The following is a 57,671-nucleotide window of genomic DNA, read 5'->3' on the forward strand; positions in this document are numbered from 1 at the left end:
GCCGGAACGTCCGGGAATGGTTTGCGGCCCGCAATCAGTTCGCCATAATGTTCGGCGAGCGCTTCGACGCTTGAGTATTTGAAACCGCATGGGCCGGGCCAAATACACAGACTTCAGGACACTCCCCTTGGGGTCTGCAAAAGTATCGGCAATCACTACGCCAGACTTGAATCTGGACGTTGTAACGGATTTTAACAGCGATTTAGTGGGTATACATGCTTTGACAATGGAGCCGACGCAATCAATGGTTCCATTCGCAGATGATGTTGCGCCTTCACTCTCACCGGAACCAGTTGGCACAGCCTATCCAAGCCTACCCGCGCCAACCACCGACCCTCAGCTGAATATACAGAGAACCCCTCCAGCGCTCACTGAACCACTTCCTGATCTTGCACCTGTCGTTGAAAACACACCGTACTCTGTAATCCCCGAGCACAGATATCGTTTTCCTGAGTCTTTAGTTCAAAATCCGATAAGCTATCATTCTTTACAACTAGGTGTTCCTTCCGATGGGAGTATCCCCAATCCTGCTCCTTATGCTGTCGGTGTCCCAATCGGGCGTCCCGTACCGGCGCATCCACACGCCGCAACTTTGGATAGAATGAGTCGTCAGATTGAGGTTGCACGTGAGGCATATGAGAGGGCTCAAATTGAAGCGATAGTCAACGACATCAACAACGCAATTGAGCGAGATTCAATAACGAGTCTTGGCGTTTACAGTGTCAATGAGGAGACAGGTGAAATAAGCCGGATTTCCACCGGGATAGATGGCGTCAGTGTAACAGGGAATCCAAACCCTGTCGGAGGAGCCCAGGGGGTAGGCGAAACCGGATCTGGAGGGGCGCACTCAGAGGGGTATGGAGACGGATTTGGAAGAGGCCGGGGCGGTGTCAGAAATCCCATTCTGCTCGCCCTTGAAACCGAGAACATCGAAATCACCGAGCTCTCCCAATCCCAGATCTTCTTTGACAGCAACGGCGACGGGCTGGAGAACCGCACCGCTTGGGCGGCTGCCGGGAACGGGGTTCTGTTCTATGATCCCGAGGACTGGAATGAGATCCAGGAAGACTGGCAGTATATCTTCACCGAATGGGACCCGTCTGCGGCAAGCGATATCGAGGCATTGGCCTCCTACTTCGATACCAATGACGACGGGGTCTTTGACGCCAGCGACCTGGATGAAAACGGCGTGTCCTACTTCAGCAAATTCAAAGTGATGGTCACTTTGGACGATGGTTCCACCGAGGTGCGAACGCTGACCGAGGCCGGGGTGACGTCGATTGATGTGGTGGCGGACACCACACGGATCGAGCTGCCGGACGGCTCGGTGATCACCGGGCAGACAACCTTCACCCGCGATGACGGCAGTACGGGGACCGTCGGCGATGTCACGCTGGCCGGTGACGCAATGAGCTACCGGGTGGAGGTCACGCAGGACAGCACCGATGCCAGCGGCACCCGGACACTGGTGCAGACGGCCTATAACGCGGATGGCTCGATTGTCTTCGAGATGACTTCGGTTGTGGCGGCGGACGGTTCGCAGACCGATAACAGCTATGACGATGACGGCGACGGCATTGTGGACCGGGTGCAGGTTATCACTAGGTCCACCGAACCGGATGGCAGCCGGGTCGAGGATGTGCGCAATTATTCCGGCGCCAGCGTTGATGAGGGTGTGTTTGAAAACCACACCCGGACCACGCGAAGCGCTGACGGAGATCACACGGTTATTGATCGTGACAGCACGGGCGGCGGCTGGTTCGATCAGCGTGAAGAGCGGGTGATTGGCGCGGGCGGCGGGCAGACTATCACCGTTTCCAACCTGTCAAAGGATGGTTCGGTTCTGCAGTCCAATACGAACGTGATCTGGGCGGATGGCCAGACCAGGCTGGACCGGGCTGATCTGGATGGTGATGGCGATCTTGATGCGGTGGAGTATCATGACATTGTTGAGCATGCGAACGGCAGCCGGACTGAAACCTGGCTGACCGGAAACGGCGACTACAATCCCGGAAACCCCTTGGCTCCGGGCACGCTGGCCAGCTCAGTCACCGTGGATGTCAGTGCAGATGAACGCCATCGTGAAACGCGAACCGATCTGGACGGGGACGGCGCCGTCGACCGCAAGACTGTCAGTGACATTACAGCGAATGCGGACGGCAGCACGGTTTCGCTGTCCGAAAGCTTTGACGGCAATGGCGGCCTGATTTCCCGCCAGCGGCAGACCCAGTCGGATGACACGATGAATGTAGTCACAGAGACCGACAGGGATGGGGACGGCAGCTATGAAACCAAAGTGGTTGATGACACCACGGTCAACGGCAGCGGAACCCGGATCCAGACCGTATCCACGTATAACGGCGACGGGTCGTTGCGTCATCTTGAAAAAACTGTGTTGGAAGAAGACAAGATTACTTCCAGGACTTTGGTCGATGGCGACCGGGACGGCAGCTTCACGGGAAATGAGTGGGTCCGCAATGTATATGTTGATGAGACGACGCAAGACCGCATCACCGAAACATGGGATAGGAACGCGGATGGCTCGTACAGCGCCTACAGCCATACGACCACAAGTGAAGACGGGCTTCATACAGATGTCCTGACCGATCTGGACGGGGACGGGAATGCCGACCGGAAACTCTCGGATGACACGGATATTCTGGCCGACGGTAAAGTGGAACGTGTCATTGAGACCAGGAGTGCGGACGGCACCAAGCTGCGCCAAGTTAAGACGGAAACTGTCAGCAGTGGTCTGCTCAGCCGGACCTGGAAAGACCTGGATGGGGATGGGTCCACTGACTACAAAACCGTAGAAGAACTGGAAACTCTTGAAACAGGTGGCACCAAGCACCGAGTGCAGCGTTTCGCGGGTGACGGGGATGCCGATCTGGACGGCATTGACGAAACCAACGGGACCCTGTTGTCGTCAACTGTCACCATCGAGAGCTCCGACCGCCGGACAACCACTACGAAATACGATTATGACGGGGGCACTCAGCAGGGTGGGAGTTATGACCGGATCGTTATCCGTTCAGAAGATACCTCTGGAGCTGTCACAGTTGAGGATCAGAGTTTCAATAACAATGGTTCGCTGGCGTCGGAAACGGAAACGACCGTCTCAGCTGACGGACTAGTCAGTTCGGTATCAACTGACATCAATGGCGACGGCATCATTGAAAGCCTAAGAGAAGAGGAGACAACTCTTTTTTCCGATGGCAGGCGCTCTACAGAGGCCACAGTTTCAAATTCAGATGGCAGTTTGCGTAGCCAGGCCACCGAGGAAATCAGTGCGAATGGCCGGGAAACAATTGTCAAGACAGACGCGGACGGCGATGGCGTGTTTGAAAGAGTGGTCAAGACAACCACTGGCTTCCTGGCAACCGGACAGACGGTCACGACAACTCAGCAGACGGCGTCTGACGGCACCATGCTCAATCAATTACAAACCGAGGTCGACGCCGATGGTTTGAAGACAGTAGTCAGGTCCGATCAGGACGGGGATGGGTCCTACGATCTGACAGAAACATCTGAAACGGCTATTCTTGCAGATGGCAGCACGACGGTCACTGCTGAAGTGCATGACGTGACCGGGGGCAGCGCAGTATTGCGCTCCCGCGTGGTGACGACCACGAGTGACGATGGGCGGGATGTGCTGGAAGCCACAGATATCAACGGTGATGGCAGCGATGATCAGCATGTTCATCGGGTGATTGGCGATGATGGGCGCGTGATTGTCACCGAGAGTGCGTTCAATGAAGATGGGACACTACAAAGCGAAGTTCTCCATTGGCGCACCGACACCGGCCTGAGTGGTTCGACAAAATATGACGCTGATGGCAATGGTGTGTATGAGAGGAAAACCATCGACAGCTCAGTGCTCAACGCTGACGGGTCCACTACGAGGACCATTGTTGAAAAAGCTGAAGATGATACAGGATACAGCCGTACGGTTGTTGATACTTCCGCGGATGGCTGGACGACGACCACACACGAGGATTGGGACAACGACGGTGATAATGACCTGACCACTGTCGAAAAATTTGAGCTGAGCAGGTCTGGCAATGAGACAGTCTCCGTTACGCAGACGGCTGCAGATGGCTCAAAACTGTATTTCTCTAAGACTGAGACCAGCGCTGACAAGCAAATCGTTACTGTCACTACTGATGCCGATGGCAATGAGAAGGATGACAGTGTTTCCACGTCCACTATCGCAAACAACGGGACCTGGATTCAGGATAATGAGTTCTTCGATGAAAATGGCGTGCGGATCGCCACCAGCTCCTTCACGAGGACTGACGATGGCCTCAGAACAACTGCCCGTTTCGACCGTGATGGCGATGACACCGATGAACTAGTGATAATATCTGAGACGACGCTTGCTGATAATGGCAGCCGGACAGAAACCACCAATTACTGGGACGGATCCAGCACATTGCTGGCGAGAACGGTTTCAACCGTGAGCGGTGATGGTTTGAGCACGTCTTGGAACGCGGATATCGACGGAGATGGGGTCAACGAGTTCGAAACGGACACTACTACCGTTTTTGAGGCTGACGGCGATGTGGTGCAAACGGCCACGACGACCGATGGCACAGGTAACATTCTGTCCGGCACCGTTGAGACGACATCGGGCAATGGCTTGACCCGCACCGTGGCAACCGATCTGACCGGAAACGGCAGCAGCAACGTCACCAGCGATCTGACGACCCAAGCTGATGGTGCCTGGGAGCAAAGCAATAAGCACTTTTCTAACAACGGGACTCTGGTCCACAGGGTTACGAGTTCCCAAAGCGCAGACGGGTGGACCCGCACAGTTCAGGTCGACCAAAACGGCGATGCCAAGGTAGACCGCGATCTGACGGTGGAAATCGACCAGGACCGGACCGTGACATCCACTTACCGGGACCTGAACGGCACTGGCAGCGCCACTGCTATTATTACCGGCAGTGAAGCTGCAAACGGGATGAGCTCGAATTACCAGTTTGACTTGGATGGCGACGGTGAGACGGAAATTCAGCGATCTTCTCAAACCAGTTTTGATGACAGCGGAAACCGGATTTCCACCGTCACGGAAATCCATGGAGCAGTGGATTCCTATGCTCCCAAAGTAAGTTATTCCGAAACCTCCACAACTTCCGCTGACGGGCTTACCCAAACCATTGAGACTGATACAGACGGCGATGGCAGTATAGATGCCACCGCCCTGATCACCAGAACTCTGAAGAGTGACGGCAGTCAGACTGTCCGGCACGATTCCAGCTACGCCGACGGCAGCACCAAGTCCACGATGGTCCGTGAACTCAGCGCAGATGGGCGCCACATCGATGAGACCCTGGACTATGACGGAGACGGCAACAACGATGTGGAGTTCACAAAGACCGTTGGTGCGGATGGGCGGCTGACCACGGTAGAAAAATCCTTCTACGCTGAAGGGGAAATTGCAAACACGCGTACCACCACTGTTTCCGCAGACGAATTGGTCCAGACAATCGTTACGGATGACACCAGCTTTTCCATCGACCGTTCGCCAATCGGGAACGGGTCCTATGAGACCGTCTATACGAGCGACGACCTGAGTTTCACAAGTTCCCATCGGGTCGATGGTTCGGGTATCGAAACCTGGCAACTGGAGCGCACGGTCGATGACACGACGAGCACCTTCGAGTTCCGGCTTGACGCGGGCTCGAAGGAGCGGATCTACGCGGAAGCGGAGCGCCTCTACGACACGGTGTTTGATCGCGATCTCGACAGTTTCGAATATGAACTGCTTGCCGCGCATGTCAGCAACGGGGAACTGGATATTCAGGGGCTTGCTGATGAGCTGATCCAGTCAGATGAATTTACGGCCCGCTACCCGGATGTTTCAGACGCAGGTTTCATCGATCAGCTCTACATCAACACAAACGGAAGAGGCGCCAGCCTGGACGAGTATGACAGTGCGCTGAATGCTATGAAATCAGGCAGTGCCACGAGGGCGCAGCTGGCATCAAACCTGTCAGAAAGTTCGGAGCACAAAGTTGTCGGCAACGGGCATATGTCCTCCAACAACTTCGATGTGCATTTGCAGCCCGCGCAGGCCGAGCGCTTCATTGACAAAGCCTACATATGGTCTGTGGTCGAGAGCCTGGTGGATGTCCTGTTTGACATCAACCTGATCGACATTGCTTTGGAGCTTACAGCAAAACGCACGCTTGATGGCGATGAGACGCTGCTGGACCTGGCTGAACGGCTGGTCAATAGAACTGCGGACCTGAACCCGGATGAGCAGGCAAACTTGTCCTTACTGAGTGAAGGCGACTTTGTTCGTCTCATATTCCGGAATGCTTTCAGCCGCGAGCCCAGCAACGCCGAACTTGCAAAGTGGAAAGGATATTTGGAGGCCGGCGATCTGAGCCGGGGGGAATTTGCACTCATGGCAGCGCGCAGCCCCGAGCACCTGACCGCAGGGGCAAAAGCCTCGCAAATCAACCGGTACCTGCAGTTGGACGACACCCAATCTGCGTTCGTGGACTTGGATACAGAGGCTCTTGACGGGGCCTTTGGCGATAGCCGGAGTAACAAGCTCGATGCGAGCGGTCATTCCCGTAAAGTGCAGATCGAAGGCGGTGAAGGCAATGACAGTGTCTGGGGCGGGAACAACGATGATTTCCTGTCTGGAGACGCCGGTGCCGATGATGTCAGGGGGCACGGTGGGAACGATGTTCTCTTTGTGGATGCGGACGATCTTGAATCTGGCTTTGTAGACGGTGGCGACGGGGTCGATACACTAAGGATCGTTGGTGAAACCCCAGTGACTGTGTCAATGCAAAACCACAATGCCGAAGTCGTGTTCGGCGGCGAAGGTGCCGACAGCATCACAGGCGCAAGCTCTTCTTATAACTTGAAAATTTCAGGCGGGGACGGAAACGACACGCTTGAGGGTGGCGTTGGGCAGGACTTCATTACTGGTGATGAAGGGGACGACTCAGTTCTCGGCGGGGATGGAGGTGATCTTATCTACGGGGGAACCGGCCACGACCAGCTTGATGGGCAAAATTCGGATGATTATCTGAGCGGCGGCAGCGGCAACGACTCGGCCTGGGGAGGCATCGGCGACGACCAAATTCTTGGTGGCAGCGGGGATGACTGGCTGTCAGGGCACGATGGCGACGACTGGATCCAAGGCGGCGACGGCAATGACACAATCAGGAGCGGTCTCGGCGACGACCAGCTGAATGGCGGGGATGGAGACGACATTCTCATCTTCTGGCGTGATGATGACACCCTGATCGGCGGGAACGGGGATGACACCTTCCGTTTGGAAACGTCCGCACAATACGGCGGGCTGCACCACTTCGGCTGGAGCGTGCTTTATGGCGGCAAGGGCAAAGATGTGCTGGTTCTGGATGAACAAGATGGAGCAAACTTGCGGCATGTGGGCGGCAATCAGTGGCAGATCACGGACTACGACACCTCTGATGGCAAGATGGTCATTGATCTTGTGGACATCGAGGAGGTGCGGCTGACAGACGGAAGTCTTGTCTGGTCTCTTGACACGGAAGAAGACGAGGAAACCAGCGATGACTATGTTCGCAGTAACCCTGACAGCTCAATGGGCGACAGTGATTTCTATACTCACCAGAGCTACAATGACCGGCAGTACATCCGCGGGGCCAATACGTACTATCAAAGTAACGAACTGGCAGGCTGGAGCGGCAACGATACTCTATCCGGAAATGACCAGGGTACTCTGATCCGCGGCGGACAGGGTGCGGATTCCATTGTTGGCGGCAATGGTGCCGACACTGTGCATGGGGGTGCGGGAGCCGACACGATGTATGGGCTTGGCGGCGACGATACTCTCTACGCAGGATATGGCGCGGACCTGGTCGTTGCTGGATCCGGCAACGACGAATTGTACGGTGATACAGGTGACGACGTCCTGATCGGGCAGGAAGGAAACGACACCATTTATGGCTTTACAGGTGATGATTACGCAGAAGGCGGCGATGGCGACGACAGCCTCCTAGGCGAAGACGGTTTCGACTGGCTGGAAGGCGGTGATGGAGCGGATACTCTGACCGGTGGTGCTGGGGGTGATACCCTCTATGGAGATCTGGGCGATGACAGCCTGGACGGCCAAATGGGACTTGATCTGCTGAACGGCGGCGACGGAGAGGACACGCTTCAGGGGCACGAAGGCTATGACACGCTCCATGGGGATGCTGGTAATGACTCCCTGTCTGGCGGAGACGATGACGATTTTCTTTTCGGCGGCACTGGCAATGACACGTTGAACGGCGATTTGGGGCGCGACTACCTTGAAGGCGGTGCAGGAGCCGATGCTCTGAATGGTGGCGCAGGTATTCTCGACACCGCTTCCTATGCTAGTTCAGACAGTGCAGTGTCGGTCAATCTGACCACAGGTGCTGCCTCAGGTGGCCATGCTCAAGGCGATACGATTACGGAGATCGAAAACCTCTCTGGCTCAAGCCACCACGACATCCTTACTGGCAATACCATTGACAATGTTCTGGATGGAGGCGCCGGGAACGACACTCTCAGAGGTGAAGATGGTCACGATTACCTAGTAGGCGGTGATGGTAATGACAGTATTCACGGAGGAAGCGGCAACGACCGCGTTTGGGGCGGTCTAGGCAGTGACACGGTCCACCTGGGTGACGGTGATGACCAGTTCTTTGCAGATGATCATAGTGAAAACCCGCTCGGCGATACTGTCTATGGTGACGACGGGAACGACGAAATCTATGGAGGCTCGAACGCTGACGATCTGAGCGGCGGCACAGGAGATGACATTGTTTCCGGCGGTCAAGGCGACGATGAACTTAGTGGCCATTCCGGTGACGATACTTTGAATGGAGAAGGCGGCTCGGACACGATCCGTGGCGGCGCTAACCGCGATTTGCTATTGGGCGCCAACGGCGATGATACTTTGCTTGGCGGAACCGGCGCAGATGAGTTGAGAGGCGGAAATGGAAACGATGAAGCCGCTTATTGGGACGCATCCACGGGTGTGCTAGCCGATCTGGCGGACGCATCGGCTAATACCGAAGAAGCACTGGGAGATACTTTTGTTTCCATCGAAAACTTGTCCGGTTCGGCCTACGGCGACACTTTGCGCGGTGACGACAGCAGCAATAGTCTGAACGGAATGGCCGGCGATGACTGGCTTTATGGAAGAGCCGGCGGCGATTCACTCTATGGCGGAGCAGGAGACGACACTTTGGAGGGAGGCAGTAGCGCTGACTTGCTGGTGGGTGGCGACGGCGTGGATATGGCGTCCTACAAACATGCCGCGGCGGGTGTGCGGGTCAATCTGGCTGATCTGTCCCAAAACAGCGGAGAGGCAGCAAATGACACCTATGTTGGCATTGAGGGTGCCCAAGGTTCGGATTTTGCAGACACGCTGATAGGCGACACCAGCTTCAACATTCTGTCCGGCCAGGACGGTGCGGACTCGCTGCGCGCATGGGGCGGCGACGATACCGTGTACGGGGGCGGTGGTAACGACACGCTCTTTGGCGACGACGGTGAAGATTACTTGAGCGGAGGAGATGGTGACGACAGCCTGGAAGGGGGCAACAAATCAGACGAGCTGCACGGCGGAAGCGGCCGCGACACGCTGCTGGGCCAATCTGCAGGCGATATCCTCTATGGCAATGATGGCGACGACGTCCTGGAAGGTGGCAGCAGTGCCGATGTTCTGGATGGCGGCGATGGGCTGGATCTCGCCAGCTACGAGAGCTCGGATGCAGCGGTCGACGTCAACCTGACACTCGGCGTTGGTACCGGAGGTGACGCAGAAGGTGATACGCTGACGTCAATTGAAAGGCTGCTGGGTTCGGGTTTTGGCGACACCCTGAGAGGTGATGCTTCGGCCAACATACTTTATGGCAGAGACGGTCAGGATACCCTGGACGGAGAAGCTGGCAATGACCGCCTTGAGGGGGGGAACGACAATGACCGCCTCTACGGCCGTGAGGGTGATGACACGCTGCGCGGTGGTAACGGAAACGACGTGCTGCAGGGGGAAACTGGTGCTGACCTGCTCGAAGGCGGCAGCGGCACGGATACGTTCATCTACAAAACTGGCTACGACCAGGACCTTATAACCGATTTCCAGCTGGGCACCGATGTCCTTGACTTGAGCGAAATGGGGTTCGGCAGCCAGTCCGAACTACTTTCCTTTGCTACTGAAAGCGGCGCTGATGTGGTGTTTGATTTCGGGAACGGCGACACGTTGACCGTCCAAAACACTACGATTGCAGCCCTACAGGATGACATCATTCTTGTTTGACGACTGCCTCGGCTCGGCGAATGGCTTTCGCTGGGCCGAAGGCCTTTGAAGTTTTAGACAACTGGCTCCAGGCCTGGTCGCACTTAGTCCGGGTTAAGCCCGATGAATGCGGGCTGGTGGCAAACAACCTGGGTTCATTCGCAAGCAATCCGGGTGCTCTGCGGACGAGACAAGATCAGACATCTTCAGATCGACCAGGCGTCCGAATCCATAATTTGTTGTGTTTCGCACTTGGGGGATGCTTGTAGTTCCTTGTCTCTTGTTTTTCTTGCCAATTTCGTCGAACTTGGCAACATTTTCTGTTGGAAACTCGGCTGAATGTCCGCTTCCGTAGCGAGCCCGGGATGCCCTTCCGCCCGTCGGGCCTGAGGCGGCCACCCTGTGTCGAGCCCTTCGCACCCGTAGCGAACGGCCGGAAAGTCTCGTTGGCGGGTCTCGCCGTAGCCGAGCATTGAAAGGCAGCATAGGGCCGTCTGCGATATGCAACACTGGCGAAGAGCTCTTCTTAGGCCAGTTCGAGATGCCGCACAAGCGAAGCGCAGGACCTTGCCAAAAGTCCGGTGTGGGCTCAGATCATGGGCATTTCGACTGACCTTCGGAGATTGGTGCCGGTGCTGGGTTCAAATGAAAATACCGGGGATCACCTGTGAGTGCCTCAGCAAGATCGTCAATGGCCTCCATGACACGACCTGCAGCACGATATTCAGATGAATTGATCCTTGCGTCAGTCTGAACCTGAGTTGCGCCCCTGCGCCCAGCCCAGAGTTTCTCCAGGGCTTCTTCTTTCTTGAAAAAGCCACGCTTGGTCCTTTGGCTCATTGGTGCCTCCATAGATGAAGCCAACCACGATGTTCCCGCTATGTTCCTGTGCCAAGGTGACGACCTGACAGGACGGGCAGGCCATTTGTCGCTATCAGTTCATTTGGCGCTATACTGTCAGCTCAATTGATCTGAGGGAAAGTGAAGCCATGTGCGGACGCTTTGCAGCAGGGCATCTTACCCAACGCCAGATGCTGGCAATCATGGAGCATTTCCTCTACGGGAAATCTCTGCCTGAGGGAATTCTCCTGCCAGCGCCGGAGGCAGGGTACAACATCAAACCCACTCAGCAGGTGCAGATGGTCATAGATCAGGAGGGTGCACCCGTCAGTTTAGGCGCGAGGTGGTGGCTGGTTCTCCACTGGCATAGGGGTGCGGCAAAGGATTGGAAAGCTACCACCTTCAATACCAAGATCGAAACAGCGCATGAGAAACCCGCCTTCCGCACGGCGTGGCGGGAGCATCGTTGTGTTATTCCCGCCCTGGCCTATTACGAATGGACCGGCCCTAAGGGCAAGAAGCAACCTTGGTATGTCACGGTTGAGCGCAATATTCCGGTCATGTTCTTCGCTGGTCTCTATGCATGCCTGCCAAGCGGTTCGCGAAGTTGCACAATCCTGACCCGCCCGGCGATCAGAGAGATCAAGCACCTGCACCCCCGTATGCCAGTCATTCTCTCTCCAGGGAGAGCTCTTTCTTGGCTTCAAAAAGCCGACTATGACGATGTAGTAGCTGCGGACTACGGCTCCGATTGGCAGGGGCGGATCAAACACCATCAGGTACGGCCATTTGGCCGCGATGATGACGGGCCGGAACTAATCGAGCCATACGGCTTGGCTGTCTGATATGGCTGGAGCGCTCCAACCGTACTGCACTCTGATCTGCTAGCCACAACGTTCTTTGACATTAAAATCAATGAGCAGTGAGCAACTGGGGCAAGATTACCCCAAGTATTCACGTCATAATCCGGAAAAGGAACATATCTGCAGCGTGTTTGTAACCCAGGTGAAACCCGCCGAGATTTCAGCTAACTGAAAGACTTGGTAACTATCTGATTTTACTGGCGATCCCTGAAGGACTCGAACCCTCAACCTGCTGATTAGAAGTCAGCTGCTCTATCCAGTTGAGCTAAGGGACCGCTTGGCGCCAGTTATGACAGGCTGCAGCCGGGGGTCAAGCCGCGGCGCGCAAGTCCAGGCGCATAAAGACCGACCAGGGGTCCTCGGCATAATCCGCAAACGGCGGGCAGGGGACAAAGCCGAAGGATTCATAGAGCCTGCGCGAGGCCAGGAAATCCTCGGTGGAGCCGGTCTCGAGGTAGATCGCGGCGGCCTGTTCGCGGCGGGCAAGGCCGAGCAGGAAGGCCAGCATGGCGCGGCCTGCGCCGCTGCCGCGGGCCTCAGCCAGGGTGTGCATCGACTTCAGCTCGCGGGAGCCTGCGCCGAGGTCCTTGAGCGCGCCCATGGCCAGCGCCTGGCCGTCCCGGCGCAGCAGGAAGAATTGCACTTCCGGCCCCTCCAGCCCGCTGATGCCCATGGCGTGGCAGCTTTCCTCGGGCGATTGCGCTGCCATCTGCGACAGGTGGCGGCGGATCAGGTCGGCGGCCTCCGGATCGGAGGGGCGGGCGGCGGTGATGTCGAAGTCTGCGGCTGTCATCGTCGGGGTCCGTTCAAGCTGGCTGCGGTCCGCTACTGGGCGGCCGCCTTGCCCGGACTTTGGCCCGAGCAGCGGCGGATGGCAATCACTCAGGCGCTGCGCCGCCGCCGGCCGCGCGGTCTCTGCCTGTTTTTTGGGCGCGATGGTTGGGTTTAGCCGTAGATGCCGCGCCAGACGGCCGCCTGGGTGCGGGCCTCATCCGGCGGCAAGGCCAGAAGCAGCAGCGCACCGCTGTCGGAGGCCGCGAGGATGTGCAGCTGCGGTGTAACCGGCAGCAGCAGGCAGTCCGGTTTCGGCACCGGCATCCGGGCCGAGGCGGGGCGGGCGGATTTGGCGGTGAGCGCCTGGCGCACCGCGTCCAGCCGGGTGCGCAGTTCCGCCGGGCCGTTGCCTTGTGCCTGCCCGCCGTTGCGCGGGCAGTAAAGCCAGGCGGCGGCCTGCGGTGCCGCCTGGGCCCGGAAATGGTCCAGCCGCCCGCCGCCGCCGGCGGCAGTGAGGGCTTCGGCCAGCCTGCGGGCGGAGCAGCTGCCTGCGCCCTGCGGCGCGGCGCAGGGGCGGCGGCGGAAGCTGGCTTCCTGGCCTTGGCCTTCCCCCTCCAGCCGCCGCAGGCCGGCGGCAAAAAGCTGCGCTGCGGTCTCCGGGTTCTCGGCGGCGGCGGTGCCCGCCGCGGCACCGCCCAGGCTGAGGCCGGCAAGCCGCCGCTGCGCCACGGTAAGGACCGCGGCAGGCCGGTCGCCGATGCAGAGGGTGATTTCGCGCGGCAGAACGGTCTCGCTGATCTCGCGCAGCACCGCGGCGCAGAGCGTGTCCGGCTTGCCCTGCGGCGGCGCGCCGGCGGGCTGCGCCAGCCGGATCAGCGCCTGATGCAGGGCTGAGGCGGCGGAGGCGCCGGGCCGCGGGGACTGATGCGCGGGCTCTGCCATCACAGTCCTCCGTCCAGTTGTGCCAGCAGCTGCCGGGCCGGGGCGGCCAGCCGGGCGGCGGCCTCCGCATCGGTGCAGACGCAGAGCACCGCGTCGCCGGAGCCGGCACCGGCGCGCAAGAACAGGCGCGCCTCGCCGGGGGCGAGCAGCAGAACATCATCGGCTGGCGCGGCCGCCACGCCGCCGGCCTGAACCGCCGCATCCAGCGCCAGGAAGCCGCGGCGGGCCTGCTGGCAGAGATCGTCGAGGTATTCCTGCGGGTGGCCGCCTGCGCTGCTGCTGCGCAGCACGATGCTGGCGCCGAGATCGCCGAAGGCGGCCAGGCGGCAGCCGGGCTCAAAATGGCGCAGGGCGTCGAGCTGGCGGGCCAGGGTCATTTACGGCCCCCGCGGCGGGCCGGTGCAGTGCATGGCGCGGGTGTTGGCAGCATTTCGGTGTCAGTCTCCGGCAGAAGGGGGTTCGGGGCGCTGGCTGCGCCGGGACGGGGCAGAGACCCGGCGCGGGACAACGCGGGGGCCGCCACTGGCCTCCGCGGCTGCGGCCTCTTGCAGTTGCGGCTTGGGCTGCGCAGTGCTGTCGCGCAGGCCGCCGATGTCCAGCACCTCTGCCCGCAACTGCTGATCGGGCTGCAGCACCTGTGCGGCGGCGGCGGGCGCGGGCTGCGCCGGCGGGCGGGGGCGGCCCGGCTGCGACCAGTTCAGCAGCAGGTCGACCAGGTATTCGATGAAACCATCGGCGCCGCTGGTCTTCCAGGCCTCCATGTCCTCGCCCGCGGCCAGCGCCTGGCTGAGCGACAGCGGGAAAACCGCGTTAAAGCGATCACCGGTTTCCTTCCGCACCCGGCGCAGCACCCGGTCACGGTCGCGCGGGGTCTTGAGCTTGTCGAAATGGGTGATCAGTAAGGTGCTGGGCGCGTCGAGCCGGGCGGAGATCTCTTCCCAGGCGGCGGCCTCGGACTGGCGCCAGGCCTGGGTGGCATGGGTGCACCAGATCACGCTGTCGACCTCCGGCAGCAGGTTCTGCCAGACGCTGGCAGGCATGTTGGGATCGGAGATGCCGGGCATGTCGATGAGATCGCAGAGCTCCAGCGCCTCGGCGGGCAGGGTCAGGCGGATGAGCGCGGTGGTTTCCAGCGGCGCGCCCGCCAGATCCTCCAGCGGCACCGGGACTTCGCCGCCGTCTGTGCCGATCAGGCGGGCGCCCTCAGCGCCGTGAGAGATCCAGACCGGCGGCAGGCGGGTGGCGGTGACGCGGGTGGGCAGCGGCTGGCGGCCCACCAGAAGGTTGGTGAGGGTGCTTTTGCCGGCGCTGAATTCGCCCATCAGCGCCAGCCGCGGCTTGCGGCCCAGGGCGGCTTCGGGAGGGACGGGGGCCGGGGCGTGCTGGGCAGTCTGATAAGTCATGCTGTGAAACTCCTGAGTGTTTCCAAGGCAGTAGCAGTCTGAGTCTGGCGGTGCCGGGCCTCGTCCCCGGCGAACAGCGCCTGCATGTCACCGCCGCCGCGGCGGCAGTCGGCGATCTCCAGCAGGATGTCGCGCTGATCGTCAAAGAAGCCCTGCAGCCGGGCGAGGATGGCGGCGCGGGCGTCCGCCGTCTGCACGGTCTTGAGCTGGGTCATGAAATCCTCTGTCTCGCCTGCGATCAGGCTGCGGAACTGCTTGGCAAAGGCCTTGTAGCCGCGGGTGCGGCGCCACCAGGAGGCCCACCAGCTATCGTTAAAATCCAGCGCGATGGACTGCGCCAGCGCCACCGGCGAGGCGGGCTGGGGCACCTCCGGCACCGCCAGCTGGATGCCCTCCACCGCCGGGCCGAAGCCGTCATAAAGCAGTTCGGCCACATCCTGCACCGCGGCTTCATACCGTTTCTGGGCGGCGGATTGCAGGCGGCTGGTCATCACCGAATAGGCGGAGCGCAACAGCATCCGCAGCCCGGCGGGGTCGTACTCCCAGTGGCAGTCCTCACCCCATTTCTCCAGATGGTCGATCAGCGCATGGGTGGCGCGGTCGGTGAAGGTGGCGTGGGCCCGGTCGGCGCGGTCCCGGAAAGCGTCGAGCACCTGACCCGCCTCTGCCTCCAGGGCCTCCAGATGGGTCTGGCAGATGTCCTCGAAGGCGTTGCGGACGTCATGCATATTGGCGCCGCCGCCACTGCCTTCGCCCTGAACCAGCACTGCGTTGGCGGCCTCCTGGCCGGTGGCGGCGGTGGTTGCTGAGGCGGCAATGCGGGCCAGCATCGGGGTGCCGAGGTCGGTGACGATGCGTTCGGACACGGCGCGGTTCAGGGCCGGGATGCCCGACAGCTCCCACACCATGTTCTGCGGCGTGGCCTTGGCGTGGGAGGCGTTGACCGAGGCCTCGGCCCAGTTCAAGAGCGCGGCGGCGCTGGAGGGGTCCATATCCTCCAGCCCGCCGGTCAGGACCTTGTTGGCCCAATAGGCGCTGCCGAAGATGATCTCCGCCTCCTGCGGCCCGTGATGAGCTTCCAGGGTCTGGCGGATGCTGGCCTCGATCTCGGCAATCTGGTTTGCGGGGTCGGCCAGCTCGTCGATGCGGTTGACGAAGATCACCACCTCGCGCGATTTGAGGTTGGAGATCATCCGGATCAGCCCCATGTCGACTGAGGTCAGCGCCTGGCCCGCCGACAGCACCACCACGCAGATGCGGCTGTCGCGGATTGCCTGGATGGTGATCTGCTCGCGCATCATGAAGGTGTCGTTGACGCCCGGCGTGTCGCGCAGGCAGAGGCGGTGCGGCACCGAGCGGCAATTGAGGTAAAGGTCGGCGGCCCGGGTGATATCGGCAAAGCGGCCCTGTTCGTCCACCGTGCCCGGGTCCTCGTCGCCGAAATCATCGCCGAGGCAGATGTAGCGCTCGATCAGGTTCTTGTCGAAATAGCCGTAGTCGTGCTTCTGCCCCATCAAGAGCTCGAACTTGCGGCCCAGCCGCTGGCGCGAGCGTTCGCGCATTTCCTCGATCTGGGCGCGGATCTTCTGCAGCTCGCTGCCCGCGCCCGCGCGGCCCGCCATTTCGCCGATGCGGCCGCCCTTGGTCAGCAGCCGGTCCCATTCCTCCTCAGTCATGAACTGGAAGCTGGCCTTGTTTTCAGTGCGGGTCTCGCCCGGCTCCAGGTGCAGCGAGGTGACAACCGAGGTCCAGGGGTTCACGTCCGACGGCAACAGGTCGGCCCAGCCTGCCATGGCATTGACCAGCGAGGTCTTGCCGGATTTCACCTGTCCCAGCAGGGTGACGCTGGGTTCAAAACTGCCCAGTTCCTCCTGCAGGCGGGACAGGCTGCGCTGCACCCGCTCCCCCGAGACGCCATGCAGGGTGGTGAGGGCGCCATCAAGCCGCCGCACCTTGCGGGCGAAACCTGCCAGCGGCTCCATCCCGGCGCTGAGGTTGGTGGGGCGGGCGGAGGCGCGGATGTCGGTGGCGCTCTCGATCTGGGTTTCCATCTGCATGGCGGGGCCTGTTTCTGTCCTGCTTTGGCGTTTGTTCTGCTGCCCGGCGGGCGGGTCTTTGGCGCGCGCGGGTTATCCGGGCGGCTCTTCCATCAGTTCTTTCTTCAGCTGGATCAGCAGCGTCACCGCGTCGACCGCCGCATCCTCATCCTGTTCCAGCTGGCACAGCATCAGCATCTCCTCGCCGTCCTGGGCGGCCTCGCGGGCGGCCTCCACCGCGGCGCTGGCGGGCATTGCGTCCAGCGACTGCGACAGGTTGCGGATCATCTCCATGCATTGCGACAGCACCGGGCCGGCCTGGGGGCCGCCGGCGGCTTCGGCCTCGGCCAGCATCATCTCGGCACCGGTTTGCAGCTGGTCCAGCGCAGCAGCCAGACTGGCGGCCTGCGGCGCGGCAGAGGGTGCCGGCGCAGGCCCGGACGCAGCGGGTGCTGTTCCGGGCGGCAGGGTGCCGCCGAACTGGCGGATCAGCATCTCTGCCTGATCAACGTCGGAGGCGCGGCCCTGGTCGACCTGACGCTGCACGTCCTCGCTCAGCTGCTTGCCGCCGCTGGAGCGCCACAGCCCGTCCTGCGGGGCCACCGCGGTGCGGGCGGTCAGCCCCTGGATCGCGGCGACCGGGTAGACGCCCAGGAATTCCTCCGCCGCCACCGGCTCCAGCGCCTCAATCAGGCCGGGCAGCGTGCCGCGCATTACCAGGCGGTCGGCCATGGTGAGCACCAGGAAGCTGTGGTCTTTGGTGCTGTCCGGCACCGCCGCCCAGAGCGCCTGTTCGGCGGCGGGAAAGCCCTGGCTGCACCACAGGATGATGTCGGCCCCCCCGGCGGCCTGCTGCAGCCTCTCCTGCTGCGCGGACTGCGGGCCGGAGAGCGGCAGTTCGCAGTAGCTGTGCCAGTGCAGGCGCGGGTCGGGCAGGGTCTGGCGGACGCGGCGGGCACCCTCAGGCACCTCCAGCTGCGACAGCAGGCCGGGCAGCTGATGGCGCTCGCCCGCGGCGGTTTCGACCTCCACCATTTCCTGCGCGCCGTGGCAGATATCGACCAGCAGGCCGCTGCCGTTGCGGCCAATGACCACCCGGCCCAGGAGCATGTCGATAACGGCGGATTTGCCGCTGCCGGCAGCCCCGGCAACTGCCACCCGCACCGGCTGGCGCAGGCGCTGCAGCAGCTGGCTGCCCCAGCCGGACACGTCGGACGGCAGCCGCCCGGTGCTGAGGGTCTGTTCCAGCTGGCCTGCCAGCGGGCTTATGTCTCTTTGGGGAAGGCTCACGCGGATGCATCCGTCTTGCTGCGGCCCGCACCTGGCGCGTCGCGCCAGGTTGCGGAGGCCAGAAAGGTGATGATCCGGCGGCCGGCCCGCTGGCGGGCGGCGGCGGCCGGTTCGGGCTGCGGCGGCTCAGGCGCCTGAACCTGCGGCGCGGCGGGCTCTGCCGGGGCGGGCAGCGGCGCCTGCGGGTCGAACGGCTTGATCACGCAGAAGGCGGCGTTGTCCTGCTCGGGCGCGTCCAGCGCCTCCAGCCTCCGCATCAGTGCGGCGCCGATGCGGGCGCTTGGGCTGTGGCATTCAGCGGCCAGCACTTCGGCAATCTCCTCTTCCGCCAGGAACAGGAGCCCGTCGCTGGCGGCCAGCACGATATCTCCGTGCTGCAGCCGCACCGGGGCGCTGCGGCAGTCGATCTGGGGAATGCCGCCGCCGGTCAGCACCGAGGTGACGCAGTGGCGGTCCGGGTGGGCGGCGGCCTCCGCCGGGTCCATGCGGCCGCGGGCGACCAGCTTCTCCAGCTCCGCCGCCATCGAGTGGTCGGCGTTGAGGCGGATCAGGGCGCCGTCGCGGAACAGGTAGAGCGGTGAATCGCCCACCGAGATCCAGTAGAGCCGGTCGCGGAACAGCACCGGCGCCAGCAGGGTCGCGCCCATGCCCTGCGCCTGCACCTGCGGCTGGTGGCTGGCGTATTCGCCGAGGCAGGCATTGGCGCCGTCGGCAGCGCTGTGCAGCACCTCGCCGATGGCGGGCTCCAGCTGCTCCGGCTCGCCCGCGCGCAGCTTCAGCTCGCTGAACACCTCGGTGACCACGATCTTGGCGGCGACATCGCCGGCCGCATGGCCGCCCATGCCGTCTGCCAGCACCGCAAAGCCGGTGCCGGCGCCGGCCAGGAAATCGGCCGCCACGGCATCCTCCTGACGGTCGCGGCGGCCCTGGCTGATGGCCGTCGCGGCGTCGTATTCGAGCTCAGCTGAATGCAGCATGGGAGGCATCGCCTTGCTGCGTCTGGTCCCAGCCGAAATCGGCGCCGCAGAGCGGCACGAAGCGCAGGGTGGTTTCGCCGATGCGGATCACATCGCCCGCCGCCAGCTCCTCGGTGCTGAGCACCGGGCGGCCGTTGCGGCGCACCAGGTTCGCCTTGCCGCCGTGGCCGATATAGAACGCCTTCTGCTCCGGGTCATAGGCGATGGCGGCGTGGTTGTCGCGCGAGATGCTGTTGTCGCCGAAATCCAGCCGCACGGTCTGATCCTCGCCGCGGCCGATCACGGTGACGCCGCTGAACAGGGTGAAGGCGGCGCCGCGGCCGGGGCCCTGCACCACTGCCAGCCAGCCGACCGGGAACTGGGTGTAGCCGGGCGCGGCACCCTCGGCGCTGCGCGAGAACGGGTCGCTGCCGGGCGCCTGCGCCGGGCTGAAGCCCAAGAGGCGGGTCTTGACGCGGCCCGCGCGGCTGGCGCCGCGGCCCATCGAAGGGGCGGGCACGTCGATCGGCGCGGCGGATGCCGGCGGCTCCGCGGGTTGCGGGGCCGCGGGCGCCATTTGCGGCGCCGCGACGGCGGGCATGGGGGCGGGCGTCGTTTCCGGGCGCATCTGCGGTGCGGGCGCGGGCTGCGCGTCTGCCTGCGGCTGCGCCGGTTTGTCCATTCTGTATTGCGGCTCAGGGGCCGGCTCCGGCTGGGGGTCCGGCTGCACCTCCGGTTCCGGCTGCGGCTGGGCGGCTGCAGCGGATTTGCGGTGGAAGATCCGGTAACCCCCGGGCCGTTCCTCTGCAGGCTCCGGCTGCTGCAGGCGGCTGAAGTCCGGTTCCCCGTCAAAGGCGTCCGGGCCGTCCTCCTCTTCTTCTTCGGCTGCATAGGTGTCCGGTTCCGCGTACTCCGCCTCTTCCCAGGCGGCAAAGGGGTCTTCAGCCTCCGGTTCGTCCGGCGCGGCCGGAGCGGGGGCCGGTTCGGGGGCGGCCGCCTGTGCCTGTTCGCGGGCAAAGAAGGCGGCGATGGCATCATCTTCCGGCGCGGCGCTGTCCATACTGTCCAGGAAATCCTCCGCGCTGTCCTGCGGGGCGGCAGCGGGTTCGGCATAGGCCTCCGGGGTGTCTTCTTCCGGGTCTTCATCCCGCAGGAAATCCTCCGGCAGGGCATAGTCCTCCCCGGCGCTCTCAGGCTCCGGGTCGAGGCGGAAGCCGCTGTCCAGGCTGAGCGGTGCCCCGGGACGGCCCGCCGCTGCCTCCGGTTCCGCGGAAAGGCTGTCGAACGGGTCCCGCGCCGGCGGCTGCACCGGTTCTGCCGCGGGCTGGGCGGCGGCATCCGCCCGCACCCGTTCCCGCTTTTCTCCGATGATATCCTTGATGAACTTCATAGCCGTTTCCTTCAGTTCTTAACCGTTGCCGGGGTGCCGTCCTGGAACCCGAAGATCCTGCGCAGGCGGCCTGCGAATGTGGGTTTGCGCGTCTCGGCGCCGCTGTCCGCAGCGGCGGGGGGCTGTTCGGCGGCAGGCGCGTTGCGGCTGCGCCGCGCCCGGGCATCTTCCTCTGCCAGCCAGGCCTCCAGGTCGCTGACCGGCTCGCCGAACAGGTTGACCATCTGGCGGGGCGCGTCTGCGGCCGGGGCGGGCGCCGGCTCCCTGCGGGCCTTGCGCGGCTGGCCCGGGGTGAGGCTGGAGTTGGTGGCCGCCACCAGATCGGCGATTGCCGCGTCCAGCGCGCCGCCGCCGGCAGGCGCGGGGGCAGCCTCCGCTTCGGGAAGCGGGCCGGGCTGATCCTGGGAGGCGGCAGCCGGCACCGGATCCGCAGCATCGCAGTCCGCCAGCATCTCCGCCCAGGCGCGGGTGGACTGGAAGCGTTCAGCGGGCAGCACCGACATTGCCTGATCCACCGTCGCCAGCAAGGCCGGATCCGCCGCCCAGGGGCCGCCCAGCAGCGGCGGGCAGGGGTCGGGGTTGCCGGCCATCACCGCGGTCAGCCGCTGCTGGCTGCCCGCCGGGGTTTCGCCGGTGATGAGGTAATAGAAGGTGGCGCCAAGCGCGTAGATGTCGCAGGCCGGGCGCTGCGGCAGGTCGGGCTTGTAGAGCTCATGCGCCGAGTAGCCGTCCTTGACCGCCAGCAGGGTGGGCAGTGCGGTGTCATCCAAGGGGGTGCTGCCGGCCGCGGCGCCGAAATCGATCAGGGTCAGGGTGCCGTCCTGGCCGAGCAGCAGATTGTCCGGCGAGATGTCGCGGTGCAGGATGCCCAGCCCGTGCAGGCAGCCAAGCGCTTCCAGCGCCTGATCCAGGATCTGCCGCAGCAGCGGCGCGGTCAGCCGCTCCGGCTGATCCTCGCGCACCGTCAGCAGGTCGAGCCCGTCGATGAACTCCATCGCGATATAGGCGGTCTGGTTTTCCTTGAAGACCTGATGCACGCCGACGATGCCCGGGTGTTCGGCGCGGGCCAGCAGATGCGCCTCGCGCAGGAAGGCGCGCAGCACGTTGCGGCAGGACTTGGCGTGTTCCGGCGCGGCCGGCTCCACCTCCGGGCCGTTGCGGCGGCACAGACCCGCGGGAAAGCATTCCTTGATCACCACCCGCCGTTCCAGGCTGTCGCGCGCCAGATAGGTGATACCGAAGCCGCCGCTGATCAGCGGGCGCTCAATCTGGTACTGGCCCTGAAGCAGCTTGAAGCCGCAGGGCAGTTCGCAGATGTGCGCCGGATCGGCGGAAGATATGTCGGGCGGCACGGCGTCATTTCCTCCTGGCAGCTCGGCCCCCGGCCGGAAGGGCACGGGCGGACCTTTACGCTGCCGGCGGAATGGGGAATGTTCGCGGCCCCATTCGGGCAATTGAGGCAGATCCGCCAGATTCTTGCCGCAATCCTCTCAGAAGGGCAGCAAACATTGGGTTAACAGCGCGCCGGCTAGTTGCTTTGAAGTTAGTTAAACTGCGATGCTATCCGGCAGTGGATGCGGGGCATGCACCGGGTGGAGGCTGCCGCAGCAAGGGGATGGGCTTTCCCCGCGCCCGCCGTTAGGATTGACGCATGACAATCTGGTATCCCGATCCTGTGACCCTGACCCCGCCGCTGCATGCCAGCCTGGCGCAGGCCCTGGCCAAGGCCATCTCCGACGGCCGCCTGGCCAAAGGCGCGCAGCTGCCGACCCACCGCAAGATGGCACAAGAGCTGGGCCTCAGCGTGCATACCGTCAGCAAGGCCTATGACAGCCTGCGGCGGCAGCGGCTGATTGACGGCCAGGTCGGGCGCGGCAGCTTCGTGACCGGCCCGGAGGCGGGCAGCAGCCCGCCCTACCGGCTGCAATCGGACAGCGGCGGCGGCTATGACCTGTCGATCTCGCGGCCGCTGTTCACACAGCTGCATGCGGAGCGGTTCCAGCAGGCGCTGCGGCAGCTGCCCGACGGGCTGGACCCCGCCTGCTACCTGTCCACCCGTCCCAACGCGGGCCACGATGCCCACCGGGCGGCGGGGGCGGAGTGGCTGAGGATCTGCGGGCTGGAGGTGCCGGCGGAGCGGATCCTGATGACCAATGGCGTCAGCCACGGGCTGTCGGCGGCGCTGACCGCACTGACCCGCCCCGGCGACACGGTGGCGGCGGACAAAATCACCCATCACCTGCTGGTCACGGCCTGTGCCAGCCTGGGGCTGACCCTGTCCGGACTGGAGACGGACGGCGACGGAATGCTGCCGGATGCGCTGGACGAGTATTGCCGCAAGAACGACCCTAAAGTGTTGTTTCTGCTGCCGTCCCTTGCCAATGCAACCGCCGGGATGATGCCGGAAGAGCGGCGCCGGGCGCTGGTGGAGGTGGCCCGCCGCCATGACCTGCTGATCATCGAAAACGATGCCTTCGGCCCGGTGGCAGAGGACCGTCCGGCACCGGTTGCAGCGCTGGCGCCGGAGCGCACGGTATATCTCACCACCTTCACCAAATGCACGGTGCCGGGGCTGCGCGCGGGTTATCTGGCGGCGCCGGAGCATCTGCTGCCGGCCCTCACCGGGCGGATCGTGGTGTTCAGCTGGATGGCGACACCGCTGATGTGCGAGCTGGCCAGCCGCTGGGTGCGCGACGGCACCGCGCTGGAACTGGCCCGCTGGCAGCGCCGCGCCCTGGCAGAGCGCCACGCCATCGCCGCAGAGGTGCTGCAGGGCTGGGACTGGCAGGGCCACCCGGCGGCCTTGCACCTGTGGCTGCCGCTGGAGGGCGGCTGGACCAGCGAGGGCTTTGCCGCCTACGCCCGGCAGCTGAATGTCGCAGTGGCGCCGGATACCCCGTTTCTGGCACCGCGGGTGCCGCCGCAGAACGCGGTGCGGATCTCGCTCGGCAGCGTGCAGGAACCGGCCCGGTTCCGGCAGGCGCTGGAGCTGCTGGCGGGGATGCTGCGCCAGCCGCCGGAGGGTGCGGCGGCGCTGGCTTTCTGATTGTCGCGTGACAATAAAAGAATTGACTCGCAGGACAAGTCTTTCCAAGGCTGGCTCAGGGCGCCCGTCCGGGCCGGAATCACGGGTTCCGGGGCAGGCTGCGGCGGGCCTTTTCTGACACCTGCCTGGCAAGACGAATCCAATGACAGAGACGATCACCCTTCAGCACAGCTTTCAGGCGCGGGCGCGGATTGCCGGGCGCATCCGCCGGACCGCGCTGATGGATTCGCCCGCGCTCAGCCGCCTCTGCGGCGGCCGGGTGGCGCTGAAGCTGGAGAACAGCCAGATCACCGGCAGCTTCAAACTGCGCGGCGCCGCCAATGCAGTGCTGTCGCTAAGCGATGAACAGCGCGCCGCGGGGGTTGTCGGTGTCTCCACCGGCAACCACGGGCGCGGGCTGGCCTATGCGGCGGCGCAGGCCGGGGTGCGCTGCATCATCTGCATGTCGGAACTGGTGCCGCAGAACAAGGTCGAGGGCATCAAGTCCCACGGTGCCGAGGTACGGATCATCGGCCACTCGCAGGATGACGCGCAGCTGGAGGCCGGCCGGCTGATGGCGGAGGGCATGACCATGCTGCCGCCGTTCGACCACCCGGACATCATTGCCGGGCAAAGCACCGTGGCGCTGGAGATGCTGGAACAGATGCCGGATCTGGAAACGGTGCTGGTTCCCTTGTCCGGCGGCGGGCTGATTTCCGGCGTGGCGATGGTGATGAAGGCCGCGAACCCGGCGGTCCGGGTGATTGGCGTCAGCATGGAACGCGGCGCGGCGATGCACGCCAGCTTGCGCGCGGGTCGACCGGTGCAGGTCGAAGAGCTGCCGACGCTGGCGGATTCGCTTGGCGGCGGCATCGGGCTGGTCAATGCCTATACTTTCGCAATGACGCAGGCGCTGGTGGATGATGTGGTGCTGGTCTCCGAGGCGGAAATCGCGGCGGCCATCCGCCATGCCTACTATGAGGAGCGCCAAGTGATCGAGGGCTCCGGCAGCGTTGGCATCGCGGCTCTGCTGGCGGGCAAAATCGATAACCCGGGGCGCTGTGCGGTGCTGGTCAGCGGCCAGAACATCGATATGGGTCTGCACAAGCGCGTCATCGATGGCGAGGATGTGGACATAGCGGCGGAGATCAAGGGAGGCGCGGATGCCTGATATCAAGATCCTGACCGAGGCAGAGCTGCGCGATCTGGTGCCGCTGGACCGTGATGCTGTGGACTGCGTCGAGCAGGGCTTCACCACGCTGGCCGGGGGCGGCGTGGAGATGCCGCCGATCCTGACGCTGCCGGTGCCCGACCACAACGGCGAGGTTTGCGTGAAGACCGCCTATGTGCCGGGGATCGACAGCTTTGCCGTAAAGATGAGCCCCGGGTTTTTCGACAACCCTAAGCTCGGCCTGCCGAGCACGACCGGTCTGATGGTGGTGTTCTCCAGCCGGACCGGCCTTCTTGAAACGCTGCTTCTGGACAATGGCTACCTCACCGATGTGCGCACCGCCGCCGCCGGGGCGGTCGCGGCACGGCATCTGGCGCGGGAGGATGCAGCCCGTGTTTGCATCATTGGTGCAGGCGTGCAGTCGAAAATGCAGCTGAAGGCGATGACCCTGGTGCGCGGGATCAACAGCGCGGTGATCTGGGCGCGGGACAGGGCCAAGGCTGAAGCTGCCGCCGCCGGCTTGCGCCAGGAGCTGGGGATCGAAATCATCGTCAGCGCAGACATCGCACAGGCGGTCGCATCCGCGGACATCGTGGTCACCACAACACCCGCCGCTGACCCTGTGATCAAGGAGGAGTGGCTGCAACCGGGGCAGCTGGTTGTCGCCATGGGCTCCGACCAGGAGTACAAATGCGAGCTGGAACCGGCCTGCCTGGCCAAGGCGGACCTCTATGTGCCCGACAGCCAGGCGCAATGCGCCGTCAAGGGCGAGCTGCGCAGTGCCATCGAGGCCGGGCTGATCGCCAAGGATCAAAGCTTCACCGAATTGGGCAGCATCACATCAGGGCAGGCCCCCGGCCGCCGCTCGGACAGCGACCTGATCATTGCCGACCTCACCGGCACCGGCGTGCAGGACACCGCCATCGCCACCCTCGCAGGCACCCGGGCTGAGGCCGCGGGGGCTGGCGCCACCTTCACCAGCTGATCAACCAGGACAAACGCATATGGCAAATCCCACGCTGTACTTCACCCGCGCCGAATATCAGGCCCGTCTGAACAAGACCCGGGCAGAGATGTCCCGCCGCGGCCTTGACCTGCTGATTGTCACCGATCCGTCGAACATGAACTGGCTGACCGGCTATGACGGCTGGTCCTTCTATGTGCATCAATGCGTTGTTGTCAGCATGGAGGGAGAGCCGCTCTGGTACGGCCGCGGCCAGGATGCAAACGGGGCGCTGCGCACCTGCTTCATGGATCCAGCCAGCATCATCGGCTACCCGGACCATTACGTGCAATCGACCGAGCGGCATCCGATGGATTACCTGTCGGCGCAGCTGGCAGACCGCGGGCTGGATGGCGGCGTGATTGGCGTCGAGATGGACAACTATTACTTCACCGCCGCCGCCTTCATGTCGCTGCAAAAGCACCTGCCGAACGCGCGCTTTGCCGATGCCAACGCGCTGGTGAACTGGCAGCGGGCGGTGAAGTCGGAGGCTGAGCTCACCTATATGCGCCAGGCCGGCCGGATCGTCGGCCGGATGCACCGCCGCATTGTCGAGAAGGTCGAGCCGGGGATGCGCAAATGCGATCTGGTGGCCGAGATCTATGACGCGGGGCTGCGCTATGACGCGGAGCTGGGCTTTGGCGGCGACTATCCGGCGATTGTGCCGCTGCTGCCCTCCGGCTCCGACGCCGCCGCACCGCATCTGACCTGGGACGACTTGCCGATGAAATCCGGCGAGGGCACGTTCTTTGAGATCGCGGGCGTGGTGCACCGCTACCACTGCCCGCTGTCGCGCACCGTGTTCCTGGGCAAGCCGCCCCAGACCTTCCTGGACGCCGAAAAGGCCGTGCTGGAGGGGATGGAGGCCGGGCTGGAGGTGGCCAAGGCCGGCAACACCTGCGAGGACATCGCCAAGGCGTTTTTCACGGTGCTGAAGAAATACGGCATCGAAAAGGATAACCGCACCGGCTATCCGATCGGCGTTTCCTACCCGCCGGACTGGGGCGAACGCACCATGTCGTTGCGCCCGGGCGACACCACGGTGCTGCAGGAAAACATGACCTTCCACTTCATGACCGGCCTGTGGATGGAGGATTGGGGGTTTGAGATCACCGAAAGCATCCTCATCGGCGCCGATGGGCCGGAATGCCTGTCCGACGTGCCGCGCAAGATGTTCGTGAAGGACTGAGCCATGAAGAAAAACCCGATCTCCCCCACCATCCCGCTGGACCGGGACGGGGTGCACCACGGCTTTCTGAAACTGCCCTACAGCCGCGATGACAGCGCCTGGGGCTCGGTGATGATCCCGCTGACAGTGATTAAAAACGGTGAGGGGCCAACCGCGCTGCTCACCGGGGCCAACCACGGCGATGAGTACGAAGGCCCGATTGCGCTGCACGAGCTTGCCGCGACCACCAAAGCAGAGGATGTGACCGGCAGGCTGATCATTGTACCGGCCTTCAACTATCCGGCGTTCCGGGCGGGCACCCGCACCTCGCCCATCGACAAGGGCAATATGAACCGGTCGTTCCCGGGCCGCCCCGACGGCACCGTGACCGAGAAGATTGCCGACTACTTCCAGCGCACCCTCTTACCGATGTCGGATCTGGCGGTGGATTTCCATTCCGGCGGCAAAACGCTGGACTTCGTGCCGTTTGCCGCCGCCCATATCCTGGATGACAAGGCCACGCAGGAGGCCTGCTTTGCCGCCATGAAGGCCTTCAACGCGCCCTATTCGGTGGAGCTGTTGGAGATCGACAGCGGCGGCATGTATGACACCGCGGTTGAGGAAATGGGCAAGGTCCTGGTCACAACGGAATTGGGCGGCGGCGGGTCGTCCACCGCGCGCAGCAATGCGATTGCCAAGAAGGGGCTGCGCAATGTGCTGATCCATGCGGGCATCCTGCAGGGCGAAATGCAGATTGATGAAACCGTCAATCTGACCATGCCCGATGATGACTGCTTCCTGTTCAGCGAGGGAGACGGGTTGTTTGAGATCATGACCGACCTGGGCGAAACCGTGGCCAAGGGCGACCTGCTGGCGCGGGTCTGGCCGCTGGACCGCACCGGCCAGCCGCCGGTGGAATACCGCGCCCGCCGGGACGGGCTGGTGATCAGCCGCCACTTCCCCGGCCTGATCAAATCCGGCGACTGCGTGGCGGTTGTCGGCGTCTCCGGCGGCTGATAGGGCGGAAGACATGCAACTGGACCAGCGCGACCTCGACATCCTGCGCGTGCTCTCCACCGAGGGCCGCATCACCAAGGCCGCGCTGGCCGAGCGGATCGGCCTGTCGCCGACCCCCTGCTGGGACCGGCTGAAGAAGCTTGAACAGGCCGGGCTGATCGAGGGTTACGGCGCCCGTATCAACCTGCGCAAACTGGCGCCGCATGTGACAGTCTTTGTCGCGGCTGAGATTGCCGACCACACCGCCGCCAGCTTCCGCGCGTTTGAGGCTGCGATGCAGCGCTATGACGAGGTCACCGCCTGCTGGGCGCTGGGGGGCGGGTTCGACTACCTGTTGCAGATCGTCACCCGCGACATCGACGCCTATCAGCGGCTGATCGACGAGATGCTGGACGCCCGCATCGGACTTTCCCGCTATTTCACCTATGTGGTGACCAAGCCGGTCAAGGGCGCGGGCGCGCCGCCGCTGGACATTCTTCTGGAGCAGGGGTGATCCCGCGCAAATATCCCTGAGCGGCAGCTGTTTCTTCTGCACCGCCCCTGAACTTCAGTCACATCCTCTGCCCGCGTCAGGCACATTCCTCTGCAAGACATGAGGAGGACAGCCATGACAGAGACCGCGCTCTCAGCCCGGACCGGTATTGCCGACAAGGCTCTGGTACGGTCTTTTTCCTACATCAACGGCAAATGGTGCGCCGCCGCCGATGGCGAGACCTTCCCGGTTTGCGATCCGGCGGACGGAGCGGAACTGGGCCATGTGGCCAGCCTTTCAGCAGAAGAATCCTCTGCCGCAGCGGATGCGGCACAGGCGTCCTTCCCGGCTTGGGCCGGGATGCTGCCGCAACAGCGCGCCGCCATCCTGCGCCGCTGGTTTGAGCTGCAGCTGGAACACAAAGAAGACCTCGCCCGCATCATGGTGCTGGAACAGGGCAAGCCGCTATCCGAGGCGCGCGGCGAAATCGACTATGGCGCTGCCTTTGTGGAGTTCTACGCAGAAGAAGCCAAGCGCCCCAACATCGAAGGCGTGACCAGCCACCTGCCGGACGCTGAAGTGGAGCTTTGGCGGGAACCCGTAGGCGTGGCAGCGCTGATCACACCCTGGAACTTCCCTTCCGCCATGCTGACCCGTAAGGCAGCGGCGGCGCTGGCAGCGGGCTGCACCGTGGTGGCGCATCCTTCGGCTGAGACCCCCTTTAGCGCGCTGGCGCTGGCGGAGCTGGCAGAGCGCGCAGGCTTTCCGCCCGGCGTGTTCAACGTGGTGACCGGCAATGCGCCCGCGATCGTCGCACCCTGGACCCGCGACACCCGCGTGCGGGCGCTGTCGTTCACCGGCTCCACCGAAGTGGGCAAGCTCTTGTACCGCCAGTCGGCGGACACAGTGAAGCATCTGGTGATGGAACTGGGTGGCCACGCGCCGGTGATCGTCTTCAAGGGCTGTGATCTGGACAAGGCCGTCAACGAAACAATCAAGGCAAAATTCGCCACCTCCGGCCAGGATTGCCTCGGCGCCAACCGGATCTATGTGGAGCGCCCGATCTATGCAGAATTCTGCGCCCGCTTCACCGCAGCCGCCCAAGCGCTGACCATCGGCAAAGGCATGGAGGATTGCGACCTTGGCCCGCTGATGAATGAAAAGGCAGTTCAAAAGCAGGAAGAGCATGTGGCTGATGCGCTGGCAAAGGGCGCAACGCTAGCCTGCGGCGGCAAGCGGCATCCGCTGGGTCCGCTGTTTTTTGAGCCTACCGTGCTGACCGATGTTCCCGCGGACGCGCGGATCATGACCGAGGAGACCTTCGGCCCCGTCGCCCCCATTACCCCCTTCGACACCGAGGAGGAAGCGGTGGCCCGCGCCAATGACAGCGAATACGGGCTGGTCGCATATGTCCACAGCCAGGACCCGCGCCGCATTTTCCGTCTCAGCCGCGCGCTGCAATATGGCATGGTGGCGGTCAATCGCACCAAGGTGACCGGCGCGCCGATCCCATTCGGCGGCACCAAGCAATCCGGCCAGGGCCGCGAAGGCGCGCGGCTGGGCATGGAGGAATTCACCGAGGTCAAATACGTCTGCCGCGACTGGGCGTGACGGACAAAAATCTTCGAAGATTTTTGCCAAGAGTTTTCGAAAACTCTTGGCCGCAGAACGCAAACGGAAGGAAATCAGATGCTGAAGAACGACCAGCTCGACCAGTGGGACCGCGAGAACTTCTTTCACCCCTCGACCCATCTGGCCCAGCACGCCCGAGGCGACAGCCCGAACCGGGTCATTAAAACCGCCTCCGGCGTCTTTATCGAGGACCGCGACGGCAACCGGCTGCTGGACGCCTTTGCCGGGCTTTACTGCGTGAACGTGGGCTATGGCCGCCAGGAGATCGCTGAAGCCATCGCTGATCAGGCGCGGGAACTGGCCTATTACCACTCCTATGTGGGCCACGGCACCGAGGCCTCGATCACCCTGGCGAAAATGATCCTGGACCGCGCGCCAAAAAACATGTCCAAGGTCTATTTCGGCCTCGGCGGCTCTGACGCGAATGAGACCAACGTCAAGCTGATCTGGTACTACAACAACATCCTGGGCCGTCCGGAGAAGAAAAAGATCATCTCCCGCTGGCGCGGCTATCACGGCTCTGGGCTGGTCACCGGCTCGCTGACAGGCCTCGAACTGTTCCACAAGAAGTTCGATCTGCCGGTGGAGCAGGTGATCCATACCGAGGCGCCGTACTATTACCGCCGCGATAACCTTGACCAGACCGAAGAACAGTTCGTGGCCCATTGCGCGGCTGAGCTGGAAGCGCTTATCGAGCGCGAGGGTGCCGACACTATCGCCGCCTTCATTGGCGAGCCTGTCCTGGGCACCGGCGGCATCGTGCCGCCGCCCGCGGGCTACTGGCAGGCAATTCAGGCGGTGCTAAAGAAGCATGACATCCTGCTGGTCGCCGATGAGGTCGTCACCGGCTTCGGGCGTCTTGGCTCCATGTTCGGCTCGGATCACTACGGGATCGAGGCCGATATCATAACCATCGCCAAGGGCCTCACTTCGGCCTATGCGCCGCTGTCCGGTTCCATCGTCTCGGACAAGGTCTGGAAAGTACTGGAGCAGGGCACCGATGAGAACGGCCCGATCGGCCACGGCTGGACCTACTCCGCGCACCCGATCGGGGCAGCGGCGGGGGTGGCAAACCTCAAACTGATTGATGAATTGAACTTGGTGCAGAACGCGGGCGACACCGGCGCCTATCTGAATGCCACCATGGCAGAGGCACTGATGGGCCACGCCAACGTGGGCGAGGTGCGCGGCGAGGGGATGCTGTGTGCAGTGGAGTTTGTGAAGGACAAGGACAGCCGCACCTTCTTTGATGCCGCGGAGAAAATCGGCCCGCAGATCTCCGCCAAACTCCTTGAGCAGGACAAGGTGATTGCCCGCGCCATGCCGCAGGGCGACATCCTGGGCTTTGCGCCGCCCTTCTGCCTGACCCGCGCCGAGGCCGATCAAGTGGTTGACGCCACCCTGCGCGCGGTCAAGGCGGTACTGGGGTAACGCCCGCCGCCGGTCAGTTGCGGCAAATCTCGAGGACGGCGCGCAGGCCCCGCCTGCCGTCCTCGAAAGTGAGCCGCCCGCCGTGCTGCTCTGCCACCGTGGCAACAATCGTCAGCCCCAGCCCGAAGCCGTCGATGGCCCGGGTGTTTTCGCCGCGCCGGAACGGGGCAATCACTTCGGTGATCTCCGCCGCCGTCATGCCGGAGCCTTCATCCTCCACCGTGATGATCGCGTGATCGGCAGTGGAACTGAGGCTGATAGCGGCGCGGCGGCCGTATTTCAGCGCGTTGTCGATCAGGTTGGTGACCGCCCGCTGCAAGGAAACAGGCCGCGCCACCACCAGCATCACCTGCCCCTGCGGCACCGCACTGCGGCCGGGGGCAGAGGTGAAAACGGACCGCCCGCCCGCCGCCACCTGCGGCTCCGGCGGCAGCAGCTCCACCGGCTTGCCCATGTCCTGATAATCAGCCGCCAGCGCCTCCACCAAGGAGCTGAGCGACAGTCGGCGCGGGGTCTCGGCGCTCATCTCGGCGCGGGTGTAGGTCAGCACGCTTTCGATCATGCCGGTCATGGCGTCCAGATCAGCCTCGAACTTCCCCCGCAGTTCCGCGTCTTGAATGAGCGCCGCGCGCAGCCGCAACCGGGTGGCCGGGGTGCCGAGGTCATGGCTGACGCCGGACAGCACCGCGGCGCGGCTGGCGAGTTGTTCGCGCTCGGTCTCCAGGTAGCTGTTCACCGCCGTCACGATCTCCTGCAACTCGCCCGGCCCTTGCAGCGCATAGGCATCCGGCCCGCCCAGCCGGCGGCGGTCCCGCAACGCACGGGCAAACCGGTCGAAATGGGCCGAGGTGTCCATCACCAGCGTCGCCAGCACCGCCAGGACCAGAAGCGACAGCAAAACCGCCGGCAGGCGCAAGTCACGCGGCGCGGCGGAGCAGCCCCAGACCTCGGTACCGTCGACCCGCTGCCAGGGGCCGTAGCCTGCGCGGGCAAATATCACCGGTTCGCTGCAATAGGTTGCCAGCAGCCGGGTGGCAGCCCCCAGTTTTTCCGCCGCGGTGGCCCCGCCGGCGGGCGGCAGCTCTGCGACCGGGTAGCGCAGGGCAGGGGCGGCAATAACCAGCGCCAGAACCTCACCCGACAAGGGGTCGGCACCGCTGTCCAGGATCGAGACATTGGTGAAGAAGGCGGGTTTCGCAATCCCCGCCAGCCGCAGGTAATCGCCTGCCGCCAGAAACACGGCCTGATCCTGGCCGACAGGTGTTACCACTACCCCCGCAGGCGGCGGCGCGCCGCGGCGCAGAGTGCCGTCCAGGGTGATGCCGGAGATGGCGGCGCGGGTCAGATGCGCCTGCCAGCTGGCGCCGGAGTGGAACCAGCCCCAAGCGCCGCCCAGCCCGGCGGCAAAGGCCAGCGGCAGCAGGATCAGCCCCCTGGTTCTGAGCCGCAGCGCCATGTGCCTCAGTCCCCGCCGGTCTCGACATCCACCGCCAGGACATAGCCGGTGCCGCGCTCGGTGCGCAGCAGCTTCGGCTCCTTGGGGCTCTGTTCGATCTTGGAGCGCAGCCGCCCGACCAGCACGTCAATGGCGCGGCCCGAGCCTTCGTCGCTGCCTCCCTCGCCTGTCACATCCAGCGCCGCCGCAATCTCTTCGCGTGTCAGCGGAATATGCGGGTTAGCCAGAAACACCTTGAGCAGGCCCGTTTCGCGCCGCGACAGCGCCACCTGCACCCCCGCGGGCGAGATCACCTCATCCCGCTTGGCGTCATAGGTCCAGCCGGCAAAGCGGAAGGTGGCGACGCTGCGCCTGTAGATCAGCGAGGACGACCGCCGCGCCCGCTGCAGCACCGCCCGGACCCGCGCCAGCAAGAGGTCGGGGTTGAACGGCTTGGCGATGTAGTCATCCGCTCCGGATTCATAACCCGCCATCCGCTGGTGATCGGCGGACAGCGCCGACACCAGGATGATCGGCACATCCTGTTCGCTGCGCAGCCGGGTGCAGATCTCCACCCCGTTTTCATCCCCCAGCATCACGTCGAGCAGGATCAGGTCGATCCGGCCCGCGCCGATCTGCTCGCGGATCTCCGCCTCGCTGCCGCAGGGCAGGGCGATAAAGCCGTTCTGGCGCAGGTACTGGGTCAGCATCATGCGCGTCTCAACGTCGTCATCCACCACCAGAAGCCGCGGAATCGCCATCTGTTGCTCTCCTCCCCGGAAACCGCCCGATGTGGCTGTTCCGGCTGTTTGTTTGTAACATCATGCAACAAAATCAATTGCTGCGTAACAACAGGTAACAGCTTGGCGGAAAAACTGCTTTGGCACCCGCCCGGGGCTGCGCTGAGCGATTGAAATGCGGCCCTGCTGTTTTGCAAGCTTAAGCATGAAGGCTGCGGGGAGCAGCCGTCACATAAGGGAGGAATGAGCGATGAAATACACCGCTTTTGCGGCCGTATCGGCCGTGGCACTGGCCTGTGCGGCACCGGCAGCGGCCGGGCCGGAGGCTGAAGTTCTGCACTGGTGGACATCCGGCGGCGAGGCCAAGTCGGCCGCGGTGCTGCAACAGGAATTTGCCGACAACGGCGGCACCTGGACCGATATGCCGGTGGCCGGCGGCGGCGGCGATGCCGCGATGACCGCGCTGCGCGCCCGGGTTCTGTCGGGCAACGCGCCGACCGCGGTGCAGCTGAAAGGCCCCGCAATCCAGGAATGGTATGAGGAAGGCGTGCTGGCCGATATCTCCTCCGTCGCGGAGGCCGAGGGCTGGGGTGACGTGCTGCCCGGCTCGATCGCCGAGCACATGAAATGCGAGGGCAAATGGTGTGCAGCACCCGTGAACGTGCACCGGGTCGACTGGATCTGGGCCAATGCCGCGCTGCTGGAGGCCAACGGCATCGAGATGCCCCAGACCTGGGAAGACTTCAACGCCGCTGCTGACAAGCTGATGGCCGCGGGCATCACCCCGCTGGCGCATGGCGGCCAGGCCTGGCAGGACGCCACCGTCTTCGAGGCCGTGGCCCTGGGCATCCTGGGGCCGGAGGATTTCCGCAAGGCCTTTGTCGAACTGGACATGGACACCCTGAAGTCGGACAAGATGGCCGCCGTTTTTGACCAGATGCGCAAGATGCGCGGCTATGTGGATGCCAACTTCCCGGGCCGCGACTGGAACCTGGCCACCTCGATGGTGATGAACGGCGAAGCCGCGTTCCAGATCATGGGCGACTGGGCCAAGGGCGAGTTCCTGGCCGCGGGCAAGGAGCCGGGCAAGGACTTCCTCTGCGCCTCGGTGCCGGGCGACGGGTTCCTCTATAATGTCGACAGCTTCGCCATGTTCGAGGTGGACGGCGAAGACAAGCAGGCCGGGCAGGATCTCCTGGCAAAGCTGATCGTCGGGCCGAAGTTCCAGGAGGTGTTCAACCTCAACAAGGGCTCGATCCCGGCACGGGTGGACGTGAAACTGGATGCGTTTGACACCTGCGCCCACCTGTCGGCCAAGGACATGGGCGACAGTGCGGACAATGGCTCGCTGCTGCCCAGCTATGCCCACGGCATGGCCCTGCGCGGCGCGCAGGCGGGCGCCATCACCGACGTGGTGACCGCGCATTTCAACTCCGACATGTCCTCGGCTGAGGCCGTGCAGATGCTGGCCGACGCTGTCGCCAACTCTCTCTGATCTCCCCCGGGCCTCGCGTCCTCCGGGATGCGGGGCCAATTATTCAAGGGCCGTTACCATGACCGAATGGCTTGAACGTCATATTCCGAAGATGGTGCTGGCACCGTCCTTCGCCGCGGTGCTGGTGTTTGTCTACGGCTTCATCATCTGGACCGCCTGGGTCTCGCTGACCCGCTCCCGTCTGCTGCCGAAATACGAGATCGACGGGCTGATCCAGTACGAGCGCCTGTTCAACGCGCCGCGCTGGGACACTGCGATGTCGAACCTGTTTGTGTTCGGCACCCTGTTCATCGTGATCTCGATGGTCCTCGGCCTGATGCTGGCCATCCTGCTGGACCAGAAAATCCGCACCGAGGGCGTCTTGCGCACCATTTACCTTTACCCGATGGCGCTGTCGCTGATCGTGACCGGCACCGCCTGGAAATGGATCATGAACCCCGGCCTTGGCCTGGAGGCGATGGTCCGCGGCTGGGGGTTCGACAGCTTCACCTTCGACTGGGTGATCAACCCCGACAAGGCGATCTATGCGGTTGTCATCGCCGGTGTCTGGCAGGCGTCCGGCTTTGTGATGGCGCTGTTCCTGGCCGGATTGCGCGGCGTCGATGGCGAGATCATCAAGGCCGCACAGGTCGATGGCATCCCCACCTGGCGGATCTATACCGCGATCATCATCCCCTCGATGGCGCCGATCTTCCTCTCTGCCTTCATCGTGCTGGCGCATCTGGCGATCAAGAGCTTTGATCTGGTGATTGCCCTCACCGGCGGCGGCCCCGGCTATGCCACCGATCTGCCCGCCACCTATATGTACACGATGGCCTTCTCCCGCGGCGACATCGGCCAGGCGGCAAGCTCTGCCATGGTGATGATGGCCGTGGTGTTCGCAATCATCGTTCCGTATCTCTACTCTGAGCTGAGGGCCAAACATGACTGATGTGACGCTTGCCCCCGCCACCGCAGCCAGCCGCCGCAACTGGAGCCACTTTGCTCTGCGCTGGACGCTGTTCACCCTCCTGGGCCTGTTTGCCCTGTTCTACCTGATGCCGCTCTTTGTGATGATCACCACCTCGCTGAAAAGCCTGGAGGAAATCCGCACCGGCAGCCTGATCGCCTTCCCGCGCGAGGTCACCTTCGACGCCTGGCGCACCGCCTGGTCCGAGGCCTGCACCGGCATCCAATGCGAGGGCCTGCGCCCGTTCTTCTGGAACTCCGTGGTGATCGCGGTGCCGGCGGTGGCAATCTCCACCATGCTGGGCGCGGCCAATGGATATGTCATCGCGCAGTGGCGGTTCCGCGGCGCCAACCTGATCTTCTCGCTGATGCTGTTCGGCTGCTTCATCCCGTTTCAGGTGGTTCTGCTGCCGATGGCGCGGATGCTGGGACTGATGGGGCTGGCGGGCAGCATTCCGGGGCTGATCTTTGTGCATGTGATCTATGGCATCGGCTTCACCACGCTGTTCTTCCGCAACTTCTATGTCACCATCCCGCAGGATCTGGTGAAGGCGGCCAAGGTGGACGGCGCGGGGTTCTTCCGGATCTTCTGGTCGATCTTCCTGCCGCTCAGCCTGCCGATCATCGTGGTCACCGTGATCTGGCAGTTCACCCAGATCTGGAACGACTTCCTGTTCGGCGTCTCCTTCAGCCAAGCGGGCACCCAGCCGGTGACCGTGGCTTTGAACAACATCGTCAATTCGACCACCGGCGTGAAGGAATACAACGTCGACATGGCCGCCGCGATCATCGCCGCGCTGCCGACGCTGCTGGTCTATGCCGTTGCCGGCAAATACTTCATCCGCGGCCTGACCGCGGGCTCTGTGAAAGGGTAAACTCATGGCTCCTATCCTGGACATCACCAATCTGCGCAAGAACTACGGCGCAACCGAGATCCTGAAGGACATCAACGTCAGCATCGAACCGGGCGACTTCCTGGTGCTGGTCGGCCCCTCCGGCTGCGGCAAGTCCACACTGCTCAACTGCATCGCCGGGCTGGAGCCAATCTCCGGCGGGCGGATCGAGATTGGCGGCCGTGACATGACCAGTGTGAGCCCCAAGGACCGCGACATCGCCATGGTGTTCCAGTCCTACGCGCTCTACCCGACGATGACGGTCGCCAAGAACATCACCTTCGGCATGAAGGTGCGCGGCGCCGATGCCGCGACGCAGGAGCGCAAGCTGAAGGAGGTCGCAGCGCAGCTGCAGATCGAGGCGCTCCTGGACCGCCGCCCCGGCCAGCTGTCGGGCGGCCAGCGGCAGCGGGTGGCGATGGGCCGGGCGCTGGTGCGCGACCCCAAGCTGTTCCTGTTCGATGAACCGCTTTCAAACCTCGACGCCAAGCTGCGGGTTGAGATGCGGACCGAGATCAAGAAGCTGCACCACAACCTCGGCGCCACCATGGTCTATGTCACCCACGACCAGATCGAGGCGATGACGCTGGCGACCAAGATCGTGGTGATGAAAGGCGGCGTGGTGCAGCAGATCGGCACGCCCGCTGAGATCTACAACAAGCCCGCCAACCTGTTTGTGGCCGACTTCATGGGCAGCCCGGCGATGAACCTGATCCCCGCGCGTGCGCAGCCGAACGGGCAGGGCACACGGATCGAGATGGACTGCGGCGGCAGCGCCCCGATCGTGCTGAAGGACAGCCGCGCCACCGGCCTGCCGCAGGACGTGATCCTGGGGGTGCGCCCCGAAGACATCGCCGAGGCGGGCTTCCGTGCGGGCGAGGGCGTGCAGGAGGCCGCCTGCATGATCGACATGGTGGAGCCTGCAGGCGCCGATACCTATGTGGTCTCCCATCTCGGCGGCAAACAGGTGACGGCGCGGCTGCACGCGGAGACCCGGGCGCAGCCGGGGCAGATGCTGGATCTGGCCTTTGATCTCTCCAAGGTCTCCTACTTCTCGCCCGCAACCGGCGAGCGTCTGAATTGACCCGGCTGCGGCTGGCCGCTGACGTCGGCGGCACAAATACCCGGCTGGGGCTGGCGCGGAACGGCGTTCTGCTGGCGGACACGGTGCAGAGCTTCCGCAACGAGGCCCACGGCAGCTTTGCCGAGGTAATGGATCGCTACCTGCAAGGCACCGCCCCCGGCGGAGTGGCAGAGGTTGCCATTGCCATCGCCGGCCCGGTCACTGGCAGCACAGCGCGGCTCACCAACCGGGACTGGCACTTTGACGCCGCAGCGCTGTCGCAGCATCTGAACGGCGCGCAGGTGCATCTGCTCAATGACCTTGCAGCGCTGGGACAAGCCTGCCCGCATCTCGGGGCAGACTGCCTGGATACGGTGATCGCGCCCGCGCGCGATGCCGACGGAGACAGCCAGCGGCTGGTGGTCGGCATCGGCACCGGCTTCAACCTGTCGCCGGTGCTGCAGTCCGGCGGGCAGGTGCACTGCCTCAACGTGGAATACGGCCATGTCAGCCTGCCGCTGGACGTGGCGGAGTTGCTGCGCAGCCGGATCGGCGTTGCGGCGGTGGAATTCCCGACGGTGGAGCATCTGTTTTCCGGCCGCGGCCATGCGGCGGTGCGGGCGTGTTTCCCGGGCGATGACGCCGACACGGGCGCTTTTCAGGCAGTTTATGCAGAACTGCTGGCGCTGCTCGCGCGCAACCTAATGCTGGCCTTCCTGCCCGCGCAAGGGCTGTATTTCGCCGGCGCCGTAGCCCGCAGCCTGCTGGCCTCCCCGGCACGGCAAGTCTTTGCGGACCTGTTCCGGCAGCCATTCAAGCTGGACGCCCGCATCGCGGCGCCGGTGCACGTCATTCTGGATGATGCCGCCGCCCTCAAGGGCTGTGCATCCAGTAATCTGTCTTATGTTTAGTTTGCGGGGGAGACCGGCCATTCGGATATCGCTCAAGCAGATGGGCTCAGGCACGCCACCGCTCTCTTGTCGGCTGAGGAAGCATCCCGCCTGCGGGATACCGGCGCGGCCTGTCCCCAAGGCAGTATTCCAATAGGCTGTCTGCAGATCTGCAGCCCGCAGTCAGGGCTGCAAGCAGCCGGGGCGCGCTGCGCCCCGGCTGGCGGCATTACTCTCCCGGAACGGCCTGCAGCTCCGGTTCATCATGGTGGTGGTGCTCTTTCACCGGGCGCATGAAGAGGTTGGCAAAGAAGGCCACCGCCAGCAGCGCCGCCATGCAATACATCGTTGTATTGTAAAGGCTGGGCGTCGGATCCACGGTGCCCGCCGGTGCGATTTCCATCAGCTTGGCAATGGTCACGGTCTTGGCCGCCACCAGCTGGTCCAGCTGCGCGACCGGCGCGCCGAACTTCGCGGCGAAGGCGGCCGGATCAACCTTGGCAGCCAGATCCTGGACCGCGCTGTTCACCGACATCTGCCGCAGCGAGGTGATGGCCAGCGGCCCCAGCACGCCCGCGGTCGACCAGGCGGTCAGCAGGCGGCCGTGGATGCCGCCGACATGCATGGTCCCAAACATGTCAGCAAGATATGCCGGGATCGTGGCAAATCCGCCGCCGTACATCGAAAAGATCAGCATCGTCGCAAGGTAGAAGCCCATCAGATAGACCAGCGACGGGTTGGCCGCGGCGGCAGAGGCGAAATAGGGGATCGACAGGTAGAGCGCGGTGCCCAGCACGAAGAAGCACATGTAGGTTGCCTTGCGCCCGATGTAGTCCGAGGCAGACGCCCAGAAGAACCGTCCGACCATGTTGAAGACCGAAATCATCAGCACATAGGTCGAGGCGAAAGCGGCGGTTGCCACCAGCGGCATCACCGAGCCGAAGATCTCGGACATCATCGTCTTGGCGACACCGATCACGCCGATGCCTGCGGTGACGTTGAAGCACAGCATCACCCACAGCTGCCAGAACTGCGGCGTCTTCAGCGCCTGGTCGATATGCACGTCGTTCTGCGTCACCAGCCCCGAGGCGGCAGGCTTCGGCTCCCAGCCTTCAGGCTTCCAGTCCTTGGCCGGGACCCGGTACTGGAAGGCGGCCAGGATCATCACGACGAAGTATACGATGCCCAGGGTCATGAATGTCTGTGCTGCGCCGGTATTCCCTGTGCCCACCGCATAGGCGCCGGCCTCGCCGCCGAACTCGGCAGCCTGCGCCGCGCTGGCGATCACCACCTCGATTTTGCCCTGTGCGGTTTCGGCAAAGACCCGGCCGTTTTCGACCACGGTCTGCACCGCATCCCTGGCGCCCAGATAGGTGGGCGCGGTTTCATAGAAATCCAGCAGCCAGCCCTTGACCGGCGCGGCGATCATCGCTCCGCCGCCAAAGCCCATGATGGCCATGCCCGTTGCCATGCCGCGCCGGTCGGGAAACCAGCGGATCAGCGTCGAAACCGGCGAGACATAGCCCAGCCCCAGCCCGCAGCCGCCGAGCACGCCGTATCCGAGATAGACCAGCCACAGCTGATGGCTGGAAATGCCGAACGAGCCGACAATGAAGCCGCCGCCCCACAGCAGCGCTGCCACAACGCCCACCATGCGCGGTCCGACTTCCTCCAGCCATTTGCCGGCAAATGCGGCGGCCAGCCCGAGGAAGACGATGGCGACCGAAAAGATCCAGACAACAGAGCCGAGACTCCAGTCATCGGCGCTGGAGGCCACCACCCCCAGCTCGCGTGTGAGCGGCGGGTTGAACACCGACCAGGCATAAACCGAGCCGATGCAGAGGTGGATGGCGATGGATGCCGGCGGAACCCGCCAGCGGTTGAAGCCGGGTTTGGCGGTGATGTGGTCCTTGTGCAGAAAGCTCAGCCCGCCGGATGATGGCGTACTCATGTGGTGTCCTCCCTAGTGCTGTTCCGGCGGCTGCAACCTCCTATTGCGGCCGCCCCGAATGGCCCGCGGCAATGTGCCGTAGCTTGACAAAGGCGGAGAGATGACCCAGCTGTCAAATAAATAATTTAGCAATAACAATAGCTTATCGTGACTTTCTGTCTGCCCTGCCAGACCTCTGCAGACGGTTGCGGGACATTCTGTCCGCACCGGGGAGCCGGGGCCTGCGATTTCGCGCCAATTTGTCCGGATCAGGCGGCAGCGGGCGAGGGCAGAAAAATTTCGAACCGGCTGCCCTGCCCGGGTTCTGACTGCACGGTGATGCGGCCGCCGGCGCGACTCACCAGCTGATGGCTGATCGACAATCCCAGCCCGGTTCCCTGCGCCTGCTTGGTGGTGAAGAACGGGTCGAAGATGCGGTTCAGCAGGTCCGAGGGGATGCCGGTGCCGGTATCCTCTGCGGTCAGCAGCACCCCATCGGCGGCATCCTCGGCGGTCAGGGTAAGCCGGCCGCCGCCGGGCATCGCCTGCACCGCATTCAGGATGAGATTGACGATCACCTGCTGCAATTCCGTGCGCGACATCCGGACCTGACCGGTACTGGCCAGATGCGCCTCTGCTTCGATCCCGGTGGCCTCGATCTGATGGCGGGTCAGAACCAGGCAGTCGGCCACCACTTCTGCCGGGGCAATCAGCCCGGAAGCGCCGGAGTATTCCTCGGGCCGGGCGAATTGAAGCAGCTTGGAGACAATCACGCCGATGCGGTAGACCTGATCGTCGATCAGCCGGAATTCCTCCTCGACCGGCTCCGCATGGCTGCCCAGCACCGTCCGGGCCAGGTCCAGGTTGCCCTGGATCACCGCCACCGGGTTGTTGATCTCATGCGCGACGGAGGCGGTGATTTCGCCGACCGCCGCGAGTTTCTCCGAGACGATCAGCCGTTCGGTGGTCCGCTCCAGCCGCCGGTTTGCCTCGCGCAGATCCGCGGTGCGCTCCTCGACCTTAGCCTCCAGGCTTTCCCCCCAGCCGCGCAATTGCCGGTCGCGTTCCTGCACTTGGTCCAGCAGGCTGTCCAGATGCGCCGCGACGCGGGCGATCTCGCCGCCGTCCTCCTGGGGGCGGTTGCGGGCGGCCAGATCCCCCTGTTCGACCCGGGCGATGGTCTGGGTCATCCCCTCAAGCGGGCGGAAGATGCGCCCCGCCCACCGCAGGAAAATCGGCACCGACATCGCCGCGATCAGCAGGAAGGCCCCGCCGAGCGTCAGCACCGTGCTGCGCTTGGCCTGGCGGAACGGGGTTTCCAGAAAGCCGACATAAAGCATTCCGGCCCGGTTGCCGCGGCTGTCCAGGATCGGCTCATAGGCGGAGATGTACCAGTCGTTCACAACGAAGGCCCGGTCCAGCCAGACGTCACCGCGCCCCAGCACCTGGCCGCGCACCTCGGCCGAGACCCGGGTGCCGAGCGCACGCACGTTTTCGAACAGCCGCACATTGGTGGAGATCCGCACGTCCTCCAGAAACAGCGTGGCGGTGCCCTGGCTGCCCTCCGGCAGGCTTTGCTCGCGATAGACCAGCGCATTGATGGTGTCGATGAAGTCCAGGTTGCGGTTCAGCAGCCGCCCGCCCACCAGAACCGCCTTCCGGCCGTCCGGCAGGGCCACCGGGGCCGCGGAGTGAATGATCATGCCGCGGGTCTCGGCGGTACGGTCCGTGGGCACAGCCGCTTCGGTCTCCACCAGCGGGATGGCTGCGCGGGCGGCAAGACCGGGGGCCAGCGTGTCAAGCTGGGCGGCGTCCAGAATGTCGACTGCGCTCTGCCACTGCCCCTGCAGCGCGCCGCGGATGACAGGCCAGTCAGCGGGCGTGAAACCGGCCCGGCCATCGGGTCCGGCGAGATAAAGGAAATCGAGACCGAGCCGGGCCTGTTCCTGGGCCAGGAAATCCGCGGAGCGGCCCGCCGCAAGCGCGCTGCGGAACCGGACCGATTGCGCCACCGCATCCAGCAGCTCGCCCGAGGTGGCGGTCAGCCTGGCCAGATACTGGTCGGCGATGGTCAGGTCACCGTTCACCTTGCTGATCAGAAGGCCATCGGTTTTTTCCGACCAGCGCCAAGTGGCAATTCCCAGCAGCAGCGGCATCAGCACCAGCATCGGCAGCAATGCGATCAGCAGCAGCCGGACCCGGACCGACCGCATGAGCGAACGCAGCCTGCGCACGGCTCAGAGCCCCCAGGCCGCGCATTTGCGGTCAATGGTCTTGCGCGAGACCCCCAGCCGCCGCGCCGCTTCACTGCGGTTGCCGCCGGCCGCTTCCAGCGCGTGCAGGATCTCGCGGCGCTCGACCTCCTCCAGCGGCAGGATGTCGGCAGCGGGACGGGCCGGGGCCAGCGTGTCCAGGGAAAAGCTGCCGAAGATCAAGGAGCGTTCAACGAAGTTCCGCAGCTCGCGGATGTTGCCCGGCCAGTCATGGCGCAGCAGGGCGGATTTGACGCTGGCGGACAGCTCCAGCGGCGGCAGCTGCAACTGGGCAGCGATTTCGGCCAGGAACAGCCCGGCAAGCTCGACAATGTCGGTACCGCGTTCGCGCAACGGCGGCATTGCCACTTCGATCACGTTAATGCGGAACAGCAGGTCCTCGCGGAAATGTCCCTCGGCCACCGCCTCGTCCAGCGCGCGGCTGGAGCTCATCACGAAGCGGACATCGAGCTGCAGCGTCCGCTCCGTGCCGATCGGACGGATGCGCCCGTCCTCCAGCACCCTCAGCAGCGCGTTCTGCGCCGAGGGGCTGAGCTCACCGATTTCATCGAGGAAAACGGTGCCGCCCTGCGCCGACGCCAGCAGGCCTTCGCGGCCCGCAGGCGCGCCCGGGAAGGCGCCGGGAGCATGGCCGAACAGCTCGTATTCGATGACATCCGCCGGAATGGCGCCGCATTGCACCGGCACGAAAGGCGCCCCGGCGCGGCTGGAGCGCGCGTGCAGGTGGCGCGCGGCAACTTCCTTGCCGGTGCCGGAGGCGCCGGTGATCAGCACCGGAGTGGAAACCTGCGCCACCCGGTCCAGCAGATTGCGCACCTGGCTGACGGCAGGAGATGCTCCGACCAGCTCGCGGCGGCGCCGGCGCCCTGCACCAGTTGCTTCTAGCTCCCGCCGCAGCAGCATGTTCTCTCGCTTCAGCCGGGCCGCCTCGATGCAGCGGCGCAGGGCATTGAGGATCTGGTTGGAGCGGAAAGGCTTCAATACGAAATCCGACGCCCCGGCCCGCAGCGCGTCAATCGCCGTTTGCAGATCGGCATAGGCGGTAATCAGGATGGTGTCCGTGAAACCGCCCTCCCGCCGCTGCTCCTCCAGCCAGTCCAGCCCTTTCTGGCCGGGCATGATGTTGTCGAGGATCATCACATCATATTGCCGGGTATTGAGCAGCGCGGCAGCGGCTTCGGTGTTCTCGGCCTCATCCACCAGCTGGCACAGGGGGCGCAGGGTTTTCACCAGAAAATTCCGCATGCCCGGCTCATCGTCCACGATGAGAATACTTGCTTGCCCGAGCGGGTCGGCCAGCCTTGCCATATCTGTATCTGTCATACCTGCCGCTCTTCTGTGGGGGCGGTATTGGACTATTGTCGCTTTCCGCTGCTTTGTCGAGAGAACAGGGCCCGGCCCGCTACCAGCCGGGCACCAAGGCGTTTTTTTTCGCAAACCCCGGCGCCACGTCCGTCCGGGGACAAGGGGAAGCGCGCGCAGGCACCGGTTTATGCATCAATGCCCCGCGGAGCGTCACGCGTCCCCGAGCAAGGCGCTCAGGGTCATGCTCACGGTGTCTGCAGCCAATGGGACTGCCCCCTGATCACCCAGCGCAGCCCGCAGGTAGACACCATCGATCTGGGCGGATACCGCCCGTTCAACTGCCTCGGGCCGGCCGCTCAGGACGCGCAGCTCATGCATCAGGTTGCTGCGCAGCCTGCTCTGGTAAACCCGCATCAAGTGGGCCGCGTCCTCGTTGCATTGGGACAGCGCATAAAAACTGAGCCAGGCTGAGGTTTTCCGCCGGTCAAAAACGTGATCCTCGAAGTTCGCGCGGATAATCGCGTCCAGCCGCGCACGCGGGCCCTCCGCCTCCGCCAGCCCTGCCACAACCCGTTGCGAGAACACTTTCAGAATGTGCCGCATGGCGGCGATCAGCATCTGGTCCTTGCTGCCGAAATAATGGTGCGCCAGGCCGCTGCTCATGCCCGCCCGTTTGGCAATCTTCGACACGGTCACGTCGAGCGAACCGGCTTCGCCGACTTCGTCAATCACGGCGGTGACCAGCGCTGCGCGCCGTTTCGGTTCCATTCCAAGTTTCGGCATAGAAACTCCTTTAACCACTGGCATTCCTAGCCCGCGCTTGACCGGATGATCAATCAACTATCCTGATGCCCGGCGGACCAGGCTCCTGCGGGCGCCCGCGCCGGAGCCGTCCTTGAGCAATGAAAAACAGATCCCCTGCGTGCGGAAATGGGAGTACGCACGCAGGGGAGCCGCGGGGCTGAGGCGGAGAAACCGCCAGCAGCCCCGGACCGGGCACCGGCCCGCTTGCGCGGGCTCGGTTGGCAGGTTTGCTTATTCCCCTCTTGGGAAACGGGCGTTTTCCTCGACCACATTCAGGTCCATGTGGTTGCGCATGTAGCGTTCGCTGGCCTTCTGCAGCGGCTGGTAGTCCCAGGGGAAATACCCGCCCTGGCGCAGCGCCTCGTAGACCACCCAGCGGCGGGCCTGGCTTTCGCGTACCTCGGCGTCGAACCGCTCCAGATCCCAGCGCCCGGCCGCCATTGCCTTGAGCTCCGCAAGCGTGTCCTGATGGGCCGGATCTCCGGCCAGGTTGGACAGCTCATGCGGGTCGGCGTCGAGGTCGAACAGCTGGTCCGGGTCCAGATTGCACAGGTTCAGCTTCCACTGCCCCAGCCGCAGCGACACCATCGGCGCATAGGAAGCCTCAGCGGCATATTCCATCGCCACCGGCGTTTCGCGGCTGCCGCCCTGCCCCAGCGGCACCAGGCTCTCGCCGGCGGTCCAGGGCATCACCTCATCCATGCTGACCCCGGCCAGCTCGCACAGCGTCGGGCAGACGTCGATGTTGGACACCGGCGTTTCCACCAGGCCCGGCGTCATCTCCGGCGCGGACACCATCAGCGGCACCCGCGACGACCCTTCGTAAAAGCTCATCTTGAACCACAGTCCGCGCTCGCCCAGCATGTCGCCGTGGTCGGACACGAACAGGATGACCGCCTCCTGCCGGGTGTTCTCCAGCGCCTCCATCACCTCGCCGATCTTGTCGTCGAGATAGGAGATATTGGCGAAATAGGCGCGGCGGGACTTGCGGATGTCCTCTTCGGTGATGTCGAAGCTGCGCCAGTCGTTGGCGTCGAAGATCCGCTGCGCATGCGGGTCCTGGTTGTCATAGCCCAGGTCCGCGACCTCCGGCAGCAGATGCTCGCAATCCTCGTACAGGTCCCAGTATTTCCGGCGTGCCACATAGGGGTCGTGCGGGTGGGTGAAGGAAACAGTCAGCGCCCAGGGGCGGTCATCCTTGCCGCGGGCGAGGTCATAGACCTTCTGCACCGCATGAAAGGCCACCTCGTCATCGAATTCCATCTGGTTGGAAATCTCGGCAATGCCGGCGCCAGTGACGGAACCCATGTTGTGATACCACCAGTCGATGCGCTCGCCCGGCTTGCGGTAATCCGGGGTCCAGCCGAAATCCGGCGGGTAGATGTCGGTGGTCAGGCGCTCCTCGAAGCCGTGCAGCTGGTCGGGACCGACAAAATGCATCTTGCCTGACAGGCAAGTGTAATACCCGGCCCGGCGCAGATGATGCGCATAGGTGGGAATCGACGAGGCGAATTCCGCCGCATTGTCATAGACCCGGGTCGCTGACGGCAGCTGCCCGGACATGAAGCTGGCCCGGCCCGGGGCGCAAAGCGGTGACGCGGTATAGGCATTGCGGAACCGGGTGGAGCGGGCCGCGAGCTTTTTCAGGTTCGGCGCGTGCAGCCAATCGGCCGGCCCGTCCGGAAACAGCGTTCCATTCAGCTGGTCCACCATGAAAATCAGGATGTTGGGGCGGGTCATTCGTGTCTTCCCAGATAGGCTTTGGTTTCGGTTTCCGGCCGCTGGCCGTGGCGGTGTTTGCAGAAGCTGCGCTGGTTCAGCGGGATATTCCCCGCCGCCTTGCGCTGCCGGCACCTCAGGACGAGCCAAAGCTGCGGCCGGTCCGGAAGTGGCCGCAAATCTGCCTTATATTGATTGACCAGTCAATTTAAAAACGAGACGATCGCTCGCAATGGGTGGCCCGCAGCCTGCTGCGCACCGCTTGGCCGAACATCGCCCGGCCGGTCAGCCGCGCTGCCGGCCGGGTTCTCTGCTGGTGCTGTGTCCGGAATTTTCGGCTTCCGCAGGCTCAGCGATGCCGGAGACCGGCCTCATCGCGGCGCCGGTAAGACCAAAGGCTTACCCCGGCCCTTTACCGGCCGGTGATCAGATCGCTTGCCTTTTCCCCGATCATGATCGCAGGCGCGTTGGTGTTGCCCGACACGATCTCCGGCATGATCGAGCAGTCCGCCACCCGCAGGCCCCGAATGCCATGCACGCGGAGTTCCGCATCGACCACCGCGTCGCCGCCCTGCCCCATCTTGCAGGTGCCGGTGGGGTGATAAATCGACGCGGTGTTGCTGCGTGCCCAGTCCAGCGTCGCCTCGTAATCGTCCATCGGCAAATCCGCACTGGGGCGGAACTCCTCCGAGATCTTCGAGGTCAGCGGCGCGTGGCGGGCAATCTTGCGGGCAATGTTCACCCCGGCCACGATGGTCTGGCAGTCGGTTTCTGCCGACAGGTAGTTCGGTATGATCTTGGGATAGGTGTTCGGATCGGCGGACACGATCCGGATCTCGCCCTTGCTTTCCGGGCGCAGCTGGCAGACCGACATGGTGAACGCCGAGAAGGGATCTGCCCCCTTGCCCGGGTTCTCGGCCGACAGCGGCTGCACGTGGAATTGGATGTCCGGGGTCTCCAGGTCGTCGCGGGTCTTCATGAATCCGGTGGCCAGGCTCGCGGCCATTGTCATCGGACCGGCCCGGAACAGCGCATATTTCAGGCCGATCTTGGCCTGGCCGAACAGGGTGCGGACCTCGTCGTTCAGCGTCGGCTCATTGCATTTGTAGACCAGCCGCGCCTGCAGATGGTCCTGCATGTTCTTGCCGACGCCATAGAGGTCCTTTTTGACTTCGATTCCGTGTTCGGCAAGCTGTGCCGCCTCGCCGATGCCCGACATCATCAGGATCTGGGGCGAGTTGATGGCGCCGCCCGACAGCACGATCTCGCGCCGCGCGGTGATGCGCTGCACCTGCCCCGACCGGTCCTTGTACAGAACCGCCACGGCGCGGCCGTCCTGGATGTCGACCTTCTGCACCATCGCTCGGGTGATGATCTGCAGGTTCTCGCGTTTCTTCACCGGATTCAGAAAGGCCACGGCGGCGCTGCAGCGGCGGCCTTTCTTGGACGTGAGCTGGAAGAAACCGACGCCCTCCTGGGTGGCGCCGTTGTAATCTGGGTTGAACGGATAGCCCGCGGCCTGCGCCGCCGCGACCCAGGCATCCGTTATGGGGCGCTGGATGCGCATGTTGGAAACCGACAGCGGACCGCCGGTGCCATGGAATTCATCTTCGCCGCGCTCGTTGTTCTCGGAGCGTTTGAACAGCGGCAGGACATCCTCCCAGCCCCAGCCGGCATTGCCCATCTGGCGCCAGCGGTCATAGTCCTGCGGCTGGCCGCGCACGTATAAAAGACCGTTCAGCGAAGACGAGCCGCCCAGCACCTTGCCGCGGGGCCACTCGATCGAACGGCCGTTCAGACCCGGATCCGGTTCGGTCTTGTAGCACCAGTCGACCGAGGGGTTGTGGATCGTTTTGAAGTAGCCGACCGGGATGTGGATCCACGGGTTCAGGTCCCGTCCGCCTGCCTCCAGCAGCACCACCTTGTTCTGTGGATTTGCGCTCAATCGGTTGGCAATGACGCAGCCCGACGAGCCTGCTCCGATGACAATGAAATCTGCTTCCACGACCTTCTCTCCGCCCTGTGTGGAAAAAACTTCTATACAGATCGCATGAAATAATCTAGATATTTTTGATACGAAACGTCTCAATAATTGATCTTAGGGAGGAGAATTATGGGGCTTACTAACAAACTGAGCCGTATTTCGCGGCGGGATCTGTTCCGCGTTGCAGGCACTTACGGGATGAGCTCGACACTGCTGGCAGCGGGCGGTTTCGGCGGCGCGATGAGCCTGGCGAATCTCGCTTCGGCGGCGGAATCAACCTATGAGAAGCGCTATGCCAAGCCCGCCAAGCACACGCTGAAGTTCGGCGCTTCCGGCTTCAACGCGCGCAACCTGCTGATCGAACGGGCCGGCGCGCTGGAGTTCGCCCGTGACCTCGAGGCCCGCACCGACGGCGAGATCCGGATCGAGTTCATCGGCGACAACCAGATCTGCGGCCAGCTGAGCTGCGTCGAGAAAACCCAGCAGGGCATCGTCGACATCTACGCCGCTTCGACCCAGAACTCGGCCGGCGGCGCCCCTTACCTGAACGTGCTGGACTATGCCTTCATGTTCCCCGGCCGCGCGTCCCAGTACCACTTCCTCTATCACCCGAAGAGCCAGGAAATTCTGCGCGACCCGCTGGAGAAGCGCCACGGGCTGAAATTCCTGTTCAGCCACTGCGAGCTGCGCGGCATCCAGCTGGGCCTGAAATACAAGGACCAGCCCACCATCACCAAGCTGGAGCAGCTGTTCGGCACCAAGAACCGCGTCACCGGCACCCAGCTGGGCCGGATCGCCATGAACGCGCTGAACCTGAACCCGGTGCCGGTGGCCTGGGAAGAGACCCTCGACGGGCTGAAGCAGGGCCTGATCGACGGTGCCGAAACCTGGGCCTCCGCGGTGGCCTATGCCAACATGGCGCCGGTGGTCTCGCAGTCCGTCGACCTCAAGTTCTTCTGCGGCACCGAGCACACCTCGATGTCGGCCAAGGTCTTCGACGGCCTCGAAGGCTATCTGCAGGACGCGGTGATGGAGAGCGCCTATTGGGCGCAGGCCCATGTGCAGGCGGCAAACGAGGCGGCGCTGGTCAAGACCGTCGGCTTCTCCGACCCGCAGCTGCCGGACACGGTGTTTGCGGAACACGGCGTCCGCCCGGCCTTCCTGCCGGACAGCGAAATCCGCATGGCCGAGGAAATGTGCTCGCCCGAGTTCCAGCCGCAGCTGTGGGAGCAGTGGCGCGACCGCCTGAACAAATGGGCCGGCGGCATCGACACCTATCAGGAAATCTACACCATCGCGCGCGAAGTCGAAAAGGACATGAAGCCCGAAAACGTGGAGCCGCGCCGCTGGTGGAAGGGCTGACAGAGGCCCAAACACTGAGCATGGGGCCGGCGCCGGACTGCGCCGGCCTTGTTTGCCCGGCATGATCCGGCAGGATCACAAGGGCAATGAGGGGAGGAACAGATGCAGCTTTGGCCGGATATCAGCGCCATTTTCAGCGCCTTCGCATCCCAGGACAGCTGGGAAATCCGCAACGCTTTGGAGAGCAACGCAGCCTGGGTGCTGGGCACCGCTGCCGCTGCTGCTGGCGGCCTTCTGGTGATGCTGGTCTACCGGCTGGTGCCGCTCTTGGACCGGCACCTGGAGCGCACCATCATGGTGTGGAGCTACCTGGCGATTGCCTTCATCATTTTCTGGGGGGTGATTGACCGCTTCGTGTTCAAGAACCAGCAGCCCTGGTCCACGACCATCCCGCCGCTCTTGTTCATGATCATGGCCTGGTTCGGGGCCGCCTTCAACGTGCGGCTGCGCACCCATCTCAGCTTCTCGGAATTCCGCACCGTGATGCCCCGCTGGGCGCAGATGGGCTGCCTGACGTTGGATGCGGTGCTGTGGTTCGGCTTTGCGGTGATCGTCTTTGTCACCACCACCCGGCTGACCGCGCTGTCGGCCTCCAACTTCCAGATCGTGCTGGGCACCGACAGCGTGCTGCAGTGGTGGTTCCTGATCACCGCGCCCCTGTCCTTTGTCCTGATGATCGCCCGGGTGTTTGAAAACCTCGCCGACGACATCCGCAACTACCGCAGCGGCGCGCCGCTGATCAAACAGGCCGTGATCGGAGGAGACGTGTAATGGATACCGGAACCTGGGTCACGCTGATCTCGCTTGGGGTCACCTTCCTGTTCATGCTGGGCGTGCCGGTGCTGCTGGTCATCGGCTACTGGGTGATCGGCTGCTCCTTCGTGCTGGGGCTGACGCTCGATAACATGGGCGCCGAACTCTTGAATGTGTTCAACAAGGGCTTTGCGCTCTTGGCGATGCCGCTGTTCATCCTGACCGGCGACCTGATCAACCAGTCCGGCATCGCCCGGCGCCTTAGCGATTTTGCCTATGCCTGCCTGGGCTGGATGCGCGGCGGGCTGGCGATGGCCTCGCTCGGCGCCTGCGGACTGTTTGCCGCGATTTCAGGCTCCAACTCGGCAACCACCGCCACCATCGGCTCGATGCTGCACCCCGAAATGGTCAAAGGCGGCTATGACGAGCGTTTCTCGGCCGCCACCGCTGCTGCGGGCGGCACCGTGGGCATCATCATCCCGCCGTCGATCATCTTTATCGTCTACGGGTTCCTGATGAACCTGCCGATTTCCGACCTGTTCGTCGCGGGCATCCTGCCCGGCGCGATGATGGTCATCGGCATGCAGCTGGCCTGCTGGATCATCTGCCGCCGCAACGGCTGGGGCTTTTTGATCCCGTTGCAACTGAACCGGGTCCTGAAAACCGCCTTCGGCGCCTGGCTCGGCTTCTTTGCCATCGGGCTGGTGCTGTGGGGCATCTATACCGGCAAGTTCTCCCCCACCGAAGCGGCGGGCGTGACCGTCGGCTTCTGCGTCATCGCGGGCGTGCTGTCCTGGGTGGTGACCAGGATCACCGGCGCCAGCAATGACAAAACCTGGGAAGAAAAATCCTATGCCGAAATGCTGGTGGTCGAGGGCTTCACCATCCCGCAGATCCCCGGCATCGTGGTGCGCTCGGCGCAGATCACCGGCATCCTGGCGCCGCTGATCGCGATTTCCGTGGTGATGCAGCAGATCCTGTCGCTCCTCGGCGCGCAGCAGGCGATCGGCGGGTTTGTCACCTCGATGGGCGGCTACCACGCGGTTCTGTTCACCTCGATGGTGATCGTGTTCTTCTCCGGCATGGTGCTTGAAAGCCTGCCGGTGACCATCATCCTGGCGCCGATCCTGGCGCCCATCGCAGCCTCCGTCGGGGTCGATCCGATCCATTTCTCGGTGATCTTCCTGGTCGGCGCCTCCATCGGCTTCATCACCCCGCCCTACGGGCTGAACCTCTATGTCGCATCGGGTGTGACCGGTGTTCCGTATTTCCGTCTGCTCCGCTATACGGTGCCTTACCTTGCAGCCCTGATCGGGGTCTGGGTGCTGGTCTCGCTGGTTCCCGATTTCGCGCTGGTGCTGCTGCCCAACAAGTAGCGATGAGGCGGCGATGGCAGCGGATGCGCCGGACAAGAAAGAGGGGCAGATCCCCACCAACCTGCGCCTGCTGGTGCTGCTGGAGGAGGTCGCCCGCCGCGGCGTCGCGGTGAAGCCGGCCGAGATGATCGAGGCCATGGGCCTGCCCAAGCCCACCGTGCACCGGCTGATGCAGACGGCTGAGGCCGAGGGCTTCCTGCAGCGCGACCTGGACGGGCGGGCCTACGGGCCCGGCCCCCGCCTGCGCAAGCTGGCGCAAAACACCATGTCGTCGGAGCATATGCGCACGGCACGCCTCAGCATCCTCAAGAGCGTCGCCGAAGAGCTGGGCGAGACCTGCAACCTCGCCATTCCCGACCGCGAGGGGATGGTCTACCTGGACCGGGTGGAAACCAAATGGCCGCTGCGCATCCAGCTGCCGATCGGCACCCAGGTGCCGTTCCATTGCACTGCCAGCGGCAAGATGTACCTGTCGACACTGAAAGCCAACACGCTTGAGGCGGTGCTGCGGGCCCGGCCGCTGGAGGCGCTGACAAGCAAAACCTGCACCGACCCGGATGCGCTTGGCAGCGAATTGAGTGATATCGTCAACCGCGGCTACTCCACTGACGACGAGGAATTTATCGCTGGCATGGTCGCTGTCGCGGTCCCGGTGCGGGACGCGCGCAACAGGCTGATGGCCACGCTTTCGGTCCACGCTCCGGTGCAGCGCCGCAGCCTGCAGGACCTGATCGGTATTCTTCCAGCCCTGCACAAGGCTGCCGGCGACCTGGCGGAGCTCACTTGACCGGCCGGCTGTGGATCCGCGGGGTCCGCAGCTCCCTCCCTAGCGGTGGTACTGTGCGAACACCTGACCGTCCAACCGGCTGAGTGCCACCGGCGTCTGGTAAAGCGCGCTCAGCCGCTCCGCCGTCGCAGCCTCTGCCACCGGGCCCTGAAACGCCACCTGCCCGTCCCGCAGCGCCACCACGTGATCGGACCAGCTGATCGCATAGTTCAGATCATGCACCACGATCACGATCCCCTTGCCCTGCGCCTCCGCCAGATGGCGCAGCTGCGCCATCAGGTTGCGGGCATGATGCAGGTCGAGATTGTTCAGCGGCTCATCCAGCAGCAGCCAGTCCGTGTCCTGCGCATAGGCCATGGCGATGAAGGCCCGCTGCCGCTGCCCGCCCGACAGCTCATCCAGGAACCGCTGCTGCAGCTCATCCAGATCAAACAGCGCCACCGCCTCGGCTATGGCCGCATGATCCGCAGGCCCCAGCCGCCCCGCGCTGTGCGGCCAGCGGCCAAAGCCGATCAGGTCGCGCACCCGCACCCGGCTGGCGACGCTCAGATGCTGCGCCACCACCGCCATTTTGCGGGCCAGCCCGGCGGGCACCGCCTGCGCCAGATCCATCCCGTCCATGCGGATGCTGCCGCTGCGGGCCGTCAGTTGCCGGGCAATCAGTTTTAAAAGCGTCGATTTCCCCGCCCCGTTGGGGCCGATCAGCGCGGTGACGCGGCCTGCCGGAAGTCCGGCATCAATGTCCTGCAGAATGGGGTTTGCAGCGGGGCCATAGCTCAGGCCTGAGATCTCGATCACCGGATTTTTCCTTTCACCAGCAAGTACAGGAACAACAGGCCGCCGCAGAACTCGATGACAACGGCCAGGGTGGATTGCAGGTGCAGCAGCCGTTCGAACACGGTCTGCCCTGCCACCAGAATGAGCGCCCCGATCAGGGCCGCAGCGGGCAGCAGCAGCGCGTGGCGGTGGCTCTGCATCAGGCTGTGGGCGAGGCTGGTCACCAGCAGCCCAAGGAAGGCCAGCGGCCCCACCAGCGCGGTCGCGACTGAAACCAGCGCCGCAATCAGGCACAGCACCCTCAACTGCAGCCCGTCGTAGGGCACACCCAGGCTGCGCGCCGGGATGCGGCCCAGGGCGGCCACATCCAGCACGCGGTGATTGCGCGCCAGCCACAGGGCGGCCAGCGCCATCAGCCCCAGCCCCGCCATCAGCGCGGAACGGTCGATGCCGCTGAACTGGGCGAACATCCGCGCCTCGACCATGGTGAATTCCGACGGCTCCATCAGCCGCTGGATAAAGGCCGTCAAGGTGCGGAACATCACCCCCAGCACCACGCCCGCCAGCACCATCAGCTGGATATCGTGGCGGGTGCGGCCCAGCAGGCTGGTGAACAGCACCAGCGCCGCGCCCAGCATCACCGCGGTTTCCAGCGCGAACCCCGGCAGCCCGCTGATGCGGCTGGCCCCGGCCGCGCCCAGCCCCGCCACCAGCCCGGTCTGCAACAGCAGGAACAGCGCATCGAACCCCATGATCGAGGGCGTCAGGATGCGGTTCTGGCTGATGGTCTGGAACAGCACCGTCGCCACCCCGGCAGAAGCCCCGACCGCCAGCAAGGCCGCCAGCTTGACCAGCCGCAACTCCAGAATATAGGCGGTCGGCCCGCGCAGGCCCCAGAACAGGAACAGCGCCGCCGTTGCTGCCAGCAGGCCGCCCAAGGCAATCAGCCGCCGGTCAGCCATCGGCCCGCCTTCCCAGCAGCAGGTACAGGAACACCGCAGCTCCGAAGATGCCGAATACGGTACCGGCCGGAATCTCATACGGATAGCGCAGCACGCGCCCCAGGATATCGCAGACCAGCAGCAGCCCGGCGCCTGCAGCGGCCACCACAGGCAGGCTTTCGCGCAGGTTGTCGCCCATCAGCCGCGACACCAGATTGGGCACCACCAGCCCGATGAAGGGCAGCATCCCCACCGTCACAATCACCAGCGATGACACCAGCGACACGGTGACAATACCAAACCCCAGCACCTGCCCGTAACGCAGGCCCAGGTTCAGGCTGACATCGCGGCCCAGCCCGGCAATGGTGAACTGATCGGCAGCAAAATAGGCCAGCAGCGCCAGCCCGCCTGCCAGCCACAACAGCTCGTACCGGCCCGCCAGAATGCCGGAGAACTCGCCGCTCATCCAGACGCCAAGGTATTGCAGCAGCCCGCCCTCGATGGCGATGAAGGTGGCAATAGCCATCAAGAGCCCGCCATAGACCAGCCCGGACAAGGGGATCAGCAGCACCTGATGCGGCGGGATGCGGCGCGCCAGCAGCATGAACACGCCGGTCCCCGCCAGCGCCGCCCCGGCGGCCGCCAGCATTTTGACCAGAATGGGCGCGCCGGGCGCCAGCAGCGTTACCGCCAGCAGCCCCAGCATCGCCGCCTCGCTGGTACCGGTGGTGCCCGGCTCGACAAACCTGTTGCGCACCAGGAGCTGCATGATCACCCCCGCCACCGCCATCGCGGCGCCGGTCAGCAGCACCGCGGCGGTGCGCGGGATGCGGCTGACGGCCAGCACCTGCAGCGCCTGCGGATCGCTCAGCAAGGAGCCAAGCGGCAGCGGCCCGGCCCCCACCAGCAGGCTGACCACGGCCAGCGGCACCAGCAGCACTGCCGCCAGCAGCAGCCAGCGGCGCGGCGCAGCCGAAGCGGGAGCGGCCAAATCAGCCACCAGCCTTGCCGCCTTTGGCAAACCCGGCCTGGATTTCCTCCAGCGTGGCCGTCATCGACTGGATGCCGCCGCCCGCCACATAGATGTTGGCGGCGTTCAGATAGATCATCTGCCCCGTCTTCCAGGCTGTGGTGCCCGCCACCAGCGCATTGTCCAGCGTCACTGCTGCTGCCTGATTGCCCTGCCCCAGCGCCACCGCGCGGTCGACCACGATCAGCCAGTCGGGATCGGCGGCAGCGATGAACTCGAAGGACACCGCCTCGCCATGGGTCTGCGCATCCAGATCCGGCACCGCCTCCGGCAGCTCCAGCGCCTGATGCAGCCAGCCGAACCGCGACCCGGCGCCATAGGCCGAGACCCGCGGCCCGTTGGTCATCAGGATCAGCGCATCGCCGCGCCCGGCCACTGCCGCACGGACCTCTGCCAGCTTGGCGGTGAAGGCCGCTTCCAGCTCCGCCGCCTTTGCCTCGCGCCCGGTCAGGCGACCATAGGCCCGCAGCCGCGCCAGCGCCTGCCCGGTCAGACCGGTCCCCCAGATCGTCATGTCGATGGCGGGCGCAATCTCCGACAGCGGCTCAACCTGGGTGGAGGACCGCCCGCCTGCCACGATCAGGTCCGGCGCCAGCATGGCAATCGCCTCGAAATCCGGCTCAAACAGCGTGCCGGCAGAGTCGGCCCCCTGCTGCAGATCGTCCAGGTAACTCACGAACATCTCCGCAGGCACGCCCACCGGCTGCACCCCAAGCGCATCCAGCGTATCCGCCGCGGCCACGTCCAGAACCACGATTCTCTCAGGGATTTCAGGCAGCTCGGCGCGGCCCCGCGCGGTCTCCACTGCCAGTCCTTGCGCCGATGCCGCAGCCGCCAGGGCGAAAAAAACCGGCGCCGCCAGTTGCAAAACCTTCCAATGTGCCATTTCCTGTCCTCTGATGAGATGGAATTCGGCTGGCGGTGAAGGCTTGCTGAAAATCAAGGGGGGGCTTACCGGCACATGCGGCAAAAGTCCAGACGCGCCATTTCGCTGCCCCGGCGGCAGCCTGCGGATGCGGCCGCCCGGCGAAGGCGCGCAAATCACCATCCTGCCTGCAGAAAACCTCTTGATGCAGCAGACCCCCGATTGTAAGGAGGCGGCCACCGCACGGTCCTGCACCTGATAAGGCTTCGACCCGAACCGTCAGCTTTGCACCTCCCAGCCCCCTCGAACTCTGGACAGAAAGGCCCCGCGATGCCGCACCGGCTCCCCCTCTCCGATTTCCCGAAACGCCCGGCACAGGCGCAACGCCGATGAGCAGCGGCGCAGAGACTTATGAGGGCCTCTATGGCCTCGACGCCTGGGGCAGCGGCATGCTGGAGGTCACCCCGGACGGCGCCGTGGCGCTGCGGCTGCCGCAGGCCCCGGATGCCAAGCCGACCCCGCTGCCGGAGGTAATCGCGGCGATTGAGGCACGCGGCATCTCCGCCCCGGTGGTGCTGCGGGTGCATCAGTTCCTCGAGCAATCCCTGACCC

At 64.2% G+C, this 57,671-nt stretch carries 42 protein-coding genes and 1 tRNA gene (1 of these 43 running past the window's edge); 20 read left to right on the plus strand and 23 right to left on the minus strand.

The window, feature by feature from the left end; translation table 11 throughout:
• Nucleotides 1–601: 601 nt before the first annotated feature.
• Nucleotides 602–10,297 (plus strand): DUF4214 domain-containing protein, encoded by a 9,696-nt coding sequence (locus tag AB1A62_RS15470; protein WP_366662353.1) that lies wholly within the window; start codon nt 602–604, stop codon nt 10,295–10,297.
• 573 nt (nt 10,298–10,870) lie between these two features.
• Here AB1A62_RS15470 and AB1A62_RS15475 read toward each other — a convergent pair.
• Nucleotides 10,871–11,116, minus strand: a complete 246-nt coding sequence (locus AB1A62_RS15475; protein ID WP_366662354.1) for a hypothetical protein — start codon at nt 11,114–11,116, stop codon at nt 10,871–10,873.
• A 149-nt stretch (nt 11,117–11,265) separates the two neighbouring features.
• Here AB1A62_RS15475 and AB1A62_RS15480 point away from each other — a divergent pair, with 149 nt between their 5' ends.
• The gene (locus tag AB1A62_RS15480) at nt 11,266–11,961 is read left to right on the plus strand and encodes an SOS response-associated peptidase (RefSeq protein WP_366662355.1); all 696 of its coding nucleotides are present in this window, start codon (nt 11,266–11,268) and stop codon (nt 11,959–11,961) included.
• 216 nt (nt 11,962–12,177) lie between these two features.
• Here the strand turns inward: AB1A62_RS15480 and AB1A62_RS15485 are convergent.
• From AB1A62_RS15485 to AB1A62_RS15530, 10 genes are all read right to left on the minus strand, one after another.
• Nucleotides 12,178–12,254: transfer RNA gene (locus AB1A62_RS15485), tRNA-Arg, on the minus strand.
• Nucleotides 12,255–12,289: 35 nt separating this feature from the next.
• Complete coding sequence (locus AB1A62_RS15490; protein ID WP_366662356.1) at nt 12,290–12,772, minus strand: GNAT family N-acetyltransferase; 483 nt, start codon at nt 12,770–12,772, stop codon at nt 12,290–12,292.
• Nucleotides 12,773–12,924: 152 nt separating this feature from the next.
• A complete protein-coding gene (locus AB1A62_RS15495; RefSeq protein ID WP_366662357.1) occupies nt 12,925–13,695 on the minus strand; it encodes a hypothetical protein in 771 nt (256 codons plus the stop codon).
• Nucleotides 13,695–14,072: a hypothetical protein gene (locus AB1A62_RS15500; RefSeq protein ID WP_366662358.1), complete on the minus strand. Its 378-nt coding sequence runs from the start codon at nt 14,070–14,072 to the stop codon at nt 13,695–13,697. The genes AB1A62_RS15495 and AB1A62_RS15500 overlap by 1 nt, the downstream gene beginning before the upstream one ends.
• 60 nt (nt 14,073–14,132) lie before the next feature.
• Nucleotides 14,133–15,098, minus strand: coding sequence for a dynamin family protein (locus AB1A62_RS15505; RefSeq protein ID WP_366662359.1), 966 nt, complete (start codon nt 15,096–15,098; stop codon nt 14,133–14,135).
• Complete coding sequence (locus tag AB1A62_RS15510; protein ID WP_366662360.1) at nt 15,095–17,155, minus strand: dynamin family protein; 2,061 nt, start codon at nt 17,153–17,155, stop codon at nt 15,095–15,097. Before AB1A62_RS15510 ends, AB1A62_RS15505 begins: the two co-directional genes overlap by 4 nt.
• A 72-nt stretch (nt 17,156–17,227) precedes the next feature.
• On the minus strand, nt 17,228–18,424 hold the full coding sequence (locus tag AB1A62_RS15515) for a hypothetical protein (protein ID WP_366662361.1): 1,197 nt from the start codon (nt 18,422–18,424) through the stop codon (nt 17,228–17,230).
• A complete protein-coding gene (locus AB1A62_RS15520) occupies nt 18,421–19,401 on the minus strand; it encodes a protein phosphatase 2C domain-containing protein (protein ID WP_366662362.1) in 981 nt (326 codons plus the stop codon). Before AB1A62_RS15520 ends, AB1A62_RS15515 begins: the two co-directional genes overlap by 4 nt.
• Nucleotides 19,385–20,770, minus strand: coding sequence for an FHA domain-containing protein (locus tag AB1A62_RS15525; protein ID WP_366662363.1), 1,386 nt, complete (start codon nt 20,768–20,770; stop codon nt 19,385–19,387). The genes AB1A62_RS15520 and AB1A62_RS15525 overlap by 17 nt, the downstream gene beginning before the upstream one ends.
• 11 nt (nt 20,771–20,781) lie before the next feature.
• On the minus strand, nt 20,782–22,122 hold the full coding sequence (locus tag AB1A62_RS15530) for a serine/threonine-protein kinase (protein ID WP_366662364.1): 1,341 nt from the start codon (nt 22,120–22,122) through the stop codon (nt 20,782–20,784).
• A 299-nt stretch (nt 22,123–22,421) separates the two neighbouring features.
• Here AB1A62_RS15530 and AB1A62_RS15535 point away from each other — a divergent pair, with 299 nt between their 5' ends.
• The 8 genes from AB1A62_RS15535 (at nt 22,422) to AB1A62_RS15570 (ending at nt 31,689) form a co-directional block, all read left to right on the plus strand.
• Complete coding sequence (locus AB1A62_RS15535; protein WP_366662365.1) at nt 22,422–23,816, plus strand: PLP-dependent aminotransferase family protein; 1,395 nt, start codon at nt 22,422–22,424, stop codon at nt 23,814–23,816.
• A gap of 142 nt (nt 23,817–23,958) precedes the next feature.
• Nucleotides 23,959–24,966, plus strand: coding sequence for a hydroxyectoine utilization dehydratase EutB (gene eutB / locus AB1A62_RS15540; protein WP_366662366.1), 1,008 nt, complete (start codon nt 23,959–23,961; stop codon nt 24,964–24,966).
• On the plus strand, nt 24,959–25,951 hold the full coding sequence (eutC, locus tag AB1A62_RS15545; RefSeq protein WP_366662367.1) for an ectoine utilization protein EutC: 993 nt from the start codon (nt 24,959–24,961) through the stop codon (nt 25,949–25,951). The genes eutB and eutC overlap by 8 nt, the downstream gene beginning before the upstream one ends.
• 19 nt (nt 25,952–25,970) lie before the next feature.
• A complete protein-coding gene (gene doeA / locus AB1A62_RS15550) occupies nt 25,971–27,158 on the plus strand; it encodes an ectoine hydrolase DoeA (RefSeq protein ID WP_366662368.1) in 1,188 nt (395 codons plus the stop codon).
• A gap of 3 nt (nt 27,159–27,161) precedes the next feature.
• A complete protein-coding gene (gene doeB, locus AB1A62_RS15555; RefSeq protein WP_366662369.1) occupies nt 27,162–28,154 on the plus strand; it encodes a N(2)-acetyl-L-2,4-diaminobutanoate deacetylase DoeB in 993 nt (330 codons plus the stop codon).
• Between the two features lie 13 nt (nt 28,155–28,167).
• Entirely contained in the window at nt 28,168–28,647 is a 480-nt protein-coding gene (locus AB1A62_RS15560) for an Lrp/AsnC family transcriptional regulator (RefSeq protein ID WP_366662370.1), read from the plus strand.
• Nucleotides 28,648–28,761: 114 nt separating this feature from the next.
• Nucleotides 28,762–30,237, plus strand: a complete 1,476-nt coding sequence (locus AB1A62_RS15565; protein WP_366662371.1) for an NAD-dependent succinate-semialdehyde dehydrogenase — start codon at nt 28,762–28,764, stop codon at nt 30,235–30,237.
• 78 nt (nt 30,238–30,315) lie between these two features.
• Nucleotides 30,316–31,689, plus strand: a complete 1,374-nt coding sequence (locus AB1A62_RS15570; protein WP_366662372.1) for an aspartate aminotransferase family protein — start codon at nt 30,316–30,318, stop codon at nt 31,687–31,689.
• A 13-nt stretch (nt 31,690–31,702) separates the two neighbouring features.
• Here the strand turns inward: AB1A62_RS15570 and AB1A62_RS15575 are convergent, their stop codons facing one another.
• Both AB1A62_RS15575 and AB1A62_RS15580 read right to left on the minus strand, forming a co-directional pair.
• Nucleotides 31,703–33,145: a HAMP domain-containing sensor histidine kinase gene (locus AB1A62_RS15575; protein ID WP_366662373.1), complete on the minus strand. Its 1,443-nt coding sequence runs from the start codon at nt 33,143–33,145 to the stop codon at nt 31,703–31,705.
• 5 nt (nt 33,146–33,150) lie between these two features.
• Nucleotides 33,151–33,885 (minus strand): response regulator transcription factor, encoded by a 735-nt coding sequence (locus tag AB1A62_RS15580; RefSeq protein ID WP_366662374.1) that lies wholly within the window; start codon nt 33,883–33,885, stop codon nt 33,151–33,153.
• Nucleotides 33,886–34,114: 229 nt separating this feature from the next.
• Here AB1A62_RS15580 and AB1A62_RS15585 point away from each other — a divergent pair, with 229 nt between their 5' ends.
• The 5 genes from AB1A62_RS15585 to AB1A62_RS15605 are packed head-to-tail and all read left to right on the plus strand — an operon-like array spanning nt 34,115 to nt 39,174.
• A complete protein-coding gene (locus tag AB1A62_RS15585; protein WP_366662375.1) occupies nt 34,115–35,359 on the plus strand; it encodes an ABC transporter substrate-binding protein in 1,245 nt (414 codons plus the stop codon).
• A 58-nt stretch (nt 35,360–35,417) separates the two neighbouring features.
• Nucleotides 35,418–36,290: a sugar ABC transporter permease gene (locus AB1A62_RS15590; protein WP_366662376.1), complete on the plus strand. Its 873-nt coding sequence runs from the start codon at nt 35,418–35,420 to the stop codon at nt 36,288–36,290.
• Nucleotides 36,283–37,182, plus strand: coding sequence for a carbohydrate ABC transporter permease (locus tag AB1A62_RS15595; protein ID WP_366662378.1), 900 nt, complete (start codon nt 36,283–36,285; stop codon nt 37,180–37,182). The genes AB1A62_RS15590 and AB1A62_RS15595 overlap by 8 nt, the downstream gene beginning before the upstream one ends.
• Before the next feature lie 4 nt (nt 37,183–37,186).
• Nucleotides 37,187–38,284, plus strand: a complete 1,098-nt coding sequence (ugpC, locus tag AB1A62_RS15600; protein WP_366662379.1) for a sn-glycerol-3-phosphate ABC transporter ATP-binding protein UgpC — start codon at nt 37,187–37,189, stop codon at nt 38,282–38,284.
• Entirely contained in the window at nt 38,281–39,174 is an 894-nt protein-coding gene (locus tag AB1A62_RS15605) for a glucokinase (protein ID WP_366662380.1), read from the plus strand. The genes ugpC and AB1A62_RS15605 overlap by 4 nt, the downstream gene beginning before the upstream one ends.
• 208 nt (nt 39,175–39,382) lie before the next feature.
• Here AB1A62_RS15605 and AB1A62_RS15610 read toward each other — a convergent pair whose 3' ends face one another.
• From AB1A62_RS15610 to AB1A62_RS15635, 6 genes are all read right to left on the minus strand, one after another.
• Nucleotides 39,383–41,104: an OFA family MFS transporter gene (locus tag AB1A62_RS15610; protein ID WP_366662381.1), complete on the minus strand. Its 1,722-nt coding sequence runs from the start codon at nt 41,102–41,104 to the stop codon at nt 39,383–39,385.
• A gap of 248 nt (nt 41,105–41,352) precedes the next feature.
• Nucleotides 41,353–43,296, minus strand: coding sequence for a cache domain-containing protein (locus AB1A62_RS15615; protein WP_366662445.1), 1,944 nt, complete (start codon nt 43,294–43,296; stop codon nt 41,353–41,355).
• Nucleotides 43,297–43,320: 24 nt separating this feature from the next.
• Nucleotides 43,321–44,679, minus strand: coding sequence for a sigma-54 dependent transcriptional regulator (locus AB1A62_RS15620; RefSeq protein WP_366662383.1), 1,359 nt, complete (start codon nt 44,677–44,679; stop codon nt 43,321–43,323).
• Nucleotides 44,680–44,871: 192 nt separating this feature from the next.
• Nucleotides 44,872–45,444: a transcriptional regulator BetI gene (betI, locus tag AB1A62_RS15625; RefSeq protein ID WP_366662384.1), complete on the minus strand. Its 573-nt coding sequence runs from the start codon at nt 45,442–45,444 to the stop codon at nt 44,872–44,874.
• 252 nt (nt 45,445–45,696) lie between these two features.
• Nucleotides 45,697–47,205, minus strand: coding sequence for a choline-sulfatase (gene betC / locus AB1A62_RS15630; protein ID WP_366662385.1), 1,509 nt, complete (start codon nt 47,203–47,205; stop codon nt 45,697–45,699).
• Between the two features lie 391 nt (nt 47,206–47,596).
• On the minus strand, nt 47,597–49,189 hold the full coding sequence (locus AB1A62_RS15635; protein WP_366662386.1) for a choline dehydrogenase: 1,593 nt from the start codon (nt 49,187–49,189) through the stop codon (nt 47,597–47,599).
• Between the two features lie 108 nt (nt 49,190–49,297).
• Here AB1A62_RS15635 and AB1A62_RS15640 point away from each other — a divergent pair, with 108 nt between their 5' ends.
• The 4 genes from AB1A62_RS15640 (at nt 49,298) to AB1A62_RS15655 (ending at nt 53,446) form a co-directional block, all read left to right on the plus strand.
• Nucleotides 49,298–50,530 carry a TRAP transporter substrate-binding protein gene (locus AB1A62_RS15640; protein WP_366662387.1) on the plus strand — a complete coding sequence of 411 codons (1,233 nt, stop codon included), beginning with the start codon at nt 49,298–49,300 and terminating at the stop codon, nt 50,528–50,530.
• A gap of 102 nt (nt 50,531–50,632) precedes the next feature.
• Nucleotides 50,633–51,301, plus strand: coding sequence for a TRAP transporter small permease subunit (locus tag AB1A62_RS15645; RefSeq protein WP_366662388.1), 669 nt, complete (start codon nt 50,633–50,635; stop codon nt 51,299–51,301).
• Complete coding sequence (locus AB1A62_RS15650) at nt 51,301–52,659, plus strand: TRAP transporter large permease (RefSeq protein WP_366662389.1); 1,359 nt, start codon at nt 51,301–51,303, stop codon at nt 52,657–52,659. Before AB1A62_RS15645 ends, AB1A62_RS15650 begins: the two co-directional genes overlap by 1 nt.
• A gap of 13 nt (nt 52,660–52,672) precedes the next feature.
• Nucleotides 52,673–53,446, plus strand: a complete 774-nt coding sequence (locus tag AB1A62_RS15655; protein ID WP_366662390.1) for an IclR family transcriptional regulator — start codon at nt 52,673–52,675, stop codon at nt 53,444–53,446.
• A 39-nt stretch (nt 53,447–53,485) separates the two neighbouring features.
• Here the strand turns inward: AB1A62_RS15655 and AB1A62_RS15660 are convergent, their stop codons facing one another.
• The 4 genes from AB1A62_RS15660 to AB1A62_RS15675 are packed head-to-tail and all read right to left on the minus strand — an operon-like array spanning nt 53,486 to nt 57,080.
• Nucleotides 53,486–54,244 (minus strand): ATP-binding cassette domain-containing protein, encoded by a 759-nt coding sequence (locus AB1A62_RS15660; protein ID WP_366662391.1) that lies wholly within the window; start codon nt 54,242–54,244, stop codon nt 53,486–53,488.
• Entirely contained in the window at nt 54,241–55,185 is a 945-nt protein-coding gene (locus AB1A62_RS15665; RefSeq protein WP_366662392.1) for an iron chelate uptake ABC transporter family permease subunit, read from the minus strand. Before AB1A62_RS15665 ends, AB1A62_RS15660 begins: the two co-directional genes overlap by 4 nt.
• The gene (locus AB1A62_RS15670; protein WP_366662393.1) at nt 55,178–56,164 is read right to left on the minus strand and encodes an iron chelate uptake ABC transporter family permease subunit; all 987 of its coding nucleotides are present in this window, start codon (nt 56,162–56,164) and stop codon (nt 55,178–55,180) included. Before AB1A62_RS15670 ends, AB1A62_RS15665 begins: the two co-directional genes overlap by 8 nt.
• The gene (locus AB1A62_RS15675; protein WP_366662394.1) at nt 56,157–57,080 is read right to left on the minus strand and encodes a siderophore ABC transporter substrate-binding protein; all 924 of its coding nucleotides are present in this window, start codon (nt 57,078–57,080) and stop codon (nt 56,157–56,159) included. The genes AB1A62_RS15670 and AB1A62_RS15675 overlap by 8 nt, the downstream gene beginning before the upstream one ends.
• 368 nt (nt 57,081–57,448) lie before the next feature.
• On the opposite strand from AB1A62_RS15675, the gene speA reads away from it, so the two are divergent.
• Nucleotides 57,449–57,671, plus strand: the start of a protein-coding gene (gene speA / locus AB1A62_RS15680) for a biosynthetic arginine decarboxylase (RefSeq protein ID WP_366662395.1). It continues 1,667 nt past the right edge of the window; the window shows 223 of its 1,890 coding nt (coding positions 1–223); its start codon is at nt 57,449–57,451; the stop codon falls past the right edge of the window.

Source organism: Leisingera sp. JC11 (genome assembly GCF_040704725.1).
GTDB lineage: Bacteria > Pseudomonadota > Alphaproteobacteria > Rhodobacterales > Rhodobacteraceae > Leisingera.

Excerpts from the sequence above, each read along its gene's own strand:
- AB1A62_RS15575 (WP_366662373.1), bottom strand. The coding sequence starts at position 33,145 with ATGGCGCTGCGGCTCAGAACCAGGGGGCTGATCCTGCTGCCGCTGGCC.
- AB1A62_RS15510 (WP_366662360.1), bottom strand. The coding sequence starts at position 17,155 with ATGCAGATGGAAACCCAGATCGAGAGCGCCACCGACATCCGCGCCTCC.
- AB1A62_RS15565 (WP_366662371.1), top strand. The coding sequence starts at position 28,762 with ATGACAGAGACCGCGCTCTCAGCCCGGACCGGTATTGCCGACAAGGCT.
- AB1A62_RS15665 (WP_366662392.1), bottom strand. The coding sequence starts at position 55,185 with ATGGCTGACCGGCGGCTGATTGCCTTGGGCGGCCTGCTGGCAGCAACG.
- AB1A62_RS15585 (WP_366662375.1), top strand. The coding sequence starts at position 34,115 with ATGAAATACACCGCTTTTGCGGCCGTATCGGCCGTGGCACTGGCCTGT.
- AB1A62_RS15640 (WP_366662387.1), top strand. The coding sequence starts at position 49,298 with ATGGGGCTTACTAACAAACTGAGCCGTATTTCGCGGCGGGATCTGTTC.
- AB1A62_RS15495 (WP_366662357.1), bottom strand. The coding sequence starts at position 13,695 with ATGGCAGAGCCCGCGCATCAGTCCCCGCGGCCCGGCGCCTCCGCCGCC.
- doeA (WP_366662368.1), top strand. The coding sequence starts at position 25,971 with ATGGCAAATCCCACGCTGTACTTCACCCGCGCCGAATATCAGGCCCGT.
- AB1A62_RS15675 (WP_366662394.1), bottom strand. The coding sequence starts at position 57,080 with ATGGCACATTGGAAGGTTTTGCAACTGGCGGCGCCGGTTTTTTTCGCC.
- AB1A62_RS15500 (WP_366662358.1), bottom strand. The coding sequence starts at position 14,072 with ATGACCCTGGCCCGCCAGCTCGACGCCCTGCGCCATTTTGAGCCCGGC.
- eutB (WP_366662366.1), top strand. The coding sequence starts at position 23,959 with ATGACAGAGACGATCACCCTTCAGCACAGCTTTCAGGCGCGGGCGCGG.
- AB1A62_RS15655 (WP_366662390.1), top strand. The coding sequence starts at position 52,673 with ATGGCAGCGGATGCGCCGGACAAGAAAGAGGGGCAGATCCCCACCAAC.
- AB1A62_RS15620 (WP_366662383.1), bottom strand. The coding sequence starts at position 44,679 with ATGACAGATACAGATATGGCAAGGCTGGCCGACCCGCTCGGGCAAGCA.
- AB1A62_RS15560 (WP_366662370.1), top strand. The coding sequence starts at position 28,168 with ATGCAACTGGACCAGCGCGACCTCGACATCCTGCGCGTGCTCTCCACC.
- ugpC (WP_366662379.1), top strand. The coding sequence starts at position 37,187 with ATGGCTCCTATCCTGGACATCACCAATCTGCGCAAGAACTACGGCGCA.
- AB1A62_RS15580 (WP_366662374.1), bottom strand. The coding sequence starts at position 33,885 with ATGGCGATTCCGCGGCTTCTGGTGGTGGATGACGACGTTGAGACGCGC.
- AB1A62_RS15525 (WP_366662363.1), bottom strand. The coding sequence starts at position 20,770 with ATGAAGTTCATCAAGGATATCATCGGAGAAAAGCGGGAACGGGTGCGG.
- AB1A62_RS15520 (WP_366662362.1), bottom strand. The coding sequence starts at position 19,401 with ATGCTGCATTCAGCTGAGCTCGAATACGACGCCGCGACGGCCATCAGC.
- AB1A62_RS15595 (WP_366662378.1), top strand. The coding sequence starts at position 36,283 with ATGACTGATGTGACGCTTGCCCCCGCCACCGCAGCCAGCCGCCGCAAC.
- AB1A62_RS15615 (WP_366662445.1), bottom strand. The coding sequence starts at position 43,296 with ATGCGGTCGGTCCGGGTCCGGCTGCTGCTGATCGCATTGCTGCCGATG.
- AB1A62_RS15590 (WP_366662376.1), top strand. The coding sequence starts at position 35,418 with ATGACCGAATGGCTTGAACGTCATATTCCGAAGATGGTGCTGGCACCG.
- AB1A62_RS15475 (WP_366662354.1), bottom strand. The coding sequence starts at position 11,116 with ATGAGCCAAAGGACCAAGCGTGGCTTTTTCAAGAAAGAAGAAGCCCTG.
- AB1A62_RS15480 (WP_366662355.1), top strand. The coding sequence starts at position 11,266 with ATGTGCGGACGCTTTGCAGCAGGGCATCTTACCCAACGCCAGATGCTG.
- doeB (WP_366662369.1), top strand. The coding sequence starts at position 27,162 with ATGAAGAAAAACCCGATCTCCCCCACCATCCCGCTGGACCGGGACGGG.
- AB1A62_RS15505 (WP_366662359.1), bottom strand. The coding sequence starts at position 15,098 with ATGACTTATCAGACTGCCCAGCACGCCCCGGCCCCCGTCCCTCCCGAA.
- AB1A62_RS15570 (WP_366662372.1), top strand. The coding sequence starts at position 30,316 with ATGCTGAAGAACGACCAGCTCGACCAGTGGGACCGCGAGAACTTCTTT.
- AB1A62_RS15610 (WP_366662381.1), bottom strand. The coding sequence starts at position 41,104 with ATGAGTACGCCATCATCCGGCGGGCTGAGCTTTCTGCACAAGGACCAC.
- AB1A62_RS15470 (WP_366662353.1), top strand. The coding sequence starts at position 602 with ATGAGTCGTCAGATTGAGGTTGCACGTGAGGCATATGAGAGGGCTCAA.
- AB1A62_RS15535 (WP_366662365.1), top strand. The coding sequence starts at position 22,422 with ATGACAATCTGGTATCCCGATCCTGTGACCCTGACCCCGCCGCTGCAT.
- AB1A62_RS15650 (WP_366662389.1), top strand. The coding sequence starts at position 51,301 with ATGGATACCGGAACCTGGGTCACGCTGATCTCGCTTGGGGTCACCTTC.
- betC (WP_366662385.1), bottom strand. The coding sequence starts at position 47,205 with ATGACCCGCCCCAACATCCTGATTTTCATGGTGGACCAGCTGAATGGA.
- AB1A62_RS15645 (WP_366662388.1), top strand. The coding sequence starts at position 50,633 with ATGCAGCTTTGGCCGGATATCAGCGCCATTTTCAGCGCCTTCGCATCC.
- betI (WP_366662384.1), bottom strand. The coding sequence starts at position 45,444 with ATGCCGAAACTTGGAATGGAACCGAAACGGCGCGCAGCGCTGGTCACC.
- eutC (WP_366662367.1), top strand. The coding sequence starts at position 24,959 with ATGCCTGATATCAAGATCCTGACCGAGGCAGAGCTGCGCGATCTGGTG.
- AB1A62_RS15490 (WP_366662356.1), bottom strand. The coding sequence starts at position 12,772 with ATGACAGCCGCAGACTTCGACATCACCGCCGCCCGCCCCTCCGATCCG.